We start from the raw sequence: 50559 nt of genomic DNA, 5'->3' as shown, positions 1-50559 counted from the left end.
TTGAATGGGTTCATGTGCAGCTCCATCAGCAAAAGGGGATGATAAGTTTATCACCACCGACTATTTGCAACAGTGCCCATCGGCGTAGTAGTGGATGTGGTCGATGACAAAGCCGGTGCGGGTCAGCGTGCGCCGGAGGATCGGCAGAAAATCGACCAGGAACGAAGTAGCGCGTGTGACGACGGCCGGTACGCCGACACGCGCCACGGCCTCGGCCCAGCGCGCGGCCGGCGGTTGGAGCAGGCCGTTGTGCACCGAACCGTGGTAGGTGCCGACCGCCAATGTGAGCCAGCGCTCTAGCTCGCGCAGCGTCAGGGCGGCCTTGTTTTCGGAATCGTAGTCGCCGCGCTGGTCAGGGTTGGAGAAGGTCGTTCCCGGCAGTTCGTCGTGAATCATCTGCATCGCCGTGCCGATGATCCGTTCCACGATGCCGCCATAGTGCGGCTGTCCCAGCGGGCGATAGTCCAGCCGGATGCCATGCTGCTCGCAACCCCGGCGCAGGGCCTCGCTCTTGAACTCGGCCGCGTTGTCTAGGTAGAGCAGCAAGGGCTTGCCGCTCATCTGCCAATCCATTTCCACGTTCAGTCCTTCCAGCCAAGGGCGCTTGTCGCAGGCGACATGCACGAGGCACAGGCCAACCGAAACGGCAGACGGCGCTTCCAGCGTGACGACCATGCCGAGCACGCAGCGGGTGAACACGTCGATGGCGAGGGTCAGGTACGGGCGGCCAATAGGTTGCCGGTCGCGGTCATCGACCACGATCAGGTCGATGACCGTATGGTCTATCTGCACCTGCTCCAGCGGCGCGGTCACGGCAGGAGGCTCGCCGCCCACACCTTGTAGGTCACGAGCGGCATCCTGGCCTTCCCGCCGGCGGATGACCTTGCGCGGGTCAAGGCTAGCGATCCGTAAGGCCACGGTATTGCGCGCCGGCACTCGCAGTTTTTGAGCCTTGCACACCTGAGTGACTTCGCGGTGAAAGGCCGCTAGGCTGCGCTTCTGCTTGGTCAGGAACCGCTTTTGCAGTAGCTCGTGGATGACGCGCTCGACCGGTTCCGGCAAGCGCCCCTTACCTTTACCTCCACCGGACTGGCCGGGCACCAGATCCGTCACGAGGCCGCTGCCTTGCCGGGCACGCCGGATCAGAACGTATACCTGGCGCCGAGACAAGCCCAGCGCCTGAGCCGCCATATCGGCCGCTTCGTGCCCGACCGTCTCCGACTGCGCCAACGGACTGATGATCTCCGCACGACGGCGCGCACGCTCCCAAGCCTCATCAGGCAGAGTGGCCACGCCTTGTTCTGGAATCCGTGGGGTGTCCGTCGCCATGCTCACCTCGCTTTGGTGCACACGAGTATTGAGCATAGTCGAGATTGGTGCAGATCACTTCTGATATTGAACTGTCAGGAGCTGGCTGCACAACAGCCATTACGCCCAATCAACTGGTGCAGTCGTCTTCTGAAAATGACATATTGAACCAATAATTAGGAACCACTTTAAACAGACCGATGGGGGTTTCAATGTTCATACGGGCGTATTTACGTGCATCGACAGTGGAACAGGATGCTGAGCGGGCACGAGAGCTTCTGATAGGTTTTGCTGCTGAGCATGGCCATCAGATTGCCAGTTTCTATGTGGAGAATGAGTCGGGAGCGACGCTGGACAGGCCTGAGCTTATGAGGCTGATCCGCGACGCTGCAGATCGTGACATTGTGCTGGTAGAGCAGATTGATCGTCTGGCCCGTCTCAATCAGACGGATTGGCAAACACTGAAGCAGCTTTTGGCACAGAAACAGCTCTCCATCGTTTCTCCTGAGCTTCCGACTTCCTGGGTGGCATTACAGGGGGACAGCCGCTCCGAGTTCACCAGCGCCATTTTGCAGGCTGTAAATGGCATGCTGTTGGATATGCTCGCAGCCGTCGCTCGTAAAGACTATGAAGATCGCCGTCGCAGGCAGCAGCAGGGTATTGCCAAGGCCAGGGATGAAGGGAAATACCGTGGTAGGCAGAAGGATGAGAAGAAGCGTCAGCACATCGCCAGGCTGTTGGTGACAGGCCACAGTTATTCCGCGATTCAGGAGATGCTTGGTTGCTCAAGGTACCTTATCGCCAGTGTGGCCAAGGAGGCGCGCAGTTAGCTCCAGAAGTAGTAATTTTTGATGACCGGCCCACCCTTGCGTTTTGGGCGTGGGGTTGTCTTGAGGGTTTTCGCTGTCCAGATAAGAGCGATGCTCAGCGCAGTGAACAGCCCGGCGGGCCAGTGCCAGCAGGCGAGTGCGGCAAGAGCCATTAACTGCAACCTGGCCGTGATGGGGCGCCTGGTAGCCCAGGCCAGTATTGGCCAGCACCAGTAAACCGGTGGCAGGCAGATCAGTAGCCATGCAAACAGCGTGTCGCCAAGTGCCATCAAGCCCAGCGCAACCAACGCCATGAGGGCGATATCAGCGATCGGTTTCATGGTGTCTCTCTTTTGCATGCGCCTTGTAGCTATACAGACTCCACACGAAGACAAGCGTGAAGAAGGCCAGCAAGCCTACCATTCCCCAACTGAACGCATCCATCGTGTTACTCCACCAATGAACATGATTTCAGCATGGCACTGAAGGTCTTGGTATTCAATCAACTTATTGAAAATGTTGACTTTGTTCGTTCGTGACAAAGTTGGAGTACTGGAATCCAGTGGCTTATTGACCAGTGGAATCAGCGCCCTTATCCCCGGCCAATCCCTGTCCAATTCCTTTCCACATAACTATCTATCTGGAATCTTGGTGCGGATATTCCAGATAGTGGAATGTCGCTTCAGAACGAGCACCTGGAATATTGATAGGGGCCTTCCCATCTATCTGGAATGTTCGTGCTGTTTTTCGCTCTGGAATGTTGGCCACTCTGTCTGAGGTGAGTGGGAAAACCCGGTGTGCTGGAATTGATGGGGGCAGATTCCTATCTATCTGGAATCTTGGCCTCTGCATTCAGCGAGAGCCAAACCGGCTGACTTGCTATGGGACTAACTCAAGCGATGCCCTTCAACAATCATTCACTACGACCTAGTTACGCCATTACCAGACGTTTCCTTGACCCGAAGGCATGCCATCAAGAGCTGCACCCATGTTGCTTTATGAGTCTGAAATCAATAAAACCCGGCTGAATTTATGAGAGAATCTTGAGCAATATTGTCCCCCGACCGGAAGAGTGCTCATGGCCGAGATCAACAAAGCAACCCTCACCGAAGCCGACATCATCTCGAAATACCTGCTGCCTGCTATCAAGGCTGCGGGGTGGGATGACCTGACTCAGGTTCGCCAAGAGGTGAAGCTGCGGGATGGCAAGGTGGTGGTGCGCGGCCAGATGGCGGCACGCAAGAAGGTCAAATCGGCCGATATCGTGCTCTATCACAAGATGGGCTTGCCACTGGCGGTGATCGAGGCCAAAGCCAACAAGCATGAGATTGGCAAGGGGATGCAGCAGGGGCTCGATTATGCCCGTCTGCTGGATGTGCCGTTCGTATTTGCCAGCAACGGCGATGGTTTTGTATTTCATGACAAGACCAATCCGGCCAAGCTGGAATCCGAGATCGCGCTGGAGGACTTCCCCAGCCCCGGCCAGCTTTGGGACAAACTCTGCACCTGGAAGGGTTACACCCAGGCACAGTTGCCTGTCATCAGTCAGGACTACTACTCGGATGGCAGCGGCAAATCTCCCCGCTATTACCAGCTGCAGGCCATCAACAAGACCGTAGAAGCCATCTCGAAAGGTGAGGATCGGGTATTGCTGGTGATGGCCACCGGCACCGGCAAGACCTACACCGCATTCCAGATCATTTGGCGTTTGTGGAAGGCGGGCGCCAAGAAGCGCATCCTGTTTTTGGCCGATCGGAATGCGCTGGTGGAACAAACCAAGCGTAATGATTTTCAGCCTTTTGGCTCGGCCATGGCCAAGGTCACTGGGCGTACTGTCGATCCTGCCTATGAGATCCACCTTGCCCTCTATCAGGCGCTCACCGGACCAGAAGAGTCACAGAAAGCCTTCAAGCAGGTCTCACCCGGTTTCTTCGACCTGATCGTGGTGGATGAGTGCCATCGGGGCAGCGCCGCCGAAGACAGCGCCTGGCGCGAGATCCTCGAATACTTCTCATCGGCCACCCAGATTGGTCTCACTGCCACGCCCAAAGAGACCGCAACCGTCTCCAGCACCGATTATTTCGGTGACCCTGTTTATACCTACTCCCTCAAAGAGGGAATCGAAGATGGTTTTCTTGCCCCCTACAAGGTGGTGCGGGTCGATATCGATGTCGATCTGCAGGGGTGGCGTCCCACCAAAGGGCAGATGGACAAACAGGGCAACCTGATTGAAGACCGTATCTATAACCAGAAGGATTTTGACCGCACTCTGGTGATCGACGAGCGTACCCAGCTGGTGGCCGAAACCATCACCAACTACCTCAAGAAAACCGACCCGATGGCCAAGACCATCGTGTTCTGCAACGACATCGATCATGCCGACCGGATGCGACGGGCGTTGGTCAACCTCAACCCGGAACAGATGGCCAAGGATGAGCGCTATGTGATGAAAATCACCGGCGATGATGAGTTGGGTAAGGGGCAGCTTGAGAACTTCATTGAGCCGAAAAAGCCCTATCCGGTCATCGCCACTACTTCCGAGCTGATGACCACTGGCGTCGATGCCAAAACCTGCAAGCTGGTTGTGCTGGACCAAAATATCCAGTCCATGACCAAGTTCAAGCAGATCATCGGCCGTGGTACCCGCATCGATGACAAGTACGGCAAGCTCTGGTTCACCATTCTCGACTTCAAGAAGGCCACCGAGCTGTTTGCCGATCCCCGTTTCGACGGCGAGCCGGAGCGCGTCATGGTGATCAAACCGGCAGACATCAACAATCCGGATGAAGGCTTGGGCGATATCATCGGCGATGTCGATCTGCTGCCAACCGATGAACCCGGCGACAATGACGATCCGTTTGCTCCCGGAGTCGATGAACAACCCGGCAGCTACACAACCGGTAGTGATGGTGGCCAGAGTAGCGCTGGGGGCCAGGGCGCAGGCCCGCTGGGTGGCCCCGAGCCCGGGGTCAGCAAGTATTATGTCAACGGCGTGGCGGTCAGCGTCATCGCCGAGCGGGTGCAGTATTACGATGCCGATGGCAAGTTGGTGACCGAATCCTTCAAGGACTACACCAAAAAGACCCTGCTCAAAGAGTTTGCCACCCTCGATGCGTTCACCAAACGCTGGCAAGCCGCCGAACGCAAGCAAGCCATTATGGATGAATTGGCTCAGGCGGGCGTGCTGTGGGAGGTGTTGGAGCAGGAAGTGGGCAAGGAGCTCGACCCGTTCGACCTTATCTGCCATGTGGTATACGATCAGCCGCCACTGACCCGCCGCGAGCGGGCCAACAACGTCAAAAAGCGCAACTACTTCACCAAGTACAACGACACCGCCCAGCAGGTTCTTACCAGACTGCTCGACAAGTATGCCGATCAGGGGGTGACCGAGATTGAGACCAAGGATGCGCTAAAAGTCGCCCCCTTTACCGAGTTGGGGCGCCCGCTGGAGTTGGCCAAGAAGGGTTTTGGTGGCCCCAAACAGTTCGAGCAGGCCATCACCGAACTGGAGCAAGAAATTTACCGTGAGCAGCAGAGCGCCTGACGACCTGACTGCTTCTGAACTACCATGCGGCCATTCCAATGATGGCCGCTTGTTTTATCGATACTCCTGACGCATTCGCCCCTGTATTCGTCATCATTTTTGTAAAAAGCAGAGAATTCCATGTCATCCATCAGCTCAGTCATCAAATCCATTCAGGACATCATGCGCAAGGACGCCGGTATCGACGGCGATGCCCAGCGCCTCGGCCAGCTCTCCTGGCTGCTGTTTTTGAAAGTGTTCGACGCCCAGGAAGAGGAGTTGGAGTTTGAGCAGGATAACTACCGCTGCCCCATCCCCGAGCGCTTCCTGTGGCGCAACTGGGCGGCCGATAGTGAAGGGCTGACAGGCGATGCCCTGCTCGATTTCGTCAACAACGACCTGTTCGACAGCCTGAAAAACCAGCCTGCCAATATCGATCTCAACCCCCGTGGCTATGTGGTGAAAGAGGCGTTCAGCGATGCCTTCAACTACATGAAGAACGGCACCCTGCTCAAGCAGGTGATTAACAAGCTAAACGAGATCGACTTCACCGACAGCAGTGAGCGCCACCTGTTTGGTGATATCTACGAGCAGATCCTGCGCGACCTGCAAAGCGCCGGTAACGCGGGCGAGTTCTACACCCCCCGCGCCGTCACCCGCTTTATGGTCAACCGCATCGACCCCAAACTCGGCGAGCGGATCATGGACCCGGCCTGCGGTACCGGCGGCTTTCTCGCCTGCGCCTTCGATCATGTCAAAGAGCACTATGTCGAGACCTCAGCCGACCACCAGACTCTGCAGCAGCAGATCTTGGGGGTCGAGAAGAAGCAGCTGCCGCACCTCCTTTGCACTACCAATATGCTGCTGCACGGCATCGAGGTGCCGGTGCAAATTCGCCATGGCAACACCCTCGACAAACCGCTGTCGAGCTGGGATAGCGATATCGATGTGATCCTCACCAACCCGCCCTTTGGTGGTACCGAAGAGGATGGCATCGAGCAGAACTTCCCGGCCGATCTGCGCACGCGCGAAACTGCCGACCTGTTCCTGCAGCTGATTATCGAGATCCTGAAAAAGGGCGGTCGCGCCGCCGTGGTGCTGCCTGATGGCACCCTGTTTGGCGAAGGGGTCAAAACCAAGATCAAGCAACTGCTCACCAGCGAGTGCAACCTGCACACCATAGTGCGGCTGCCCAACGGCGTGTTTGCCCCCTATACCGGCATTAAGACCAATATCCTCTTCTTCACCAAGGGTCAGCCCACCAAGGATGTCTGGTTCTATGAGCACCCCTATCCGGCTGGGGTGAAAAACTACAGCAAGACCAAACCGATGAAGTTCGAGGAGTTTGAAGCCGAGATCGCCTGGTGGGGCGATGAGGCGGACGGCTTTGCCGCCCGGGTAGAGACCGAGCAAGCCTGGAAGGTCAGCATCGACACCATTATCGAGCGCAACTTTAACCTCGATATCAAAAACCCCCATGTTGGTGAGCAGATAAGCCACGACCCTGAGGAGCTGCTGGCGCGCTATGCCAAAGAACAGGCTGAAATTCAGACCCTGCGTAACCAGCTAAAAGCCATTCTGGGCGACGCCTTGGGCAAAGGTGCGGCCAAGCAAGGGGGGCAGGCATAATGGCGATCGAGAATCTGATTACCGACCACCTGGATCTATGGACCGCGGCGGTTCGCCCCAAAAGCAGTGCCGGGCGCGGTAGCAACAGCAAGCTGGAACTCACCGGCATCAAAAAGCTGCGAGAGCTGATCCTAGAGCTGGCCGTGCGCGGTAAATTGGTGCCGCAAGACCCCAGCGATGAACCGGCCTCCGTGCTGTTGGAACGGATCGCCGCCGAAAAGACGCGGCTGGTGAAAGAGGGCAAGATTAAAAAGCCCAAAGCCTTGCCAGAAATTGGTGAGGAAGAGAAGCCGTTTGAATTACCGGATGGGTGGGTGTGGTCAATGCTTGCAGAGATCGCAGAGATCAATCCACGTAATGAAAGCGATGATACTGTTGACGCATCATTTGTACCCATGTCTTTAATCAGCACCGCATATAACGGGCAGCATGAATTTGAAGCAAGGAAGTGGGGCGAGATAAAGAAAGGTTTTACCCATTTTTCTAATGGGGATATTGGCATAGCAAAAATAACACCATGCTTTGAGAATAGTAAGGCTGCAGTTTTTCGTGGTTTAACTAATGGAATAGGTGCAGGAACGACAGAGCTTCATATAGCTAGACCATATACAGATTATGTTTCAGCATTCTTTATATTATTAAATATAAAATCGCCTATATATCTCAAAAAAGGTGAGGCAGGAATGACCGGAACCGCAGGTCAAAAGCGACTTGCCAAGGACTTTTTCTCATTCTATCCATTGCCAATTCCGCCATTTGCAGAACAGCACCGCATCGTTGCCAAAGTGGATGAGCTTATGGCCCTCTGCGACCAGTTGGAGCAGTGCAGCGAATCGCAGTTGGCGGCCCATCAGACGCTGGTGGAGACCCTGCTCGCCACACTGACAGACTCCTGCGATGCCGACGAGTTGGCGCAAAACTGGGCGCGGCTAAGCACTCATTTCGATACCCTCTTTACCACTGAGGCCAGCATCGACGCCTTGAAACAGACCATCCTGCAACTGGCAGTAATGGGTAAGCTGGTACCGCAAGACCCAAGCGATGAACCCGCCTCCGCCCTGCTGGAACGCATCGCTGCCGAAAAGGCGCTGCTGGTCAAAGAGAAGAAAATCAAAAAAGAGAAACCGCTGCCGATGATTCGGGCGGAGGAACAGCTATTTGAGCTACCAATAGGTTGGGAATGGGTTAGATTTAGCCAAGTTGCACACTCTCGCCTTGGAAAAATGCTCGATAATGCAAAAAATATTGGCAATGAATTGCCATATTTAAGAAATACAAATGTGCAGTGGGATCTGATTGAGCTTGATGATATAAAACAAATGAAAATCGATGATAATGAAAAAGATGAGCTAGCTCTTAGGTATGGTGATTTATTGATATGTGAAGGTGGTGAACCTGGAAGATGTGCTATTTGGAAGCATCATAATAAGGAAATGTATTTTCAAAAAGCACTGCACCGAGCAAGGCCTTATCAAGGGGTAATGGCAGAGTATTTACAAATTTGTTTAACTAATGATGCTGCTACGGGAACCTTAGAACAGTATTTTACAGGAGCAACAATTAAGCATTTTGTTGGTGCAAAACTGAATGAATATTCAATTCCTCTACCTCCTACTGCGGTACAAAAATTGATAGTAGCTAAAGTCGATGAACTGACGACACTCTGCGATCAACTTAAATCCCGCCTGCAAACCAGCCAGCAGACCCAACTTGCCTTGGCCGAGTCGCTGGTGGAAGGAGCCCTTGCCTGATGAGCCGCATATTTAATGTCTATTGTGATGAGTCCTGCCATCTGGAGAACGATGGTCAATCGGCCATGGTGCTTGGGGCTGTATGGTGTCCGCTGGATAAGCGCCACGAGATCGTGCGTCGCTTGCGGGAGATCAAGCAAAAGCATGGGTTGGCGCCGGATTTCGAGGTGAAGTGGACCAAGGTTAGTCAGTCGAAACTCGCCTTCTATCGTGACCTGCTGGATTACTTTTTCGATGATGATGACCTTCACTTTCGTGGTCTGGTTATCCCGGATAAATCACAGCTAAATCATGAAGCGTTTGGGCAGAGTCATGACGACTGGTACTACAAAATGTATTTCGTCATGTTGAAGACGATCTTTGAGCCGCAGAATGGCTATCGAGTCTATATCGATATCAAGGATACCTTGGGGCATGAGAAGATCAGCAAGTTGCATGATGTTTTGTGCAATAACACGTATGACTACTCGAAGAAAATCATTCATCGGGTGCAGCGGATCCACTCTCATGAAGCCGAGTTGCTGCAAGTTGCGGATCTTTTGATCGGAGCCCTGAGCTATCTGCATCGAGGGTTGACCAGCAGCCAAGCCAAGCTGGCGTTGATTGAAAGAATACGGCAACGAAGTGGTTACAAGCTGACACACAATACCCTTCTACGAGAGAGCAAGTTCAATCTGATGGTCTGGTGCAGCAGGGGTGGATGGTGATGCAACCTATATGGCTACCTGACCTCATTCTGATGACCGCCTCTGGCGGTGATTGGGGGCGTTTTTTCTCTGCTGTTTATGCGGCCTTCGAACAAGACTTTGTACTCAACAAACCCGAGTTCAGAGGCAAGCGTCTTGGTCTGAAACGTCATCCTGAATATGCCGGGAAATCAGCGACCTTCTGGCACATGATTTCAACTGGAGAAGTTGAAGCAGAGCGAGAACCCGATTTACGTCGATGCGAACGCATCCGCTGGCCCAAACCCATCATCGAGAATGATAGCGATCCTGAGCTGAAGGTGTGGGCTGAGCCTCGTGGCAAGCAACAACGCATCCATATCTGGTTTGAAGCGGAAGGCTACCTAGTCGTGCTGGATGATCGAGGAGAATACATCCTGCCGTGGACGGCATTTTTCATCGAACATGAGCACGAACGGCGCAAGTACAACAAGCGCTGGGAACGGTATGGGAGTTATTGACTGCTAGGGGAGGGAATTAAGCTGGCCGCGCCCTCCGGAGAGGACGGGGCCGTAACTCCTTCTACGCTGACGCCAAAGGCTGGTAGATGAGATGCGCAAAGTGTAACGGTTACCCCGATGATTAGCAACCGACTGGCTGTATGGCGAAGTAATAAGGCGTGTATGCCGACACAAAGACAGATTCAAAAAAACAACCCCGGCGTAAGTTGCAAAGCAACCAAGAGGCCGGGGTCATGTTGCGGGAAACCTTAAAGAGACGCCCTCTTTCAGTCAAACATTTTTACCCCATTTTGTGATGGATAGAGTGGTAGTCGAGTGGATATCAAAGCAGGATCTCGAAGGCTCTTCAGCTAAGTGAGAGCCTGCTTGAAATATCAATATTACAAGGAGTTGCGATGCTACATGCAATCCTGCATGGCAAGGCTGGGCGTATCGAGCGGGAAGGGGAATCCCTGCGCTGGCGCGACCTGTTTAAAGGCAGCGAAGATCTGCTAACTGCCACTTTCTTTGGCCGTCTGCCCCACCTCTCGGACGGTACTCTGGGGGCCGTGCTGCACTTTCTACTCGGTGACAATCCGCTAGACCCGGCCAGCTTTCAACGGCTGGAGCTGTGGCCAAAACTGGTATCGCTGCAGGATCGCCGTTATGTCGAGCCCGATGTGCTGCTCCACTTTGACGACACGCTGGTGGTTATCGAGGTGAAGCCCCCGTTCGGTGGCGACCAGTATCGGGAGCAGTGGCTGGCGCAGGTCAATGCTGTGGTCAGTGAAGCCGAGTTTGATGACTATGAAGACCGGCTCTATTACGTGGCACTTGGCAATATCCCTGTCGCTCCGCTGTCTCCCCCCGATCTGCCGAAGCGCTTTGTCCAGATGACCTTGCGTGAATGGGAGCCACTGCGCCGCTATCTGCAAACTGCCTCCGAGTTTGAATCCTGCCGTCAGGATCGCGCCATCCGCGATGAGTGGCTGCAGGCGTTTGAGCTGTTTGGCATGGCCCCGGTGGTACCTGAATGGGCGCCGTTGTTTGCCTACGCAGGGCGGCTGGATCTGGATTGCGGGGTGATGTCAGAGCGGCAAATTACCCCACCCGCTGAGCCTACTGGTTGGGCTGCTCTGCTCGATTATGCCGGGACATTCCACCTATCTCGCCCCGATTTCTCTTTTTTGAATCACTGACTCTGGCTAAGGATGCCGTCATGCCACACGATCTTGAACAGACCACCCAGCTGGTGACCCAACTGCAACAAGCTCACCGACTCGCAGCCGGTTTCTACCAGCGTATCCTCCCGCTATTCGATCAGATCGCCAGTCAGGCGCTGGACGCCGAGTTCTGGTATTGGGAGCCCAGCGAAAATAGCCGCCCCTGCCGCTCAGGAACCCGCCCTTCCAGCAGCTGGGCATGGGACTATCTGCCACTGTTTGCATCGAATCACGCTTACCGGGACAGGAATGGCGATAAGGCTCTGCAAGGTGATAAGACGCTGATTTTTCGCCTCTATATCGATGATGATTTCCGTCAAAACTCAGCCTTGCGTGCACATACGAAGGGTCAGCCTGATCCTTTGCAACTGTCTGGCAACGCCGTGGTTGAAGTAAATCTGTACCGTTGCCTGCAGGATAGTGATAACCACCTCTGGGATCTGCTCAAGCAGGTTAGCTGGCCTGCTCATCAACCTGACTGGCAGCAAAGTGACAAATGTCATCAGCTTGAGATCTGCTCCAATCATCTGCCGCTCGCCCAGCTGCTTGCCGACCCTGATAGCGTGGCCGATTGGATCAAAGAAATGAACCATCGCTGAGCCTGTGGTTGGCTTGGGATAGCCAACCTAGTGGAGCCTAATGACTTTACTGGCGGTCTCTCGCCCAAATGTCATTTGGCTCTACCAACCCCCCTTCCTGTTCCCATCTTAAATTTCACATCCGAAAATTTTCCAGAAAACGCTGTAAGTGCCCAAAACGGGCACTTACAGCGGTCTGGATTTCGTTAGGTCCCCGGTACGCTCTTGCATGCTGATGTTTGTAACTAGGAGACAATCTGCATGCGCGAACAAAATTCGTCAGTTTTCAGTGATCCGAATGGGGCAATCCTGAAAGAGCTTTATGAGCTTAAGCAGTTGGTAATCCAGCAAGGACAGGCGCAAAAAGAGGTGCTTTCTGCCGAGGAGTGCGCTGAGTTGCTGGGGGTTTCTGTCTGCTATGTGTACCGGCTGACCAGTGAAAAGCGTCTGCCGCATTACAAGCCACAAGGCAAAAAGATCTACTTCAAGCGCGTTGAGCTGCTGGACTGGCTGCTCTCCCACCGCATTTCACCAGACGCCGAACTCACTGAGCATGTAACCAAGCGTGTGCGGCAAGCTAGCCATGGGCGGTTGTGAGGTGGGTATGACACAGGATCTGATTACATCTCTCTGCCCCCGGGATCTCCGGTCGGCTTTTATTGAACCTCCGAAACCCCTCGATTTTGTCCTACCGGGGCTGCCTGTTGGCTGCGTTGGTGCGTTGGTGTCACCGGGAGGGGTGGGCAAATCGATGTTGGCATTGCAACTGGCAATGCAGATCGCCGGTGGGCCGGATTGGATTGGACTTGGCAAGCTGGGCAGGGGAACCGTGCTCTACCTGCCTGCTGAGGACCCTTGGCCTGTACTGCACCAGCGCTTGTTTGCCTTGGGCGGAGGTCTTGATGCTGAACTTCGTGCCAACGTCGAACGAAACCTTCGTCTTATACCGCTGCAGGGCTCCAGTCCGAATGTGCTGGATAGCCATTGGTGGGAAGCGATTGCTATATGGGCTGAAGGGGTGAGGTTGATTGTCATCGATACTTTGAGGCGCTTCCACGATGCCGACGAGAACGCGGCCTGTGCCATGACGCAGGTACTGGGTCAGTTGGAGCGGCTGGCCATGAGGCTGGGATGCGCTGTGTTGTTTGTACACCACACCAGCAAATCCGCAGTATTCCAAGAAGTTGGCGATCTGCAGCAGGCAAGCCGTGGTTCGTCGGTGCTGGTAGACAATGTGCGCTGGCAGGGCTACCTCGCCACTATGACCAAGAAAGAGGCGCAGCAGCTGGGAGTATCGGCAGAGAAGAGCAAGCTTCACGTGCGGTTTGGGGTAAGCAAAAGTAATTATGGGCCGCCACTACCGGAGCGCTGGTTGGTGCGGGGGGAAGGTGGCGTGCTGTATCCCGCTCCCGCTAGGTTGGGCGTAACACGCCGAGCGGGAGGCAAACGTGTCTTGCTTTGAATTGACTCATGCTAGGCATGACCATATGCACTGTCTTGCACCCGGGTTGTTTAGGGCGATCTCGCATGGCCAACGCCGCCGTGACAAGCTGGAGGTGATTTACCGTTTCGGTGGTGGCAATCAGATCGAGTTCTCCGGGCCTGAGCCGCTGGGTGCAGATGACCTCCGTGTGCTTCAGGGGTTGGTTGCCCTGGCTGGACTTGAGTCACAAAGTAACGAGATTGAGCCAGTTGCGGTGAGCGAAACTGGGGCGATATTGCGAGATCTTCTGGATCTTCGTTGGGCTGCCAACCAGCAAAGGGTATTGGTGGTCAGAAGCAGCCTGCGCAAACTGGCCAAGGAGGTTGGATACGCCAATCCTCGGGATACCAATACTGTACGTTGCTGTATCGAGCGATTGTGGAAGGTGTCGGTGATCGCAAAGGTGGCTGGCCAGCGTAGCGGCTTTCGCTTATTGGCGAACTATGTCAGTGACACTCAGACTGATGGACTTTTTTTGGCGCTTAATCCCTTGCTGACCTACGCCATTATGGGTAATGGTCGCCATGTTCGTATCGACATGACAGAAGTTCGGCACTTGAATGGCAGCATCGCTCGGTTGTTGCATCAGCGGCTATGTGCCTGGGTGGATTGTGGTCAGAAAAGGGCAGTGCAGTTAGACACCTTGGTCGCTTATGCCTTTCCCGATGAGGTCAGCACGGCCACCCATCGCAAGCGGCAATCAAGAGTTCGTAAGGCATTGGATGAGCTGACTGCTTTGGGCTGGTCTATCTGCGAACATGCCAAGGGGCGGTTTACCATCGGCCGGCCTGCACTATCACGATAACGGTCACAAACTATCACGAAAGTGGTCACAAAGTTCACGATAACGGTCACAAGCCAATTCAGTGAAACCCAGTTACCGCTTGGGCTGCAGGGCGATCCTGAAATCCGATCTATATTATCTAAGATAATCTAGGCCAGCGCATGGTCGCGCTGGCCTATTTGTTGGCTCTTCCTGGCCATGATCTCGTCGAGGGTGCTTCTATCACTCCAATACGTTGGGAAAATCGAGCATGGCATCTCTACGCCGTGATTCAAGGATGTCTGCATAGATCTCTGTGGTTCTCAGCTCACTGTGTCCCAGCAAGCGGGAGAGGGCATAGATATCGACGCCGCGGTTAAGCTGGATGACGGCGAAGGTATGACGCGCGCTGTGGAAGGTTACCTTCTTGGTTATACCCGCCTGCAACGCCCACCGGGTGAGCTCCATGTTGTGCCAAGCCGAGTACTTGAGGCCCTTGAAGATCCGCTCTGTTGCCTTGCCTGAGCGCCCCATCAGCTGCATCGCCATGTCATTCAAATCCAGGTATTGCAGGCCGCTGGTCTTTTTCTGGGTGAAGACGATACGGTAATGGCCATAGAAAGGCTCCAGCTCGGCCCAGGTCAGCTTGTGAATGTCGGACCAGCGCAAGCCAGTGCAACAAGAGAACAGAAAGGCGCGCTTAAGAACGTCATAGCGGCACTCAGCCTGGGCCATGGCCCGAACCTCATCTTCGGTCAGATAAACCCGCTTGTTCTTCTCCCCCTGGATGACTTTGACGCGTCGTACCGGATTATCCATCAGCAGCCGCTCCTGCTCTGCTTGGTTCAGGGCTGCCCTCAACTTGTTGAAGTAGGCACTTTGGGTGTTGCGGCTCAGTGGCGTGCCGCTTTTGGTGCGGGCCTTGTGCATCAGGTAGTGCCGAAAACCCTCCAGGAACAGCTGATCGACCTCCTCGAAAGTCAAATCAGGCAGTTTATGGTACTGGCGCAAATGCTTGAGGGTAGACACCCAGATGGAATAGTTGCTCTTGCTGCCTGCCGCCTTTTGGTCGGTCACTTCCTGGAAGTACTCAAAGAAGCTGGCCTTGTGGGCGCTCGATAAATCCAGATGGTGTTTGCCGGTCTCGTATTCGAAGAGCCGCTTGGCGCGAATGGCTTCGGCTGCCCGCTGGGTTTCTTTGTTGTGAAGCCGCTGTGCCGGGGTACGCGGCTTGTCGTACAGGAAGAGATCCAGGGGCTCTCTGCTGCGCTTGTGCTTGCGGATGCCTGTGGCGGGATCAAGGTAGGAGCCGGCGTAGTAGGTTAAGCGCGCAGTGCGCTTGCCTTCGGCGTCCGGTTCGCGGAATTCGATGCTGATCTTCATGAGTGTCCCCCAAAAGTACCCCAAGAGGTTACTTCGGGGTACTCTCGGGGTAAATTCTCACGAAACAAGATCAGGTAAGAACAGCCAGTAAAAACAAAGTCCAATATTTACAATGTCTTATGTTCTTTATGGCTGCTTTTTATTGCTGATTTTTCACCACATTACTTGCCGATGCAGAAGCTGGAGAAGATGCGACCAAGCAGATCGTCGGAGCTGAACTCACCGGTGATCTCGGAGAGGGACTCCTGCGCCAGGCGCAGCTCTTCGGCCACCAGCTCACCGGCCACGAACACCTCCAGCTGCTCCTTGGCCACCAGCAGCCGCTCGGCGGCACGCTCCAGCGCATCCAGGTGGCGGCGGCGGGCCATGAAGCCCCCCTCGGTGTTGCCCTGGAAGCCCATGCAGGCCTTCAGGTGCTCGCGCAGGGCGGGCAGCCCCAGCTCGGTCTTGGCGGAGATGCGATAGACGGCGTGACCCAGCTCATGACTCGGCGCCAGATCTTCACCGGTCAGGTCGGCCTTGTTGCGCACCACGGTGAGGCCGATCTTTTTTGGCAACCGATCAACAAATTCCGGCCAGATCTCCCGCGGGTCGACCGCAGCCGTGGTGGTGCCATCCACCATGAACAGCACCCGATCGGCCTGCTCAATCTCGGCCCAGGCACGTTCGATGCCGATCTGCTCCACCTTGTCCTGGGTATCGCGCAGGCCGGCGGTGTCGATGATGTGCAGCGGCATGCCATCCAGATGGATGTGCTCGCGCAGTACGTCGCGGGTGGTGCCGGCGATCTCGGTGACGATGGCCGACTCGCGGCCGGCCAGGGCGTTGAGCAGGCTCGATTTGCCGGCGTTGGGGCGACCGGCGATCACCACCTTCATCCCTTCCCGCAGCAGGGCACCCTGCTTGGCCTCGCCGCGTACGTCATCGAGCTCCGCCATGATGGCGTAGAGATCGCCCGCCACCTTGCCGTCGGAGAGAAAATCGATCTCCTCGTCCGGAAAGTCGATGGCGGCCTCCACATAGATACGCAACCGGGTGAGACTCTCCACCAGCTGCTGGATCTTGCCGGAGAACTGCCCCTGCAGGGAGTGCATGGCACTGCGGGCCGCTTGCTCGCTGGACGCCTCGATAAGGTCGGCGATGGCCTCGGCCTGGGCCAGATCCAGCTTGTCGTTCATGAAGGCGCGTTCGCTGAACTCGCCGGGACGAGCAGGGCGCAGCCCTTTTATCTGCAGGATGCGGCGTACCAGCATGTCCATGATCACCGGGCCGCCATGGCCCTGCAGTTCCAGCACATCTTCGCCGGTGAAGCTGTTGGGAGCCTTGAACAGCAGGGCGATGCCCTGATCCAGCGGCTGGCCTTGCTCATCCCTGAACGGCAGATATTCGGCATAACGCACCCGGGGGAGCTTGCCGAGCACTATCTCGGCGACCTGTTCGGCGGCGGGACCGGAGACGCGGACTATGCCGACGCCACCCCGGCCGGGGGCGGTGGCCTGGGCCACGATGGTATCTGTAGTCATCTTGCTTGGCTCATTTGTTCGCTGATGGTTCACAGCAGTGGGGTCATTGTAATAAAAAAGGCGGCCCGAAGGCCGCCTCTTTTGTCATCCATCTTGCCATCGGGAGCGATTAGCTGCGGGTATGCAGGCCTTTCTTCTCCAGCTGACGGTAGATGATGGTCTGCTGGGTAATGGAGATGACGTTGCTCACCAGCCAGTACAGGGTCAGACCTGCCGGGAACCAGAGGAACATGAAAGTGAAGATGATCGGCATGAACTGCATCACTTTCTGCTGCATCGGGTCGGTAATGGTGGTAGGGCTCATCTTCTGCAGGTACCACATGGACGCACCCATGAGGATCGGCAGCACGAAGAAGGGGTCCTTCACCGACAGGTCGGTGATCCACAGGGCGAACGGTGCGTGGCGCAGCTCTACGGATTCCATCAGTGCCCAGTAGAGGGCGATGAAGATCGGCATCTGCACCAGGATCGGCAGACAGCCACCCAGCGGGTTGACCTTCTCCTTCTTGTACAGCTCCATCATGCCCTGAGACATCTTCTGGCGATCGTCGCCGAAGCGCTCACGCAGTGCGGCCAGCTTGGGCTGCAGCATGCGCATCTTGGCCATGGAGGTGTACTGGGCCTTGGTCAGCGGGAACATGATGCCGCGTACCAGCAGGGTCAGCATGATGATGGCCACCCCCCAGTTCTGGACGAAACCGTGGAACACGGTCAGCAGCCAGTGCAGCGGTTGGGCGATGAACCAGAGCCAGCCGTAGTCGACGGTCAGGTCGAGGTGGTTTGCCACCTTGGCCATCTGGTCTTGCAGCTTGGGACCTACCCACAGCTTGCTGGTCACTTCGGCTTGCTGGCCGGCAGCCACGTCAACCAGAGGCGCCTTGTAGCCGATGATGGCCTGGTCTTTGCCAGGGATCACGCGGCTGTAGAAGCTGTTGGTATCGTCGGCATTCGGTGCCCAGGCAGAGACGAAGTAGTGTTGCAGCATGGCGACCCAACCACCCTTGGTGGTCTTGTTCAGGTCGGCATCCTTCATCTCGTCGAAGGTGTACTTCTTGTAGCGGGTATCTTCGCTGGAGAAGGCACCACCACGGTAGGCACTGGCCACCATGGCATGACCCTGCTGGTCTTTCGGGGTAGTCACGGTCTGCTTCAGCTGACCGTAGAACTGCACCTGGACCGGCTCGGCGGACTTGTTGTCGATCTTGTAATCGACGCCAACGGCGTAGTCACCACGCTTGAGGACGAACTCCTTGGTGAAGACCACGCCCTTGCTGTCGGTCCAGGTCATCGGTACGACGACTTGATCCTGACCATCGGCCAGCTGGTAGCTGGTCTGGGCGGCTTCGTAGGTGGGACGACCCTGGGCCTGGCTGTCAGGACCATTGCGACCAACCAGACCGCTCTGGGCAACATAGAGGTGCTCAGGTTGGCTGGTCAGCAGTACGAACGGTTGATCCTTGCCTTCTTCCAGCTTGTGGGCCAGCAGATCGGCAGAGACGATGTCGCCACCCTGGGTATCCAGGGTCAGCTTGAGCACGTCGGAGGAGACGGTGATCAGCTTGCGTGCGGTGTTCGCATTGGCTTGCTCGGAAACCTGAGGAATATCACCGGTCTGACCGGCTTCAGGTACGAAATGTTCGGTTTGGGCCACGGTAGTCGGGGCCGGCTTCGGAGCCTTGTCGGACTCCCACTGTTGCCAGAGCAAAAAGCTCACGAACAGCAAACCGATCAGGATGAGATTGCGTTGTGATTCCATAGTCTTCAGTTTCTTCGCTTTGGTTGCGGAACCGGGTCATAACCACCCTCGGATAAGGGATGGCATTTTAATAGACGTTTGCTGGCTAACCAAACGCCTTTTATGAAACCGTGAAGTCGGATTGCTTCTATCGCAAATTGGGAACAAGTCGGAGTGAAACGGCAGCGCGGCCCGAGCAGCGGGCTAATGATTAGCTGATACAGGCGTATCAGTTTGACAGCTACCCATTGCAACGGCGTGACAGAGTGCGCCATAGCTTTTCCAGTAACTTGAACAGTTCCTCGTTATCCATCTCTTTCACACCGGCCTTGGCGATCACGACGATGTCGATAGCGGGCAGATTGGCCTGATTGAGGCGGAAACTTTCCCGAACCACCCGTTTTACACGGTTGCGCCAGACGGCACGCTTGAGTGCTTTTTTGGGCACAGCGAGACCAAGGCGAGGATGTTCGAGGGTATTGGGACAGGCGAGAAGCGTAATTTGCGGAGAAGCGGCCCGGACAGGCTCGGCGAAAACGCGTTTGAAGTGTTCGGGAGTTAACAGACGTAACTCCCGAGAAAAGGTGTGCTGGGTAGGCATTAGACTACCAGGCGGGCACGACCCTTGGCACGACGAGCGGCCAGAACTTTACGACCGTTGGCAGTTGCCATGCGGGCGCGGAAACCGTGAGAGCGCTTGCGCTTCAGGTTGGACGGTTGAAAAGTACGTTTCATGATTCGATTCCGTATTTCTGTACAGTTTTGATTGTCACACTTAGCCGACGCGCCAGCTATAGCGTGTGACGACTAGCAAAAGAGGCCGAATTCTAAACAGAGTTCGGCTTTTAGTCAATCCGCCGTTCCCTCTCTTCCTGCCCTGACCTTGCAAAGGCCCGAACCGGCAGTGAGGATCCAGAGGATCGAGGGCTCCGGATTATACTGGCAACCCGGTGTTTAACAAGGATCCTCCAATAAAAAAGGCGGCAATGCCGCCAAAGAGAGAGCTATTTAAGCACTTTGCGCAGGAACTCCCGGGTGCGGGGATCCTGCGGATCGACCAATATCTGATCCGGCGGGCCCTGTTCCACGATCCGGCCCCCCTCCATGAAGATCACCCGATCGGCAACATCTCGAGCAAATTCAATCTCATGGGTTACCACCACCATGGTCTGGTGCTGGCGGGCCAGCTCCTTCATCAGGCCCAGTACCTCGTCGACCCACTCGGGGTCGAGGGCCGACGTGGGCTCGTCAAACAGGATCACCTTGGAGTGTGCGGCCATGGCCCGGCCGATGCCGACCCGTTGTTGCTGACCGCCCGACAGGGAAGCCGGATAGGCGTCCTGCTTGTCGGCTAGGCCGATGTCCTTGAGGATGCCGAGGGCGGTGGCACGGGCCTCTGCCTTCGGCTGTTTCCAGACGGTGATCAGCCCTTCGGCGATGTTGTCCAGCGCCGTCTTGTTGGCGAACAGGGCGTAGTTCTGGAACACGAAGGAGGCCCGCTTGCGCAGCTCTATCGCCTGCTGCTCGCTGGCTTTGGCCAGGTTGAGCTGCAGATCGTCGATGGCGAGGTTGCCGGCATCCGGGGTCTCCAGCAGGTTGAGGCAGCGCAGCAGGGTCGACTTGCCGGTGCCGGAGGGGCCTATGATGACCACTATCTCCCCCTTTTTCACCTCCAGATCGATGCTGTTCAGCACCAGATTGCCGTCATATGCCTTGGACAGGCCGGTTAACTTGATCATGATGGCCCTCCTTTAAACAGGCGCAGTGTTAAAGCGTACTGCCTGCGTGCATGGCAGGCGGGTCGGTTGCGTTGTCATGGCAACCCCCTAATAAGCGCGGTTGAGCCGCACTTCCAGCAGGTGCTGCAAGCGGGTAAAGAAGATCACCACCACCCAGTAGACCAGCGCCACCGCCATGAAGCTCTCGAAGAACTTGAAGGAGGAGGAGGCTTCCATCTGTGCCTTACCCATGATCTCGGCCACCCCCAGAGTAAAGGCCAGTGAGGTGCTCTTGATCATGTCGATGAAGTAGTTCATCAGCGATGGCGTCGCGATGCGGGCCGCCTGCGGCAATATGATGCGCTGCATCGCCTGGTAGCGGCTCATGCCGATACTGAGGGCGGCTTCCATCTGGCTCTTGTGGATGCCAATGATGGAGGCGCGGATCGATTCGGCCATGTAGGCGGCGAAGTGCAGGGTCAGGCCGACGATGGCGGCGGTAAAGGCATCCATCCCCACGAAGATGGGGAACAGCTGCGGCAGCCCGTAATAGAGCAGGAACAGCTGGACGAGTAGCGGTGTACCCCGGAAAAACGAGATATAGAGCATCGCCAGCCAGTGGATCACGGGAACGCGAAACACCCGTACTATCGCCAGGGCCAGCGACAGTACGAGTGCCAGGACGAATCCCCACAGGGCCATCTCCATCGTGGTGCCCAGATATTTGAGCAGGATGGGAAACAGCCCCAGCGTGTATTCGAGGTCAAATTCCATCATTTATTTGTCGGTGATGTCGGAAGCGAACCATTTTTCAGAGATCTGACGCAGGGAACCGTCCTTGCGCATGGCGGTGAGGGCATCGTCGACCTTCTTCAGCAGCGCCTGCTTTTCAGGAGTCTTCAGGAAGGGCAGGGCGTTCTCGATGGTTTCGAACGGTGCGCCGGCCTGCTGCAGCGGCAGCTTGGACTCTTTGATGAGCTGGGCGGTGGAGACGCGGTCCATCACGAAGGCATCGATCCGGCCCAGGGCGACATCCTGCTCGAAGGCGGAGTCATAGGTACGGATGTCGATCTTCTTGTTCGGGTCATTCTTGCGCAGCAGCTCTTCGAAGTTGGAGCCCAGGTTCACAGCCACCTTCTTGCCTTCCAGATCCTTGATGCCGTGAATGGTGCTGTTGCCCTTGCGGACCACGATCTGGGCGCCGTCATAGACATAGGGCTGGGAGAAGGCGTACTTGGCCTTGCGCTCGTCAGTGATGGTGATCTGGTTGGAGATGGTATCGACACGGCCGGTTTCCAGCATGCCGAACAGGCCGGAGAAGCTGGCGGTCACGAACTCGACCTTGTAGCCGGTGCGCTCACCGATCTGGTTCCACATATCCACCTCGAAGCCCTGCAGCTTGTCCTGCTTGACGAAGGTGAACGGGAAGTACTTGCCGGACATGCCGACCTTGATGGTTTCCTGGGCGATGGCTTGACCGGACAGGGCGGCCAGCAGAATGGCGGCGCCGGAGACCAGCTTGATGGATGACGTCATGGGGATTCCTCTCTCTCTGTTGTTCTGTATTTTTAGTTGTAAACACTGGATTTGCGCTGATGTTATTGGAATAAAAGCTAAAGAATAAATGATATTTGGTTATATAAAATAACCGCTTCAGGTCTGGATCTTTGGTGCCCCTGTCGATGGATCTGGCTGTGGGTAACTTTGGGGATGAAATCGGATTCGGCGCTGCTGGATCCTTGAAAGTCAAGGATCTTATTTGCTGGATCCGCGAGGTCGCGGCTAGAGATCCAGCCGCTAAAAACGTAGAATAGCCGGTCTTTAGTTAATCAATCGACGGGAGTTTAGAGTGACTGCTTCGCTATGGCAGCAGTGCCTTAACCGGCTGCAAGATGAGTTGCCCTCGGCAGAATTCAGCATGTGGATCCGGCCGCTTCAAGCGGAGTTGAGTGACAATACTCTGACCCTGTATGCACCGAATCGCTTTGTTCTGGACTGGGTTCGAGACAAGTATCTCATCCGGGTGAACGGCATCATCAATGAACTCTGCGGGGTCGACGGCCCCACTCTGCGTTTTGACATCGGTAATCGTCCCCATCCCGTCGCGGTCGCCAGAGCGCCAGCGCGGGGTGCGGATCCTGTGAATAACTCGCAGAAGAGCTGGGAAAGCAAGGCCGAGGCCAAACCCGAGCCGAACCACAAGAGCAACACCAACGTGAACTATACCTTCGAGAATTTCGTCGAGGGTAAGTCCAACCAGTTGGCCCGTGCGGCTGCCCGTCAGGTTGCCGACAATCCGGGCGGGGCCTACAACCCGCTGTTCCTCTATGGCGGCACCGGTCTGGGCAAGACCCACCTGCTGCATGCCGTTGGCAATGCCATCAAGGAGCGCAAGCAGGACGCCAAGGTCATCTACATGCACTCCGAACGGTTTGTGCAGGACATGGTGAAGGCGCTGCAGAATAACGCCATTGAAGAGTTCAAGCGTTATTACCGTAGCGTCGATGCCCTGCTCATCGATGACATCCAGTTCTTTGCCAACAAGGAGCGCTCCCAGGAGGAGTTCTTCCACACCTTCAACGCCCTGCTCGAAGGCAACCAGCAGATCATCCTGACCTCGGATCGTTATCCGAAGGAGATCAACGGGGTGGAAGATCGTCTCAAGTCCCGCTTCGGCTGGGGCCTGACGGTGGCGATCGAACCGCCGGAGCTGGAAACCCGGGTGGCGATCCTGATGCGCAAGGCGGACGAGAACCAGATCCACCTGCCGGACGAAGTGGCCTTCTTCATCGCCAAACGGCTGCGCTCCAACGTGCGCGAGCTGGAAGGTGCCCTCAACCGGGTGATTGCCAACGCAAACTTCACCGGTCGAGCGATCAATATCGACTTCGTGCGCGAAGCGCTGCGCGACCTGCTGGCGCTGCAGGAGAAGCTGGTCACCATCGACAACATCCAGAAGACGGTGGCGGAGTACTACAAGATCAAGCTGGCGGATCTGCTCTCCAAGCGGCGTTCCCGCTCCGTTGCCCGTCCACGCCAGCTGGCGATGGCGCTGGCCAAGGAGCTGACCAACCATAGCTTGCCGGAGATAGGTGATGCCTTTGGTGGTCGTGACCACACTACCGTGCTTCATGCCTGCCGCAAGATCGAGCAGCTGAAGGAAGAGAGTCACGACATCAAGGAAGACTATTCCAACCTGATCCGTACCCTTTCGTCCTGATCACGGAATGGAGAGCACAGATGCAGCCAGGATATTCCAACCTGATCCGCTCCTTTTCCTCCTAATAGCGGAACGGAGTGGACAGATGCAGTTCGAATATTCCAACCTGATCCGAACCTTTTCCTCCTAATAACAACGGAGAGCACAGATGCAGCTCGAAATTAGCCGTGAGGCCCTGTTACGTCCTCTGCAACTGGTGTCCGGTGCCCTCGGTGGCCGGCCGACCCTGCCAATTCTCGGCAACGTGCTGCTGGATGTCAGCAACGGTCTGCTGTCACTGACCGGGACCGACCTCGAAGTGGAGATGATCGGTCAGGTCTATCTCAACAGCGACAGTCAGGATGGCCGCACCACAGTGCCGGCGCGCAAGCTGCTGGACATCTGCCGCGGTCTGCCGGAGGGGGCGGACATTCGCCTCAATACCGAAGGTGAGCGCCTGATCATCCGTTCCGGCCGCTCCCGCTTCAACCTGTCGACCCTGCCGGCCACCGAATACCCGAACATCGAGGATTGGGAATCCGTGCTCGAGTTCGACATCGGCCAGCTGGAGCTGAAAAAGCTCATCGATGCCACCCAGTTCTCCATGGCCAGCCAGGACGTGCGTTACTACCTGAACGGCATGCTGTTTGAGAGCGAGGGCCACGGCCTGCGTACCGTGGCGACCGACGGTCACCGGCTGGCGACCTGCCGCCGCGAGGTGGTAACGGAATCGCTGCCCGATCATCAGGTCATCCTGCCGCGCAAGGGCGTGCTGGAACTGGTGCGCCTGCTGGAAGCGGAAGACAAGCCGGTACGGCTGCAGATCGGCCGCAGCAACCTGCGTGCCGCGCTGGATGGCTTCATCTTTACCTCCAAGCTGGTGGACGGTCGCTTCCCGGACTGGCGCCGCGTCATTCCGCGCAACAGCGACAAGGCCCTGATCGCCGGTCGTGAGGATCTGCGCCAGGCCTTTGCCCGTGCCGCCATCCTCTCCAACGAGAAATTCCGTGGGGTGCGTCTCAATCTGCAGGAAAACCTGCTGCGCATCACCGCCAACAACCCGGAACAGGAAGAAGCCGAAGAGCTGCTTGACGTACAATACGAAGCCGGCGAGATGGAGATTGGTTTCAACGTCTCTTATGTGCTGGACGTGCTGAATACGTTAAAATGTGACCAAATCCGGATCAGCCTGAGCGATTCCATCAGCAGCGCCATTATTGAGGATTTTGACAGTCAGGATGCTCAGTACGTGGTAATGCCGATGCGGATCTAGTCGTGTCCCTGGTCAAACTCCAGCTCAGCGACTTTCGCAATATCCAGCAGGCCAGTCTCGCGCTGTCGCCCGGCCTCAATATCCTGGTCGGGTGCAACGGCAGCGGCAAGACCAGCGTGCTGGAAGCCATTCACTACCTCGGTCTCGGTCGCTCCTTTCGTACTCACCTGACCGGGCGGGTCATCCGCCAGGGGGAGAGGGCGTTTACCCTGTTCGCCCAGTGCGAACTGGAAGGGCGCCAGGTGCCCATCGGCCTCGCCAAGGACAAGAGTGGCGAGACCCAGCTCAAGATCGCCGGTGCCCAGGCCCAGCGTCTGGCCGAGCTGGCCGAATTGCTGCCGGTGCAATTGATCCATCCGGATGGCTTCAATCTGCTGACCGGCGGGCCTCAGGCTCGTCGGGCCTGGCTCGACTGGGGTGTTTTTCATCAGGAGCCGACCTTCTTCTCCCTGTGGGGGCGAGTGCGGCGGCTGCTGAAACAGCGCAATGCGCTGCTGCGTCAGAGCAGCCAGTATCGCCAGCTGGCGTACTGGGATCAGGAATTGGTACGGCTGGGCGGTGAATTGGCCGAGTTTCGCGCCAGTTATTGTCAGGCCATTACGCCCCTGATCAAGGAGATGACGGCGGATTTTTTGCCGGAATTCGATATCAGCCTTGGATTCTATCGAGGCTGGGAAAAAGATACCCCGCTCAATGCATTGCTGGAGGCGGGGTTTGAGCGGGATCGGGCGCTGGGTTACACAGGAGTAGGCCCACAGAAGGCCGATGTGCGACTCAAGGCGAACGGCGTCCCCGCTCAGGATATTTTGTCCAGGGGTCAGTTGAAGTTGCTGGTCTGTGCCATGCGACTGGCCCAAGGGCTCTATTTGAATCAACATAGCAGCCGTGGCTGTATTTTTTTAATTGATGATTTTGCCTCTGAACTGGATGTCGACAAGCGCCGGTTGCTGGCCGCAAGGCTGAAGCAGTGTGCGTCCCAGGTATTCATTACCGCCATCGACACCGGTCAGCTCGCAGACATGATGGATGCGAATGACTGCAAGTTGTTCCACGTGGAACAAGGCAAGATCTCCGAAACGTTAGAGAAGGCAGAGAGTAAGCTATGAGTGAAAATACTTACGACTCCTCGAATATCAAGGTACTGAAGGGCCTGGATGCGGTCCGCAAGCGCCCGGGGATGTATATCGGCGATACGGATGATGGCTCGGGTCTGCACCACATGGTGTTCGAGGTCGTCGACAACTCCATTGACGAGGCTCTGGCCGGCTACTGCTCCGATATTCAGGTCAAGATCCATTCCGACGGTTCCGTCTCCGTCCGTGACAACGGTCGTGGTATTCCTGTCGACATCCACCCGGAAGAGGGTCGCTCCGCTGCCGAAGTCATCATGACCGTGCTGCACGCGGGCGGCAAGTTCGACGACAACTCCTACAAGGTCTCCGGCGGCCTGCACGGTGTCGGCGTCTCCGTGGTAAACGCCCTCTCTGACAAGCTGCTGCTGACCATCCGTCGCAACGGCCATGTCTACGAGCAGACCTATCACCTGGGTGAGCCGCAGGCACCGCTCAAGCAGATTGGCGACAGCACCGGCACCGGGACCGAAGTCCGCTTCTGGCCGAGCCCGACCATCTTCAGCGATACCCTGTTCCACTACGAGATCCTGGCCAAGCGTCTGCGCGAGCTCTCCTTCCTCAACTCCGGCGTCTCCATCCGCCTGCTGGATGAGCGTGACGGCCGCGAGGCGCACTTCTGCTACGAAGGCGGCATCAAGGCGTTCGTCGAATACCTGAACCAGAACAAGACCCCGATCCACCCGAAGGTGTTCCACTTCACCACCGAGCAGGATGGCATCGGTGTGGAAGTAGCGATGCAGTGGAACGACGCCTATCAGGAAGGGGTCTACTGCTTCACCAACAACATTCCGCAGCGCGATGGTGGTACCCACCTGGTGGGCTTCCGTACCGCGCTGACCCGTACTCTGAACTCCTACATGGACAAAGAGGACTACAGCAAGAAGGCCAAGTCTGCCGCCAGTGGCGACGACGTGCGTGAAGGTCTGATTGCCGTTATCTCCGTCAAGGTACCGGATCCCAAGTTCTCCTCCCAGACCAAGGACAAGCTGGTCTCTTCCGAAGTGAAGACCGCCGTCGAACAGGCGATGGGTGAGAAGCTGGCCGACTTCCTGCTGGAAAACCCGGGCGACGCCAAGATCGTGGTCAACAAGATCATCGATGCGGCCCGTGCCCGCGAAGCGGCCCGCAAGGCCCGCGAACTGACCCGCCGCAAAGGCGCGCTGGATATCGCCGGTCTGCCCGGCAAGCTGGCCGACTGTCAGGAAAAAGACCCGGCGCTCTCCGAACTCTACATAGTGGAAGGGGACTCTGCTGGCGGTTCCGCCAAGCAGGGTCGCAACCGGAAGAACCAGGCCATCCTGCCGCTCAAGGGCAAGATCCTGAACGTGGAGAAGGCCCGTTTCGACAAGATGATCTCTTCCCAGGAGGTGGGCACCCTGATCACCGCACTGGGCTGCGGCATCGGTCGTGACGAGTACAACCCGGACAAGCTGCGTTATCACAACATCATCATCATGACCGATGCGGACGTCGATGGTGCGCACATTCGTACCCTGCTGCTGACCTTCTTCTATCGTCAGATGCCGGAAATCATCGAACGTGGCTACGTCTACATCGCCCAGCCGCCGCTCTACAAGGTGAAGAAGGGCAAGCAGGAGCAGTATCTGAAAGACGAAGATGCGCTGCTGCAGTACCAGACCGCCATGGCGCTGGACGGTGCGACCCTGCACGTCAACGAGTCTGCCCCGGCCATCGGTGGCGAGGCGCTGGAGCGTCTGGTCAACCAGCATCGCTCGGTGTCTCACCTGATCACCCGCATGTCTCGCCGCGCGCCAGAAGCCGTGCTGACCCAGCTGATCTATCAGCCGGAGCTGAACGAAGCGCTGCTGAGCAGCGAGAGCGATCTGCTGGCCTGGTGCCAGAGCATGGAAGCCGTGCTCAACGAGAGCAACCATGGCATCCAGTACCAGATGCAGGTTCGCCACGACGAAGAGCGCCGTCTGTTCGTGCCGCACGCCGTGGTACGCCAGCACGGGGTCGACCGCGAATACCCGCTCAGCTACGACTTCCTGCAATCCTCCGAGTACCGTCAACTGGTCTCGCTGGGCAAGGAGATCGCCAACCTGATCGAGGAAGGTGGTTACATCAAGCGTGGCGAGAAGGTGAAGCCGGTCGCCAGCTTCGTCGAAGCGGTCGAGTGGCTGATGGGCGAAGGCAAGCGCGGCATCTACATCCAGCGCTATAAAGGGCTGGGCGAGATGAACCCGGACCAGCTGTGGGAAACCACCATGGATCCTGAAGCCCGTCGCATGCTGCGCGTCACCATCGACGATGCCGTCGGTGCCGACCAGCTCTTCTCCACCCTGATGGGTGATGCCGTTGAGCCACGCCGTGACTTCATCGAGACCAACGCCCTGCGCGTTGCCAACCTCGACGTCTAATTCGACGCTGTCAGCTCGATATAAAAAAGCCGCTCCCTGTGAGCGGCTTTTTTTTTCTGGCGAAGGAGGTGGCACGTTCCACGTGAAACATGGCTCCGTCTTGATAGTGCCGGCTCAGCCCAGTTCGGGGGCCGGGCAGTAGAGGCGCAGACGATGGCCATCCGGATCGAGCGCCATGCAGGTGTAGCCAAACTCCATCCGGGTCGGCGCCTGGATCAGGGTGAGCCCGCGTGCCTGCCACTCGGCAGACTGTCTATCGACCGCGGTATCATTGGGGAGGGCGAAGGCCAGCTCCATGGCCCCGGCCGTTTGGGTCACGGCAGGCTCGACCGTGGCGCTGGACCAAAGTGCCAGTCTGGCGCCCGATTCGAACACGAACATGGCAAAGGTGGGGGACTCCTCCACCGGTGGGCGTCCGAAAAGCTCGCGATAGAAGAGCGTGCTGCGAGCCGGGTTGGCAACATAGAGGATGGTGAACTGGGGGACTAACATGGTGATGCTCCTTGCTGATGAGATGGCGCATCGGCGCCGACCCCGTCAGCATGGCGCTGCCTGCTGTCAGTTTCTGTCAGCAATGAATCTGGGCTGCGGGATCTGCTGGCTGGCGCGCCACTCCTTGAGCAGCCGCCCCCGGTTGCCCGGATAAGGTTCCGCCTCCAGCCGCATTGCGCTGATCCTGTCCACCCTAAAGTGGCGAAAGCCCTGGCGCAGCTCGCACCAGGCCACCAGTACCCGCACCTGGTCGAAGTAGCCGAGGGCACAGGGCCAGACAGTGCGCTCCGAACTCTCCTCCTTGAGATCCCGATAGTTCAGGGTCACCTTGCGCTGCTGGCGGATGGCGCTGCGCAGCGGAGCCTCATCGACGGGGCTGTCACCGCGAGAGGTGCCGATCAGCAGGGCATTGGCATGCAGCTGTTGGCGATAGTCGGCGGGTAGCACGGCCTCTATCTTGGCCAGCGCGCTGCTGGCGGCGGTACTGAGGGCATGGTCGGCATGGGCCGCCACCCAGCGTGAGCCCAGCACCAGCGCATCCAGCTCCTCTTCGCTGAACATCAGCGGCGGCAGCATGAAGCCGGGGCGCAGCACATAGCCGATGCCCGCTTCCCCCTCGATGTGGGCGCCCTGTGCCTGCAGGGTAGCGATATCCCGATAGAGGGTGCGCAGACTGATGCCAAGCTGGCTGGCCAGCTCGCTGCCGGTGATGGCGTAGCGGTGGCCGCGCAGCAGCTGGAGCAGGGCCAGCAGGCGTTCGGAACGGGACATGATGTGGCTCCTCAAGATCTCCGCTCAGGGTGCCATGTTGTGACTGGGGGAGAAAGTTGAATGTGGAAAAAGCCTGCAACGGGCGGCGAGAAGATTTTTCGATCAGGACCCTTGAAAGCCGAAAGCGGGCCCCTATATAGATAACAAGGCCGGAACGCTCGACAGAGGTTTCGACCAGGCGCCCGTCCATCAGGAGGGCAAACAATCAGTTATCGCTCAAAAGAGGATAATACTATGCGTTCTATCGACTTTTCTCCGCTCTATCGTTCTGCCATCGGTTTCGATCGTCTGGCCAATCTCATCGAATCTGCGGCCAGCAATGGCAATGCCGGTTATCCCCCCTACAACATCGAGCAGCTGGGTGACAGCGACTACCGCATCAGCATGGCGGTGGCGGGCTTTACCCAGGAAGAGCTGGAGCTGAGCTTCCAGGAAAATCTGCTGACGGTGAAGGGCAACAAGCAGGCCGATACCGAGCGCAACTACCTCTACCAAGGCATAGCCGAACGCGGTTTCGAACGTCGCTTCCAGCTGGCCGACTATGTGCGGGTGAAGGGAGCCGACCTGAAAAACGGTCTGCTGCACATCGACCTGGTGCGCGAAGTGCCCGAGGCGATGAAGCCCCGCAAGATCGAGATCAACGGCTGATAGCCTGACCTCATTGAATTGTTGACGTTTCCCGGGTGCCGATGACGGGCCCGTGGAGAAGTGAAACCTGTTGCTTATAGAAGGATAGGATTATGCGTAACCTCGATTTTTCTCATCTCTATTCCAACGCCGTCGGCTTCGAGCGGATGGCCCGTGAGCTGGAAGGTCTGTTCGAGCAGAAGACCGCCGCTTACCCCCCGTACAACATCGAAAAGCGCGATCAGGACGGCTATCGTATCACGGTTGCTGTGGCCGGCTTCGAGCGCGAAGAGCTGGAGCTGGAAACCGAAAACGGCACCCTCAAGGTGAAGGGGCGCAAGGCCGCCGCCGATGAGCGCCAGTTCCTCCATCAGGGGATCGCCGAGCGCGACTTCGAGCTCGCCTTCAAGCTGAGCCAGCATGTGGAAGTGCAGGGCGCCAAGCTGGAGCATGGCCTGCTGACCATCGATCTGGCGCGTGAGCTGCCAGAGGCGCTCAAGCCCCGTGCCATCCCGATCGGCAAGCCCGATCAGCTGGCACTGCCCGGTTAAGCCAACCGGATCGCGATAAACAAGAGAGGCCTGCATGTGCAGGCCTCTCTGTTTTTGTATCGCCGAACTGGCTTAGCCGGCGTAGAGGGCGTTGATCTCGTCGGCCAGGATGGCGATGCCGCGCCGTACCAGCTCCTCGCTCTGGGAGTAGTTGAGGCGGATGCACTCCTGGCTGTGACGCCACTCCGGGTCGTCGATGCCGGGGAAGAAGTAGTGCCCCGGCACTATCAGCAGGTTCTTCGCCTTCAATCGCTCGTACAGCTCCTGACAGTGGATCGGCAGGCCCTCGAACCAGAGCCAGAGAAAGAGGGCGCCTTCCGGCTTGTGGATGTGGAAGCGCGGATCGGGGATCGCTTCGCGCAGCAGCTGTACCGCCAGCTCGGCCTTCTGCTGATAGAAGGGTTTCACCACCTGTTCGCTGAGGGCGATGATCTCGCCGCTCTCGATCATCGGAATGGTGATGGCGGGGCCCAGACTGCCCGGCGCCAGATTGATGATGCCGCTCAGGTTGGTGATGGCCTGGATGATCTGCTCGTCGGCGATGACGATGCCGCAGCGAGTGCCCGGCAGGCCGAGCTTGGAGAGGCTCATGCAGAGGATGGTATTGGCGTTCCAGAACGGCTTGGCCTCGCTGAAGATGATGCCCGGGAAAGGGACGCCGTAGGCGTTGTCGATCAGCAGCGGAATGCCCTTGTCGCGGGCAATCTGGTCGAGGTGTTCGATCTCTTCGTCGGTCAACACGTTGCCGGTGGGGTTGGTGGGGCGGGAGACGCAGATCACCCCGATGTCGTCGCCCACCTGCAGGCTCTCGAAGTCCACGTGGTACTTGAACTGGCCGTCGGCCAGCTTCTCAATGGTGGGCTTGTAGGCCACGAAGTAGTCGTCTGCCAATGCCGAGTCGGCATAGCCGATGTACTCGGGGGCGAGCGGGAACAGCACCTTTTTCTTGCGGCCATCGGCAAATTCGCCCGCCAGCAGGTTGAACAGATAGAAGAAGGCGTTCTGGCTGCCGTTGGTCAGGGCGATGTTGCGGGCGGAGATGTCCCAGCCCAGCTCCTTGCTGAGCAGGGCCGCCAGCGCCTTGGTGAACCTGTCCTTGCCCTGGGGGCCATCGTAGTTGGCCATCGCCTTCACCAGCTCGCCGTTGTCGAGCAGGCTCTTGGCCTCGGCCTGAAAGCGTTCCAGCATGGTGGGGATGGGGGCCGGGTTGCCGCCACCCAGCATGATGGCGTCCGGATTGGTCAGCCCCTGATTTAGGTCATCCATGAGTTGGGTAATACCGGCATGGCGAGTGAACTTCTCGCCGAACAAGGAAAATTCCATTCGGTGACAGATCCAGAGTCAGTTACGGGGGAGCTAGCACCATAGCTCAGTTTAAAAGCGGGTGTCGATCAAAAAAATGGGACGTTCCACGTGGAACAGCAGACAAAAATTAAGCGTGGTGAAAATGACCACTTGTTGGTTCAATCCTGACTACAGGATGTTTTCCAACTGGTGCCAATTTCCATCTAAAAATTATTAATTTAAACAAAATCATGTCGTTATAGATGTGGCACAACAATTGGAATAGCTATCTGGTCATCTCAACCACACCGGAGCACACCAGATGAAAATCCTGATCGCAACCTTGATTGCCAGCAGCCTGAGCCTGAACGTCATGGCCGACGAGTACCCCAGACCCGAACTGGACAGCGCCAAGCTGGCGCAGGAGATAGCGGCCCAGCAGCAGCAGGCCTCCCATGCGGTGGTGGATGAGGCGATCCACAACCTCAAGCCGCTGGCGCTGGAGACCCTGGTGGTGGAGGCGAACTCGGCCGATGCGACTCACCCCGAGAGTTGAGATAGCGCAGCGGGGTCTGCCCCGTGTGCTGTCTGAAGAAGCTGATGAAGGCGCTGTCACTGGCGAATTCCAGCGTTGCCGCCACCCGGCTGATGGGTTCGGCCTCGGCCAGCAGTTCCAGTGCCCGCAGCAGTCGCCACTGCTGGCGCCAGGCCTGGTAGCTCATGCCGGTCTCCCGCATGAAGATACGACCTATGGTCTTGTCACTGGCACCCACCCGTTCGGCCAGCCGGTTGAGCCGATCGGGCAGGGTGTCGCCCCGCTTCACTTCCTGCAGCCAGCCGGCCAGACGTGGGTTTGACGGCAGCGGCAACTGCCAGGATTCCCGTGGCGCTTGCGCCAGCTCCTCCTGCAACAGCGCCAGCGTGCAATGCTGCTCCGCTGCCGGCTTGTCCCACGGCCAGATCGCCATCCGCTCGATGATCTCCCGCAGCAGCGGGTTGACCGCCAGCACCGCCATCTCGGTCGGCAAGCCGGGCTCCGGCTGGAAGTAGAGGGAGCGATACGCCACCACTCCGCGCATCATCACCCGATGGGGCAGGCCTGCCGGCAACCAGGCCGCCCGCGTCGGCGGCAGCAGGCAGACCTGATCGTCCAGCTCTATGGTCATGCAGCCGGCCTGGGCGAACAGTAGCTGATGGCGTTTGTGCTGATGACGGCCGGAGTCATGCCAGCCGAGGGCGGAGGCAATCCCTATGGCGCTGCCATCGTGCTGATCCGGGTCAAAAGGGTGATCGGGAAGAATAAAAGCCATGTGTCCGATTATTGATGTTTATAGTCCTGCTTATTGTAATCGGACAATCGGCATCACTCTAGAATGACGGCCTCTTGTGAAGGAGGTTTGTCATGAACAACAAGTTGCCACCGCTCTGGCTGGTGGTCGGATTGATGATGTTTCCGCAGATAGTGGAGACCATCTACAGCCCGGTGCTGACCCATATCGCCAGCCAGTTTCGGGTGAGCGAGGGGCAGGCATCCCAGACCCTGTCGGTCTATTTTCTGGCGTTTGCGGCGGGCGTGGTCTGCTGGGGCCGACTGTGCGATCTGGTCGGGCGGCGTCCCGCCATGCTGGCGGGGCTGATGACCTATGGCGCCGGCACTCTGCTGGCTTTGCTGGCCACTCAATTTGAAACCCTGCTGCTAGCCAGGGTCATCGCGGCCTTCGGCGCCGCCGTGGGTTCCGTGGTGACCCAGACCATGCTGCGCGACAGTTATCAGGGCAGCGATCTGGCGCGGGTCTTTTCGGTGATGGGCATCGCGCTCTCCCTCAGCCCGGTGCTGGGGCTGGTGAGCGGCGGCCAGCTGGCGAGCGGGTTCGGCTATCTCGGGGTATTCAGCGCACTGATGGTATTGGCAGTTGGATTACTGCTGGTCACTTGCTGGCAACTGCCGGAAACCCGGCCGGCCATCACCCAGCGGGTGGCGCTCTGGCCGCTGGCACAACGAATGGTGCGTGATACCGGCTTGTGGCGCAGCGCGGCTCTGGTGGCGCTGTTCAACACCATGCTGTTCGGCTACTACAGCCTGGCTCCCTTTCTGTTTGCCGGGCTGGGGTTGAGTGCGGGCGAGTTTGGTTACTCCGGCATCTTGCTGGCGCTGGCGACCCTGGGGGGCAGCCTGCTCAACAAGCGCCTGCTGGGGCGTGGCTGGTCGCCAGCCTCGCTAATACAGCTCGCCGCCGCGTTGGCGCTGGGGTCCGGCTGGCTGGTGTGGGCCAGTCAGACTTCGCTCTGGTTCCTGCTGCCCATGATGGGGGTGGTGGTGGCGTTCGGGCTGGCGATCCCCAATGTGCTGAGCCAGGCGCTGCTGGCCTATCGGGAGGTGGCAGGCAGTGCTGGTGCCCTGTTCGGGCTCGGTTACTACCTGTTGCTCAGCCTGGGGTTGGCGGTTGCCGCCAGCTTGCAGGATCTCGGTCTGCTGCTCGGTGGTTGCGGTCTGCTGGCACTCTGCTGCTGTTGGCGTCGTTCCACGTGAAACATCAGCTGCCAATAAAACGGTAGCCGATGCCGGACTCAGTTTCGATCAGCGTAGATTGCTGGGAATGTTGCCACCCAGCTTCTTGCTGCAACATCAGCTGCCGATAAAGCGGTAGCCGATGCCGGATTCGGTCTCGATCAGCGTGGGTTGCTGGGGGTTATCTCCCAGCTTCTTGCGCAGGCTGGCGATGACGATGCGCAGGTAGTGGGTGTCTTCCTTGTGGCTCGGTCCCCAGATGTCGTTGAGCAGTTGGGTCTGCAGTACCAGCTTGCCGGGGTGGCACACCAGGGCCTGCAGCAGGGCGAACTCCTTGCGGGAGAGGGGCACCTCTTCCTCTCCCAGGGTGACCCTGTGGCTGCTGCTGTCCAGAGTCAGCCCGCACTGGGGGAAGTGGCGCTGCTCGCCGCTGCTGACCCCGGCCCGCTGGCGCAGCAGCACCCGGATGCGGGCCATCATCTCGCCGATGCCGAACGGCTTGCTCATGTAGTCGTTGGCCCCGGCATCCAGCAAGCGTACCTTCTCCTGTTCAGAGTCCCGCGCCGACAGCACCAGTACCGGGTGCTGATGGTGCTCGCGAATGGCCTGCAACACCTGAATGCCGTCTCCGTCCGGCAGGCCGAGGTCCAGGATCACCAGATCGGGATTGAGGTGGCGATACTGCACCAGCCCCTCGTTGACGCCGACCGCCTCGCTCACCTGATGCCCCTCGGCGATCAGGCTGATCCGCAAAAAACGGCGGATGGCCGCCTCATCATCGATGACCAGTATGTGAGCCATTCAGCCTCCAGCTGGATAGAGTAAAAAGGTTCAGGCCGCGGCTGCATTGAGCGCCAGCGGCAGGGAGATGCGCATGCAGGTGCCGTTGCCGTTGGGGCCGGAAAATGCCCAGATGCGGCCGCCGTGGGCCTCTATCATAGCGCGGGAAATGGCGAGGCCAAGCCCGGTGCCGCGGCTGCCGCAGTCGCCAACTGGCTGGGTGTAGAACAGATTGAAGATCTTGTCCCGGTCCGACTCGGCGATGCCGACCCCGATGTCGATGATGTCGAGGATGAGATCGGGGTCCGCCAGCATCACCTTGAACTCGATGGGGGTGCCGGCCGGCGAGTAGCGGGAGGCGTTGTCGAGGATGTTGACCAGCACCTGCTCGATCAGGGCGCCATGCACATAGAGGCGGGGGATCTGTTGATCGAAGTGCACCAGCAGCTTGTGCTGGCGCCAGGAGGAGTCGAGCCGGCGGCGGGCGTTCTCCACCAGATCCGCCAGGTCGACCCAGTCCCGTTTGAGCTGGAAATCCGGCGAGCCGATGCGGGTCATGTCCAGCAGGTTCTGCACATAGCTGTGCAGGCGGCGCGCCTCGTCCTGCACCGAGTGCAGCAGCTCGCTGCGATCTTCGCTGCTGATCCGGTCACCATATTCCAGCAGGGTGCTGCCGGCCCCCATGATGGTGGCCAGCGGCGTCTTCAGATCGTGGGAGACAGAGGAGAGCAGGGCGGCACGCATCCGGTCGGTCTCCGCCTGCAGCTGGCTGTCGGCCAGCCGTTCGTTGAGATCGATCCGGGCCAGCGCGGCGCGGATATCGGTGAGCAGGGCCTGCAGCTGATGCTCGGCCGAGGAGGCGAGCGGATTGGCCAGCACTATCCCCAGCACCAGTTCATCGCTGAGGTGATGGTACTGGGCCTCGGCCGCGTTGAGGGTGGCGGTGTGGGCGCCGGCGCTCTGCTTCTGGGCCAGACACCAGTCGATGGCCGCCTTGTCGGTCTGCCCCGGCTTGTGCTGGGTCGAACCGGCCCTGTGCTGGTAGTGCTGATCGAGGGCGAACACCGGCTGGCCCAGCGCCAGTGAGATGGCCTGGGAGCCCTGTCTGAGCACCTCTTCCGGGCTGCTGGCGGTGGCCAGCCCCTGGCTCAGCGACAGCAGTGCATTGCCCAGCTGCTGGGTCTCGCGCAGGCCGATCAGCTGTTGGCGCTGACGGGAGGCGAGCCGCCCGGCCGTGATGCCGACGATCAGCAGCACGAACAGGGTGAGCAGATCGCTGTGGCTGGCGACGCTCAAAGAGAAGTAGGGGGCGGTGAACAGCAGATTGTGGCCGACGAAGCCCAGCACGGCGGCCAGGATGGCGGGCATCAGGCTGGTGGTGAGCGCGGTGGCCAGCACCCCCAGCACGAACAGCATGGGCAGGGAGGCGGGCGGCAGCCAGTGGGAGAGGCCCCAGACGGCGGCCGAGGTGGTCCCCATGATGGCTACCGCCAGCAGGCTCTGGCGAATGTCCTTGGGGTGGAGCGGCTGCAAGCCCAGACTGGGCTTGCGCTTCTCGGTATCCACCAGCGTGATCTCGAGTCCTTGCGCCTGCTTGAGCAGATGTTGCACCAGCGAGCGACGCCAGGGCGCCTTGTGGGGTTTGCCCAGCAGCAGTTGCGACACCTGCTGCTGCTCGGCGGTCTCCAGCAGGGTGTCGGCCACCGCCGGACTGGAGAGGGTCAGCACCTTGGCCCCCAGCTGGGAAGCGAGCGCCAGCGCCTGCTCCAGCTCGACCGAGCGCTGCCCCTTGCTGTCGATGTGCACCACCAGCCAGGGCAGCTGGCGGCGCTGGGCGAAGCGGTGACCGTAGCGCACCAGGGCGGCGCCGTGCTGATCGCCGAGGCAGACCATCAGCTTGCCCCGCAGCGGCAGTGTGGTCTTGCCGGCCGCCTGCCACTGCAGTTGCAGATCCCCCTCCACGTGGCTGGCGGCGGTCTGCATCGCCAGCTCGCGCAGGGCGGTCAGGTTGTTCAGAGAGAAGAAGGACTGCAGGGCTGCTTTTGCCTGATGGGGCACATAGACCTTGCCCTCCTTGAGGCGGCCGAGCAGCTCCTTGGGGGGGAGGTCGATCAGCACCAGGCTGTCGGCCTCCAGCAGCACCTGATCCGGCAGGGTCTCCTTGACCCTGACCCCGGTCAGCTGCCACACCAGATCGTTGAGGCTCTCCAGATGCTGCACGTTGAGGGTGGTGTAGACGTCGATGCCGGCACCGAGCAGCTCCTCCACATCCTGCCAGCGCTTCTCGTGGCGGCTGCCGGGGGCGTTGCTGTGGGCCAGCTCGTCCACCACGGCGATGGCGGGCTTGCGGGCCAGCAGGCCGTCCAGATCCATCTCCTCCAGCCGCTGCTGGCGGTGCAGGTGCAGCTTGCGCGGCTGGATGGCGAGCTTGTCGAGCAGGGCCAAGGTCTCCTGGCGGCCGTGGGTCTCCACCACCCCGATCAGGATGTCGACCCCCTCCTTGGCCTGCTCCCGCACCGCCTGCAGCATGGCGTAGGTCTTGCCGACGCCGGGGGCGGCACCGAGAAACACCTTCAGCTTGCCCCTGTGCTCCTGTTCCAGGCTCGCCAGCAGGGCGTCCGCCCTCACCTCATCACGCATCCCCGTGCTCCCGTTGCATCGGCCGAACCGCGGCCGTGACCTCATTGCTCATGCTTGTCCCCGTTGTCGAAAGGGAGCCTGTCCCGAACGGCAAGGAGCGCCCTCAGGCGCCCTTTTGATGATCGAGTTGCAGGTTCAACTGGAGAATGTTGACCACCTGCGGGCCAAGGATACCAGCTTGTGCCGCCGACTTGACCTGCTCCGTCAATTGAACGGGATCCAGCCCCCGTTGCCCGGCGACCCGCTCTACCTGAGCCAGCGCTGCAGCGAGCGGCAGATGGGGATCGAGGCCGGAGGCGGAGCGGGTCAGCAGGGCGGGGACCCTGGCTTCCGGCTGCGCCCTGACCGCGGCGGCGGCAAACTCGGCCCGCAGCGGCGAGCTCATCCCCAGGTTGCTGGCGCCTCCGCCTATGGTGGCGAAGTCGCTGGCGGAGGGGCGGGAGTGGAAGTAGTCGGCCCGCTCGAACTTCTGTGCCAGCAGGGCGCTGCCGACCACCTGCTGCTTGGCGTTGGTGAGCAGGCTGCCGTTGGCCTGCCAGGGGAAGACAAGCTGGGCCAGCCCGGTGACGGCCAGCGGATACGCCACCCCCAGCAGCAGGGTCAGGGTCAGCAGGGTTCTGATTGCTATCATGATTTTCTTGCTCCAAATACGTTGGTTGGATGCGGGTCTGCCCCGCATCCGGTAATGCCGTTACACCAGCCCCAGGCCGGTGATGACCAGGTCGATCAGCTTGATACCGATGAAAGGCACTATCAGGCCGCCGACGCCGTAGATCAGCAGGTTGCGGCGCAGCAGGCTAGCGGCCGAGCCCTGCAGGCTGACCCCGCGCAGGGCCAGCGGCACCAGCGCGACGATGATCAGGGCGTTGAAGATGATGGCCGACAGGATGGCGCTTTCCGGGCTGCCCAGCTGCATCAGGTTCAGCACCCCCAGCTGCGGATAGGCGGCGATGAACAGGGCCGGCAGGATGGCGAAGTATTTGGCCACGTCGTTGGCGATGGAGAAGGTGGTCAGGGCGCCACGGGTCACCAGCAGCTGCTTGCCCACCAGCACCACGTCCAGCAGCTTGGTGGGGTTGGAGTCGAGATCCACCAGGTTGCCCGCCTCCTTGGCGGCCTGGGTCCCCTCGTTCATGGCCAGGCCCACGTCGGCCTGGGCCAGCGCTGGTGCGTCGTTGGCGCCGTCCCCGCACATGGCGACCAGCCGGCCGTCGGCCTGCTCCTGACGGATGTAGGCCAGCTTCTTCTCCGGTGTCGCCTCGGCGATGAAGTCGTCTACCCCGGCCTCGGCAGCGATGGCGGCGGCGGTCAACGGGTTGTCACCGGTGATCATCACGGTGCGGATCCCCATGTGGCGCAGGATCTGGAAGCGGGCCTTGATGCCCGGTTTGATGATGTCCTTGAGGAACACCACCCCCAGCAGCTTCTCGTGGGTACAGACCAGCAACGGGGTACCGCCCTGGCGGGCGATGTTGTCCACCGATTTGAGGATGAGCTCGGGCACCGCCTTGCGATCGAGCGAGAGGTAGCGGAGCACAGCGTCTACCGCCCCCTTGCGATAGTGATGGCCGTTGCGATCCAGCCCGCTCAGCCGGGTCTCGGCGCTGAAGGGGATGAGGATGTCGCTCTCCAGCTGGCTCGGTCTGGTGTGGTTCTTGCCCGCCAGGGTCAGGATGGATTTGCCCTCCGGCGTATTGTCACCGAGCGAGGCCAGCATGGCGGCCTGGGCCAGCAGGGAGGGGTCCACGCCGGGGGCCGGGATCAGCTCGTCCGCCATCCGGTTGCCGAAGGTGATGGTGCCGGTCTTGTCCAGCAGCAGGGTGCGCACATCACCGGCTGCTTCGACGGCACGGCCCGACTTGGCGATCACGTTGAGCTTCACCAGCCTGTCCATGCCGGCGATGCCAATGGCGGAGAGCAGGCCGCCGATGGTGGTCGGGATCAGGGTGATGAACAGCGCCAGCAGATAGAGCCGGGGCACCTGGGTGCCGTTGTAGTCGAGGAACCAGGGCAGGGTGGCCACCACCAGCAGGAAGATCAGGGTCAGCCCCACCAGCAGGGCATCCAGCGCCATCTCGTTGGGGGTCTTCTGCCGCTTGGCTCCTTCCACCAGGGCAATCATCCGATCCAGCGTGCTTTCGCCCGGGTTGTTGCTGATGTGCACCCAGATCTGGTCGGAGACGACGGTGGTATTGCCGGTCACGCCGCTGCGGTCGGTGCCCGACTCGCGGATGACGGGGGCGGATTCGCCGGTGATGGCCGCCTCGTTGACCGAGGCGATGCCGGCGACCACTTCGCCGTCGGCCGGGATCATCTCGCCGCTGCGCACCAGCACCAGATCGCCCTTGAGCAGGCTGGTGGCCGGTACCCACTCGCCTTTGTCATCCTGCGGGCTGGTGACTCGACGTGCCTTGAGCTGGCTCATGCCGGCCTTCAGGCTGTCGGCCCGCGCCTTGCCGCGCCCCTCGGCCAGGGTCTCGGCGAAGTTGGCAAACCAGAGGGTGAGCCAGAGCCAGGCGGTCAGCTGCCAGGCCAGCGAAGGAGCGACGCCGGAGAGCGGCTGCCCCAGCAGCGACTCCAGGGTCGCCATCACGGCCGCCAGCCAGAGGGTGAACAGGATGGGGCTGCCGAACAGCGCCCTGGGGTTGAAGCGATAGAGGGCTTCCACCATGGCCTGCAGGATCTGTGATTTCTGTTTCTTGCCCTTCACCTGAATGGTGTCGGTGCTCATTGAAGCGGACTTGCTCATTGGAAAGCTCCCTGCATCGAATAGTTGGTCACGCAGATCAGTCGGGTGTGCAGCATCAGAAGGCTCCTCCCAGCAGGCTCAGGTGTTCCGCCACCGGGCCCAGCGCCAGCACCGGCAGGAAGGAGAGACCTCCCATCAGCAGCACGGTGACGATCAGCAGAGTGATGAAAAGCGGGCCGCTTACGGGGAAGTCCCCCTCGCTTCGCTCCTGGCGCGGGGCGCGGGCCAGCTGGCCGGCGATGGCCAGCACCGGAATGATGTAGCCGAAGCGACCGAGCAGCATGGCCAGCCCGATGGCGATGCACTGCCAGCTGTCGGCGGCGGCAAAGCCGGCGAAGGCGGAGCCGTTGTTGCCGGCGGCCGAGGCGTAGGCATAGATCAGCCGTGACAGGCCGTGGGGGCCGTCGTGACCGATGACGATGGCGGAGTTTGGCATCAGCAGGGTAATGCCGCCGATCACCAATACCCCGACCGGCATCACCAGCATGCTGGCGACCACCCATTTCATCTCGGTGATGCCGAGCCGCTTGCCCAGATAGGTCGGAGTGCGCCCCACCATCAGGCCGCACAGGAACACGGTCAGCAGCACGAACAGCATCATGCCGTAGATGCCGGCCCCGACGCCGCCGAACACTACTTCACCCAGCAGCATGTTGATCATGGCGACCATGCCGGCGAGCGGGGCGAAGCTGTCGTGCATGGCGTTGACCGAGCCGTTGGAGGCGGCGGTGGTGGCCACTTCCCAGATGCTGGACAGCACGGGGCCGAAGCGGCTCTCCTTGCCTTCCCAGTTGCCGGCTTCGCTGGTGAGGTGGGCGAGGGCCGGATCCGGTTTCAGCTCCTGGCTGATGGCGAGGCAGAGCCCCAGCACCAGCATGATAGTCATGGCGATGAGGATGGCGCGGCTGTGGGCCAGATCCTTCACGTAGCGCCCCAGGGTGCAGACCATGGCGGCGGCCAGGGTCAGCAGGGCGACCATCTCCAGCCAGTTGGAGAGTGCGGTCGGGTTTTCGAACGGATGGGCCGAGTTGATGCCGAAGAAGCCGCCGCCATTGGAGCCGAGCTGCTTGATGGCGATCTGGGAGGCGGCCGGGCCGAGCGGCAGCAGCTGCTCCTGGCCTTCCAGGGCGTGGAACGGCAGGTAGGCAGACAGGCTCTGGGGCACCCCCTGCCAGACCAGCAGCAGCGCCAGGATCAGCGCCATCGGCAGCAGCACGTAGAGACAGAAACGCACCAGATCCTGCCAGAAGTTGCCGAGGTGGGTGGTCTGCTGGCGGGCGATGCCGCGAAACAGGGCGATGGCGACCGCGGCGCCGGTGGCGGCGGAGACGAAGTTCTGGGTGGTGAGCCCCACCATCTGGCTGAAGTAGGAGAGGCTGGCTTCGCCGGAGTAGGCCTGCCAGTTGGTGTTGGTCATGAAGCTGACCGCGGTGTTGAAGGCGAGTTGCCAGTTCAGCCCGGGCAGCTGCTGCGGGTTGAGGGGCAGCAGCCCCTGTGCCAGCAGGATCAGGAACAGCAGGCCGAAGCCGGCGCCGTTGAAGGCCAGCAGGCTGAGGGCGTAGGACTTCCAGTCCTGCTCGCGCCCGTCCGTGCCGCAGCAGGCCAGGGTGGCGCGCTCAAGCGGGGCCAGCCAGCGACTCTTGCCTTCAAACACCCGATATAGGTAGTTGCCAAGCAGAGGCGCCGGCAGCAGCACCAGCAGCACGAACGCGACGGGATAGATGATCTCTTGCCACATATCCGGTTCCTCACTCATGGGTGCGCGCGAGGGCGCGCAGCAGATAACCCGCGAGGGCGAGGACCAGCAGCAGATATAGCCAATTCATAACGACTCCGTTGAGGTAATTAGCGTCAGGGATCGATGCATATCCGTGTCGATCCCATAGGTCTCATTGACGCTGAAAGGGTATGTAAAACGGGCGTAAAGGCGCCATAAAGCCCGATTTGGCTGGCGTAAAATCGGCGTAAAAAAGGAGGGGATTGGCAGAGTGGAGGGATGGGCTGCGATCAAAAAACCCGGCCTGGGCCGGGTTTGGTAGCAATTGACTGAGACTGGTCTGAGAGTGACAGGCCAGTTTCAAACATGCTTATCGCATGGTCACAAACTCTTCCGCACTGGTGGGATGAAGAGGGAGAACGCAGTTGTCGAGACCGTCCTCGAGTTTCTCCCCTCACACGGCCATCAGCGCATAGTCACAAACTCTTCCGCGCTGGTCGGGTGGATGGCGACACAGTTGTCGAAATCCGCCTTGGTGGCGCCCATCTTCATGGCAACGCCGAAGCCCTGCAGGATCTCGTCCATGGCGAAGCCGATGCCGTGCAGGCCGACCACCTTCTCTTCCGGCCCGACGCAGACCAGCTTCATCCGGGTGGGCTGGCGATGCTGGGTCAGCGCCGAGTACATGGCGGTGAACTGGCTGCGGTAGACCTTGACCTGATCTTCACCGTATTCGGCGATGGCTTCCGGCTCGGTCAGGCCGATGGTGCCGATGGGCGGGTGGCTGAACACCACGGTCGGCACCAGATCGTAGTTGAGGTGCTCGTTGGGTTTGTTGTTGAACAGCCGTTCGGAGAGGCGGCGGCCCGCCGCGACAGCCACCGGGGTGAGCTGGATGCGGCCGGTGTTGTCACCGACGGCATAGAGGTTGGCGACGGCGGTGTTCTGGAACTTGTCGGTCGGGATAAAGCCCTTCTCGTCCAACTCGATGCCGGCGGCGGCCAGATTGAGGTTGTCGGTGGCCGGGACGCGGCCGATGGCCCAGATCAGGCAGTCGACGGTGAGGTGGCGGCCATCTTCCAGCTGCAGGGTCAGGCTCTCATCGGCGTTCTTGACCACGGCTTTCGGAATGGCGTGGGTGTGCAGCTTGGGCCCTTCCTGCGCCATGATCTCCACCAGAGTCTCGTGGATCATGGGGTCGAAGTTGCGCAGTGGCGCATGTTTGCGCACTACCAGATGGGTCTCGGAGCCGAGTGCCTGCATCACGCCGGCGATCTCCACTGCGATATAGCCGGCACCAACCACGGCAACCCGCTTGGGCTGGCTCTGCAGCTCGAAGAAGCCGTCGGAGTCGATGCCCAGCTGGGCACCCGGGATGGCCGGCACTTCAGGGCGGCCGCCGGTGGCGATCAGGATGTGATCGGCGCTGTACTGCTCGCCATTCACTTCGATGGTGTTGCTGCTGACGAAGCGGGCGAAGCCTTTGATGACGGTGATCTGGTTCTTGCCCAGCACGTTCTGGTAGGACTGATGAATGCGGCCGATGTAGGCCTGGCGGGACTCGACCAGCTTGGCCCAGTTGAAGTGGTTGAGGGTGGTGTCGAAGCCGTAGTCGGCGCCATATTTCAGGGCATCGGCGATCTGGCCGGCATACCACATGGCCTTCTTCGGCACGCAGCCGACGTTGACGCAGGTTCCACCCAACTCTTTGGCTTCAATCAGGGCAACTTTCTTACCGTACATGGCAGCCCGGTTGGCCGAGGCGATGCCGCCGCTGCCGCCGCCGATGGCGATATAGTCAAAATGCTGTGCCATTGCGAGGTTCTCCGCTCATTAAGAATGCAATCACAGCATGATGGGGATAAAGCGGCTGGCTCACAAGAGCCAGCGCTCAGTTATGTTGGATCGGCAGGCGAATATGGAACTGGGCGCCGTTGTCCGGCTCGCTGACGCAGTTGATGCGACCGCGCAGCAGCTGCACCACCAGGTTGTAGATGATGTGGGTGCCGAGCCCGCTGCCGCCCTGGCCCCGCTTGGAGGTGACGAAGGGGTCGAAGATGCGCGGCAAGATCTCGGGCGGGATGCCGCGGCCGTTGTCGCTGTAGTCGATCAGCAGCTCTTCACCCTGCTGCTCCACCTTGATGGTGATCTTCTTGGGCTTGTCCCAGTTGTCGAAGCCGTGGTTGATGGAGTTGAGGATCAGGTTCGAATAGATCTGGGTGAAGCTGCCAGGGAAGGAGAAGATCGACAGTTTGGGATCGCACTGGATATCCACCTCGCACTGGGCCTTCTTCAGCTTGTGGCCGAGGGAGACCACCACCTGGTGCAGGTTGTCGGCGAGGCTGAAGTTGTAGCGGGCCTCGGACGACTGATCCACCGCCACCTGCTTGAAGCTGGCGATGAGCTCCGAGGCGCGGCGCAGGTTGCCCTGCAGCAGCTGCATGGACTCGTCTAGGTTGACGGTAAATTCGGTGAGATAGGAGCGCGAAAGCTGCTTGGAGTCGATGTGCTGCTTGAAGTCGGCCACCCGCTCCTGCAGGTAGGAAGAGGCAGTCACGCTGATGCCGATGGGGGTGTTGATCTCGTGGGCCACGCCGGCCACCAGCGAACCGAGGGAGGCCATCTTCTCCGACTCCACCAGGGTCTGCTGGGCCTGTTTCAGGTCGTCGTAGGCCTTGCCCAGTTGGTCGTTGGCATCGCTCAGGCTGCGGGTGCGCTCCACCACCTTGCCCTCCAGCTGTTCGTTGAGCTGGATGATCTCCCGCTCCACTTTCTTGAGGCGGGTGATGTCGTAGCCAAAGCCGATCAGATACTTGAGGTTGGGCCCCTCGTAGAAGGGGGCGAAGGTCCACTGCAGCACCAGCTCGTGGCCCTGCTGGTCATGCATGATGACCTCTTTGTCCTCGATGGAGCCGTGATCGGCCAGGGTGGCCGCCAGCTCGTCGCGCTGGGCTTTGCTGACGAACAGATCCAGCCAGTTGTGCTGCAGTATCTCCTGCTGGTGGTAGCCGGTCAGCAGAATGGCCGCCGGGTTGATGCTGGCGATGTTGAGGTCCGGCTCCATGCAGCAGATGACCATGTTGGCCGAGTTGATCAGGGTGGCGGAGAAGTCACGCTCCTGTTGCAGCTGCTCGGCGGCCTGATGGCGCGCCGCAAATTCGTCGTTGAGCCGGGTTCGCATCTGGTTGAGGGTGGCGACCAGGGTGTCGAGCTCGTCGGGTTTCTTGCGGGGCAGGGGGCGCCCCTCCAGGGTCAGCTCGATGGCCAGCCGATCCAGATTGAACTTCTGGGCATAGTTGGCGATGCGGTTGAGGTGCCGCACCACCAGGTAGTAGATGATGATCAGGATGCAGAACGAGACCACCAGGGTCTTGATGGTCTGGCTGACCATGATCAGCACCGATTTTTCAATGAGGCGCTGGTAGATCTGCTCGAGGGAGGCGGCGACGAACAGCTTGCCTACCACCTCGCCCTGATAGGTGAGGTTGAACTCGCGGGAGATGTCGTAGCTTTCCCGCTCCACCCCCTGGGTCAGCAGCGGCACTTCCGAGTTGCCGAGCATCTCCTTCACCATCACGAACTGCATGTTGGGCAGGTTCATGATGCCTTCGATCTGTACCTTGACCTGCTCTTCGTCCAGGTTCCACAGACTGGCGGCGATGGGCTGCAGGAAGGAAGCCTCGATCTGGCCGATGCTGTCCTCGATCACGGCCACGTCCTTGCGGTAATCCCAGGCAAGCTGCAACACCGTAATGATCATCGCCAATACGGTACTGCACACCAGAATGTAGGAGAGCAGGCGGTATGAGAGTCCGTTACGGCCGACGGCCCTAGCGGTCTTGGAGAAGAGTCCTGACATGGCGTCCTTGCGGTCTGGATATATTGCCATTTAGTTTAACTGCTTCATGCACTTATGTCGTGTTTCGTTAGCGTGATAAAAACAAGGCCCCGAAACGGGGCCTTGTTGATTAGGGGTGGTTCTTAATGACTCCCTTTCGCCTTGGGCGGAATGGATTCGTCAAACACCGGCAGCGGTTTGTGCTCGGAGGCCAGGTAGGTGTAGATCACCGGCAGCACGAACAGGGTGAACAGGGTGCCGATGGCCAGACCGGCCACGATCACGATGCCGATGCTGAAGCGCTGGGCAGCCCCGGCCCCCGTTGCATAGAGCAGCGGGATGAGACCGGCGATCATGGCGGCCGTGGTCATCAGGATGGGGCGCAGACGCACCTTGGCGGCGGCCATCACGGCCTCCATCCGGTTGCGACCGTGCAGCAGCTGCTCCTCCTTGGCCACCTCGCAGATCAGGATACCGTGCTTGGTAATCAGGCCGACCAGGGTGATCAGACCCACCTGAGAGTAGATGTTCATGGTGGCGGCACCCCAGGCCAGCGCGATCAGTGCGCCACTGATGGCCAGTGGGACGGAGACCATGATCACCAGCGGGTCGCGGGCCGACTCGAACTGGATCGCCAGCACCAGGAAGATGATGGCCAGCGCCAGGGCGAAGGTGGCGTACAGGGCGCTGCCTTCGGTCACGAACTGGCGGGCTTCGCCCATGTAGTCGTAACGGTAACCCTGCGGCAGCTTCTCGCTGGCGGTGGCATCCAGCCAGGCGATGGCGTTGCCCATGGTGGTGCCCGGCATCAGCACGGCACCTATGGTGGCCGAGTTGAGCTGGTTGAAGTGGGGCAGGGCGCGCGGCTCGCCGACCACCTCGATGCTGATCAGGCTGCCGAGCGGGATGGACTGGCCGTCGGCCGCCCGCACGTAGTAGCCCTTGATCGACTCGGGGTTGAGGCGGTATTTGCGCTCGACCTGCGGGATCACCTCGTAGGAGCGGCCATCCAGGTCGATCCGGTTGACGTAACCGTCCGACATCATGGTACCCAGGGTGATGCCGATGTCCTGCATGGTAATGCCGTAGGCACCCGCCTTGTCCTTGTCGATCTTGATCTTCATGGTGGCGGAGTCGTACTGCAGGTCCAGCTCGGAGTAGACGAAGCGTCCGCTCCCCTGGGCTGCGGTCAGGATCTCGCTCGCCACCTGATAGAGGCTCTCGAAGTTGTTCGGCGTGGTGATGACGAACTGGATCGGCAGGCCACTCGAGGCACCCGGCAATTCCGGGAACTGGAAGGTGGTGATGGACATGCCGGGCACGTTCTCGACCAGCTTGCCAACCCGCTCCAGCACCTCTTTCTGGCTCGCTTCACGCTGGCTCCACGGCACCATGGAGGCGATACCGAACGCCTGGTTGGCGTTGAACACCCCGGAGAAGACCTGGGAGAAGGCCACTTCCGGCTGTTCGTCCAGCACCTTGTTCACCTGCTCCATGGTGCCCTGGATGTAGTCCAGGTTGACGTTGGAGGGGGCGGTGCCCAGCACGGCCATGACGCCCTTGTCTTCGTTCGGTGCCAGTTCGCTCGGAATGAACTTGAACAGCATCGGCAGGCTGGCGAAGACGATGACGGCGAACAGCACCACCACGATGCGCTTCTGCATCACGGCGTGCAGCATGGCATCGTAGCGGACCGTCATGCGGTCGAGCAGGTGATGCACCTTGCTCTCGAACTTGCCCGGTTCCTCGTTGGCCTTGAGCATCTTGGCGCACATCATGGGCGACAGTGTCAGCGCTATGATGCCCGACACGAACACGGCGCCAGCCAGGGTGAGGGCAAACTCCTTGAACAGGGAGCCGGTGATGCCCCCCATCAGGGCGATCGGCGCATACACGGCGGCCAGGGTGACCGTCATGGCGATAACCGGCACGGCGATTTCACGGGTACCTATGATGGCGGCCCGGAACGGTTCTTCCCCCTCCTTGACGTGGCGATCCACGTTCTCCAGCACCACGATGGCGTCATCCACCACCAGACCGATGGCCAGCACCATGGCCAGCAGGGTCATCAGGTTGATGGAGAAGCCGAACATCTGCATCACCATCACCACCCCGATCAGGCTGAGGGGAATGGTGATAATCGGGATGATGACTGCCCGGAACGAACCAAGGAACAGGGTGATCACCACCAGCACGATGGCGGCTGCCTCGGCGATGGTCTTGATAACCTCGCTGATCGACTCGTTGATGGCTACGGTCGAGTCATAGAGGACGTTGGCCTCCATGGTGCTCGGCATGTTGCTCTTCAGACTCGGCAGCATCTCCAGCACGTCGTGGGCGATGTTGATCGGGTTGGCGGTCGGCGCCGCGTTGATGGCCAGTACCACGGCTTCGCGGCCGTTGGCGGTGGCGCGATAGGTATCGTGGCTCTTCTCCAGGCTGACCTTGGCGATGTCTGCCAGACGGATCACCTTGCCGTCACGGGTGGCCACCACCAGGCGCTCGAGCTCCTCGGTGGTATTGACCTGGGTCTCGGCATTGCCGTTGTAGAGGGTGAAGTAGCCGGTGGCCTGACCAGTGGCGGACTGATAGTTGTTGCTGTTGAGCACGCTCATCACGTCCGCGGCGGTCAGGTTGAACGCCGCCATCTTGGCCGGATCCAGCCACACCCGCAGGGCGTACTTGGTACCACCGTACATGTCGACCTTGGAGACGCCGCCGACGGTGAAGAGCTGGGGCTTGATGACCCGCTCCAGGTAGTCGGTGATCTGGCTGGCGTTGAGCTCGGGGCTGGTAAAGCCGATGTAGAGCACCGCCGTGGTCGAGCCGGTCGACATGGTTACCGAGGGATCTTCCGACTCCTTCGGCAACTGGGAACGTACCGAGTTGACCTTGGCCAGAATGTCGGACAGGGCCGCATTCGGGTTGGTGTTGAGCTTCATGTAGGCAGTGATGGTCGAGCTGCCGAGCTGGGTGGACGACGTCATGAAGTCGATGTTGTCCGCCTGGGCGATGGCCTGTTCCAGTGGCTGGGTGATGAAGCCCTGGATCAGGTCGGCACTCGCGCCATAGTAGCTGGTGCTGACCGTGACGACCGTGTTGGTCATCTCGGGGTATTCCCGCACCTGCATCTTGAACACGGCCTGGACACCCAGCAACGCGATCAGAAAGCTGATCGAGATGGCCAGGATGGGCCGCTTGATGAATATATCGGTAAAGCGCATCTGTCTCTCCGCGTTTTACAGCATGGGAACCTGGTCCGGAACCTTCAGGCCCTGGTCCTGCACGATTTTCACTTTGGCGCCGTTGCTCAGGCGTACCTGGCCGGACATGACCACTTCGTCACCCGCCTTGATGCCGGAGACCACGTGCGCATCGTTGCCCTTGCGCTCGCTGACCTTGACCACCACCTGCTCGACGCGCTTCACGCCATCCTTCTCCTTGACCAGGTAGACGTTCTCGCCATACAGGGTAAAGGTGATGGCGGTCTGCGGCAGCACGATCTGGTCCTTCTGGGCCGGCAGCAGAATGCTGGCGCGGGCAAACATGCCGGAGCGCAGCTGGCCGTCGTTGTTGGGGATGTCCGCCTGCACCTGGATCAGGCCGCTCTGGTAGTTGACGGCCGGCTCGATGGCGCTGATGTGGCCCTTGAACTGGCGATGCGGGTAGGAATCCACGTTGATCAGGATGTCCTGATTCAGGCGAATGCGGGAGATATCGGTCTGCGGCACGGTGAAGCGCAGGCGCATCACGCTGGTGTCTTCCAGCCGGACGATGTCGGTACCCGGTTGCAGGTACTGGCCGAGGAAGACGTTGCGCAGGCCGACTACGCCGGCAAACGGTGCGCGCACTTCGCGGCGGGCGATGGTCGATTTCAGACTCTCGATATCGGCCTCGAGGGAGCGGTAGGTCGCCTCGGTGTCGTCCAGCTGGTCGCGGGAGATGGATCCCTTGGTGAACAGGTTCTGATAGCGATCGAACTTGGCCTTGGCCGCCGGCAGCTTGGCCATGGAGGCGCGCAGGT

The 50559-nt window shown here is 59.5% G+C and carries 43 protein-coding genes (1 of these 43 cut by a window edge); 19 read left to right on the top strand and 24 right to left on the bottom strand.

The genetic code is table 11. The features are described 5' to 3' along the window. Nucleotides 1–60: 60 nt before the first annotated feature. Entirely contained in the window at nucleotides 61–1329 is a 1269-nt protein-coding gene (locus OKC44_RS20190) for a DNA-binding domain-containing protein (protein WP_000179845.1), read from the bottom strand. Nucleotides 1330–1520: 191 nt separating this feature from the next. Between OKC44_RS20190 and OKC44_RS20180 the strand changes: the two genes are divergently transcribed. After that, nucleotides 1521–2138: a recombinase family protein gene (locus OKC44_RS20180; RefSeq protein WP_047439809.1), complete on the top strand. Its 618-nt coding sequence runs from the start codon at nucleotides 1521–1523 to the stop codon at nucleotides 2136–2138. Here OKC44_RS20180 and OKC44_RS20175 read toward each other — a convergent pair. Beyond that, nucleotides 2135–2458 (bottom strand): hypothetical protein, encoded by a 324-nt coding sequence (locus OKC44_RS20175; protein ID WP_047439811.1) that lies wholly within the window; start codon nucleotides 2456–2458, stop codon nucleotides 2135–2137. The genes OKC44_RS20180 and OKC44_RS20175 overlap by 4 nt on opposite strands. Nucleotides 2459–3195: 737 nt before the next feature. Between OKC44_RS20175 and hsdR the strand changes: the two genes are divergently transcribed. The 10 genes from hsdR (at nucleotide 3196) to repC (ending at nucleotide 14274) form a co-directional block, all read left to right on the top strand. Then, nucleotides 3196–5661: an EcoAI/FtnUII family type I restriction enzme subunit R gene (gene hsdR / locus OKC44_RS20170; protein ID WP_167826274.1), complete on the top strand. Its 2466-nt coding sequence runs from the start codon at nucleotides 3196–3198 to the stop codon at nucleotides 5659–5661. Between the two features lie 120 nt (nucleotides 5662–5781). Further along, nucleotides 5782–7269 (top strand): N-6 DNA methylase, encoded by a 1488-nt coding sequence (locus OKC44_RS20165; protein ID WP_103261035.1) that lies wholly within the window; start codon nucleotides 5782–5784, stop codon nucleotides 7267–7269. Continuing rightward, entirely contained in the window at nucleotides 7269–9020 is a 1752-nt protein-coding gene (locus OKC44_RS20160; protein WP_103261036.1) for a restriction endonuclease subunit S, read from the top strand. The genes OKC44_RS20165 and OKC44_RS20160 overlap by 1 nt, the downstream gene beginning before the upstream one ends. Further along, a complete protein-coding gene (locus OKC44_RS20155) occupies nucleotides 9020–9727 on the top strand; it encodes a DUF3800 domain-containing protein (RefSeq protein ID WP_081990753.1) in 708 nt (235 codons plus the stop codon). The genes OKC44_RS20160 and OKC44_RS20155 overlap by 1 nt, the downstream gene beginning before the upstream one ends. After that, nucleotides 9721–10206: a hypothetical protein gene (locus tag OKC44_RS20150; protein ID WP_197058106.1), complete on the top strand. Its 486-nt coding sequence runs from the start codon at nucleotides 9721–9723 to the stop codon at nucleotides 10204–10206. The genes OKC44_RS20155 and OKC44_RS20150 overlap by 7 nt, the downstream gene beginning before the upstream one ends. A 395-nt stretch (nucleotides 10207–10601) precedes the next feature. Next, nucleotides 10602–11384 (top strand): hypothetical protein, encoded by a 783-nt coding sequence (locus OKC44_RS20145; protein WP_047439892.1) that lies wholly within the window; start codon nucleotides 10602–10604, stop codon nucleotides 11382–11384. 20 nt (nucleotides 11385–11404) lie between these two features. Further along, on the top strand, nucleotides 11405–12007 hold the full coding sequence (locus tag OKC44_RS20140) for a hypothetical protein (RefSeq protein WP_047439890.1): 603 nt from the start codon (nucleotides 11405–11407) through the stop codon (nucleotides 12005–12007). 240 nt (nucleotides 12008–12247) lie between these two features. Further along, entirely contained in the window at nucleotides 12248–12583 is a 336-nt protein-coding gene (locus OKC44_RS20135; protein ID WP_015848536.1) for a helix-turn-helix domain-containing protein, read from the top strand. Then, nucleotides 12570–13448 carry a helicase RepA family protein gene (locus tag OKC44_RS20130; protein WP_323136994.1) on the top strand — a complete coding sequence of 293 codons (879 nt, stop codon included), beginning with the start codon at nucleotides 12570–12572 and terminating at the stop codon, nucleotides 13446–13448. Before OKC44_RS20135 ends, OKC44_RS20130 begins: the two co-directional genes overlap by 14 nt. Before the next feature lie 25 nt (nucleotides 13449–13473). Beyond that, a complete protein-coding gene (gene repC / locus OKC44_RS20125; protein WP_052200084.1) occupies nucleotides 13474–14274 on the top strand; it encodes a replication protein C, IncQ-type in 801 nt (266 codons plus the stop codon). 201 nt (nucleotides 14275–14475) lie between these two features. On the opposite strand, the gene OKC44_RS20120 is transcribed toward repC, so the two are convergent. From OKC44_RS20120 to OKC44_RS20080, 9 genes are all read right to left on the bottom strand, one after another. Then, nucleotides 14476–15615, bottom strand: coding sequence for a site-specific integrase (locus tag OKC44_RS20120; protein WP_047439882.1), 1140 nt, complete (start codon nucleotides 15613–15615; stop codon nucleotides 14476–14478). Nucleotides 15616–15776: 161 nt separating this feature from the next. After that, nucleotides 15777–17138, bottom strand: coding sequence for a tRNA uridine-5-carboxymethylaminomethyl(34) synthesis GTPase MnmE (gene mnmE / locus OKC44_RS20115; RefSeq protein WP_270814773.1), 1362 nt, complete (start codon nucleotides 17136–17138; stop codon nucleotides 15777–15779). A gap of 109 nt (nucleotides 17139–17247) precedes the next feature. Further along, nucleotides 17248–18894, bottom strand: a complete 1647-nt coding sequence (yidC, locus tag OKC44_RS20110; protein WP_011707925.1) for a membrane protein insertase YidC — start codon at nucleotides 18892–18894, stop codon at nucleotides 17248–17250. 5 nt (nucleotides 18895–18899) lie between these two features. Then, nucleotides 18900–19148 (bottom strand): membrane protein insertion efficiency factor YidD, encoded by a 249-nt coding sequence (yidD, locus tag OKC44_RS20105; protein WP_010635605.1) that lies wholly within the window; start codon nucleotides 19146–19148, stop codon nucleotides 18900–18902. Then, nucleotides 19115–19474, bottom strand: a complete 360-nt coding sequence (gene rnpA, locus OKC44_RS20100; RefSeq protein ID WP_011707927.1) for a ribonuclease P protein component — start codon at nucleotides 19472–19474, stop codon at nucleotides 19115–19117. Before rnpA ends, yidD begins: the two co-directional genes overlap by 34 nt. Continuing rightward, nucleotides 19474–19608 (bottom strand): 50S ribosomal protein L34, encoded by a 135-nt coding sequence (gene rpmH / locus OKC44_RS20095; RefSeq protein WP_005307156.1) that lies wholly within the window; start codon nucleotides 19606–19608, stop codon nucleotides 19474–19476. Before rpmH ends, rnpA begins: the two co-directional genes overlap by 1 nt. A 269-nt stretch (nucleotides 19609–19877) precedes the next feature. Then, entirely contained in the window at nucleotides 19878–20612 is a 735-nt protein-coding gene (locus OKC44_RS20090) for an amino acid ABC transporter ATP-binding protein (RefSeq protein ID WP_270814771.1), read from the bottom strand. Between the two features lie 87 nt (nucleotides 20613–20699). Then, nucleotides 20700–21368 (bottom strand): amino acid ABC transporter permease, encoded by a 669-nt coding sequence (locus OKC44_RS20085; protein ID WP_011707929.1) that lies wholly within the window; start codon nucleotides 21366–21368, stop codon nucleotides 20700–20702. After that, entirely contained in the window at nucleotides 21369–22127 is a 759-nt protein-coding gene (locus tag OKC44_RS20080; protein ID WP_005307144.1) for an amino acid ABC transporter substrate-binding protein, read from the bottom strand. Between the two features lie 313 nt (nucleotides 22128–22440). Here OKC44_RS20080 and dnaA point away from each other — a divergent pair, with 313 nt between their 5' ends. From dnaA to gyrB, 4 genes are all read left to right on the top strand, one after another. Beyond that, the gene (dnaA, locus tag OKC44_RS20075; RefSeq protein ID WP_005307141.1) at nucleotides 22441–23811 is read left to right on the top strand and encodes a chromosomal replication initiator protein DnaA; all 1371 of its coding nucleotides are present in this window, start codon (nucleotides 22441–22443) and stop codon (nucleotides 23809–23811) included. A gap of 148 nt (nucleotides 23812–23959) precedes the next feature. After that, nucleotides 23960–25063 carry a DNA polymerase III subunit beta gene (dnaN, locus tag OKC44_RS20070; protein WP_011704048.1) on the top strand — a complete coding sequence of 368 codons (1104 nt, stop codon included), beginning with the start codon at nucleotides 23960–23962 and terminating at the stop codon, nucleotides 25061–25063. Nucleotides 25064–25065: 2 nt separating this feature from the next. Beyond that, nucleotides 25066–26169 carry a DNA replication/repair protein RecF gene (gene recF / locus OKC44_RS20065; RefSeq protein ID WP_011704049.1) on the top strand — a complete coding sequence of 368 codons (1104 nt, stop codon included), beginning with the start codon at nucleotides 25066–25068 and terminating at the stop codon, nucleotides 26167–26169. Next, nucleotides 26166–28577: a DNA topoisomerase (ATP-hydrolyzing) subunit B gene (gene gyrB, locus OKC44_RS20060; RefSeq protein ID WP_011704050.1), complete on the top strand. Its 2412-nt coding sequence runs from the start codon at nucleotides 26166–26168 to the stop codon at nucleotides 28575–28577. The genes recF and gyrB overlap by 4 nt, the downstream gene beginning before the upstream one ends. A 114-nt stretch (nucleotides 28578–28691) precedes the next feature. On the opposite strand, the gene OKC44_RS20055 is transcribed toward gyrB, so the two are convergent. Beyond that, nucleotides 28692–29069: a VOC family protein gene (locus OKC44_RS20055; protein WP_011704051.1), complete on the bottom strand. Its 378-nt coding sequence runs from the start codon at nucleotides 29067–29069 to the stop codon at nucleotides 28692–28694. Nucleotides 29070–29135: 66 nt separating this feature from the next. After that, nucleotides 29136–29840, bottom strand: coding sequence for a helix-turn-helix transcriptional regulator (locus tag OKC44_RS20050; protein WP_270814767.1), 705 nt, complete (start codon nucleotides 29838–29840; stop codon nucleotides 29136–29138). Nucleotides 29841–30074: 234 nt separating this feature from the next. On the opposite strand from OKC44_RS20050, the gene OKC44_RS20045 reads away from it, so the two are divergent. Continuing rightward, nucleotides 30075–30488 carry an Hsp20 family protein gene (locus OKC44_RS20045; protein WP_010635612.1) on the top strand — a complete coding sequence of 138 codons (414 nt, stop codon included), beginning with the start codon at nucleotides 30075–30077 and terminating at the stop codon, nucleotides 30486–30488. Nucleotides 30489–30580: 92 nt separating this feature from the next. Then, nucleotides 30581–31018, top strand: coding sequence for an Hsp20 family protein (locus OKC44_RS20040; RefSeq protein ID WP_043126193.1), 438 nt, complete (start codon nucleotides 30581–30583; stop codon nucleotides 31016–31018). Nucleotides 31019–31090: 72 nt separating this feature from the next. On the opposite strand, the gene OKC44_RS20035 is transcribed toward OKC44_RS20040, so the two are convergent. Continuing rightward, nucleotides 31091–32341: a valine--pyruvate transaminase gene (locus tag OKC44_RS20035; RefSeq protein ID WP_270814764.1), complete on the bottom strand. Its 1251-nt coding sequence runs from the start codon at nucleotides 32339–32341 to the stop codon at nucleotides 31091–31093. 283 nt (nucleotides 32342–32624) lie between these two features. Between OKC44_RS20035 and OKC44_RS20030 the strand changes: the two genes are divergently transcribed. Further along, nucleotides 32625–32858: a hypothetical protein gene (locus OKC44_RS20030; protein ID WP_043126187.1), complete on the top strand. Its 234-nt coding sequence runs from the start codon at nucleotides 32625–32627 to the stop codon at nucleotides 32856–32858. Here OKC44_RS20030 and OKC44_RS20025 read toward each other — a convergent pair. Then, nucleotides 32788–33612 (bottom strand): AraC family transcriptional regulator, encoded by an 825-nt coding sequence (locus OKC44_RS20025; RefSeq protein ID WP_270814761.1) that lies wholly within the window; start codon nucleotides 33610–33612, stop codon nucleotides 32788–32790. The genes OKC44_RS20030 and OKC44_RS20025 overlap by 71 nt on opposite strands. 92 nt (nucleotides 33613–33704) lie before the next feature. On the opposite strand from OKC44_RS20025, the gene OKC44_RS20020 reads away from it, so the two are divergent. Beyond that, nucleotides 33705–34832, top strand: coding sequence for a multidrug effflux MFS transporter (locus tag OKC44_RS20020; RefSeq protein ID WP_043126181.1), 1128 nt, complete (start codon nucleotides 33705–33707; stop codon nucleotides 34830–34832). A 96-nt stretch (nucleotides 34833–34928) separates the two neighbouring features. On the opposite strand, the gene OKC44_RS20015 is transcribed toward OKC44_RS20020, so the two are convergent. The 9 genes from OKC44_RS20015 to OKC44_RS19975 form a co-directional block, all read right to left on the bottom strand. Then, nucleotides 34929–35612 (bottom strand): response regulator, encoded by a 684-nt coding sequence (locus OKC44_RS20015; RefSeq protein WP_270814758.1) that lies wholly within the window; start codon nucleotides 35610–35612, stop codon nucleotides 34929–34931. A gap of 30 nt (nucleotides 35613–35642) precedes the next feature. After that, on the bottom strand, nucleotides 35643–38231 hold the full coding sequence (locus OKC44_RS20010) for a sensor histidine kinase (protein WP_017410498.1): 2589 nt from the start codon (nucleotides 38229–38231) through the stop codon (nucleotides 35643–35645). 103 nt (nucleotides 38232–38334) lie between these two features. Next, nucleotides 38335–38862 (bottom strand): potassium-transporting ATPase subunit C, encoded by a 528-nt coding sequence (locus tag OKC44_RS20005; RefSeq protein ID WP_024946251.1) that lies wholly within the window; start codon nucleotides 38860–38862, stop codon nucleotides 38335–38337. A 60-nt stretch (nucleotides 38863–38922) separates the two neighbouring features. Next, the gene (gene kdpB / locus OKC44_RS20000) at nucleotides 38923–40980 is read right to left on the bottom strand and encodes a potassium-transporting ATPase subunit KdpB (RefSeq protein WP_270814755.1); all 2058 of its coding nucleotides are present in this window, start codon (nucleotides 40978–40980) and stop codon (nucleotides 38923–38925) included. 55 nt (nucleotides 40981–41035) lie between these two features. Next, nucleotides 41036–42718, bottom strand: a complete 1683-nt coding sequence (gene kdpA / locus OKC44_RS19995) for a potassium-transporting ATPase subunit KdpA (RefSeq protein WP_270814753.1) — start codon at nucleotides 42716–42718, stop codon at nucleotides 41036–41038. 444 nt (nucleotides 42719–43162) lie between these two features. Further along, a complete protein-coding gene (gene gorA / locus OKC44_RS19990; RefSeq protein ID WP_270814751.1) occupies nucleotides 43163–44512 on the bottom strand; it encodes a glutathione-disulfide reductase in 1350 nt (449 codons plus the stop codon). A 76-nt stretch (nucleotides 44513–44588) separates the two neighbouring features. Then, the gene (locus OKC44_RS19985) at nucleotides 44589–46556 is read right to left on the bottom strand and encodes an ATP-binding protein (RefSeq protein ID WP_187364695.1); all 1968 of its coding nucleotides are present in this window, start codon (nucleotides 46554–46556) and stop codon (nucleotides 44589–44591) included. 122 nt (nucleotides 46557–46678) lie between these two features. Next, a complete protein-coding gene (locus OKC44_RS19980) occupies nucleotides 46679–49759 on the bottom strand; it encodes a multidrug efflux RND transporter permease subunit (protein WP_011704065.1) in 3081 nt (1026 codons plus the stop codon). Between the two features lie 15 nt (nucleotides 49760–49774). Further along, on the bottom strand, nucleotides 49775–50559 hold the 3' portion of the coding sequence (locus OKC44_RS19975; RefSeq protein WP_011704066.1) for an efflux RND transporter periplasmic adaptor subunit. Its footprint extends 322 nt past the window's final position; 785 of the gene's 1107 nt are visible here — the last part of the coding sequence; its start codon lies beyond the right edge, outside the window — the gene reads right to left on this strand; its stop codon occupies nucleotides 49775–49777.

Source organism: Aeromonas sp. S41-2 (assembly GCF_027705845.1).
GTDB lineage: Bacteria > Pseudomonadota > Gammaproteobacteria > Enterobacterales > Aeromonadaceae > Aeromonas > Aeromonas hydrophila.
This window is presented reverse-complemented; position numbering and strand designations above follow the sequence as displayed.

What these genes read in the sequence shown, in the direction of transcription:
- OKC44_RS20190 (WP_000179845.1), bottom strand. Translation starts at nt 1,329, where the DNA reads ATGGCGACGGACACCCCACGGATTCCAGAACAAGGCGTGGCCACTCTG.
- OKC44_RS20180 (WP_047439809.1), top strand. Translation starts at nt 1,521, where the DNA reads ATGTTCATACGGGCGTATTTACGTGCATCGACAGTGGAACAGGATGCT.
- OKC44_RS20175 (WP_047439811.1), bottom strand. Translation starts at nt 2,458, where the DNA reads ATGAAACCGATCGCTGATATCGCCCTCATGGCGTTGGTTGCGCTGGGC.
- hsdR (WP_167826274.1), top strand. Translation starts at nt 3,196, where the DNA reads ATGGCCGAGATCAACAAAGCAACCCTCACCGAAGCCGACATCATCTCG.
- OKC44_RS20165 (WP_103261035.1), top strand. Translation starts at nt 5,782, where the DNA reads ATGTCATCCATCAGCTCAGTCATCAAATCCATTCAGGACATCATGCGC.
- OKC44_RS20160 (WP_103261036.1), top strand. Translation starts at nt 7,269, where the DNA reads ATGGCGATCGAGAATCTGATTACCGACCACCTGGATCTATGGACCGCG.
- OKC44_RS20155 (WP_081990753.1), top strand. Translation starts at nt 9,020, where the DNA reads ATGAGCCGCATATTTAATGTCTATTGTGATGAGTCCTGCCATCTGGAG.
- OKC44_RS20150 (WP_197058106.1), top strand. Translation starts at nt 9,721, where the DNA reads ATGGTGATGCAACCTATATGGCTACCTGACCTCATTCTGATGACCGCC.
- OKC44_RS20145 (WP_047439892.1), top strand. Translation starts at nt 10,602, where the DNA reads ATGCTACATGCAATCCTGCATGGCAAGGCTGGGCGTATCGAGCGGGAA.
- OKC44_RS20140 (WP_047439890.1), top strand. Translation starts at nt 11,405, where the DNA reads ATGCCACACGATCTTGAACAGACCACCCAGCTGGTGACCCAACTGCAA.
- OKC44_RS20135 (WP_015848536.1), top strand. Translation starts at nt 12,248, where the DNA reads ATGCGCGAACAAAATTCGTCAGTTTTCAGTGATCCGAATGGGGCAATC.
- OKC44_RS20130 (WP_323136994.1), top strand. Translation starts at nt 12,570, where the DNA reads ATGGGCGGTTGTGAGGTGGGTATGACACAGGATCTGATTACATCTCTC.
- repC (WP_052200084.1), top strand. Translation starts at nt 13,474, where the DNA reads ATGCACTGTCTTGCACCCGGGTTGTTTAGGGCGATCTCGCATGGCCAA.
- OKC44_RS20120 (WP_047439882.1), bottom strand. Translation starts at nt 15,615, where the DNA reads ATGAAGATCAGCATCGAATTCCGCGAACCGGACGCCGAAGGCAAGCGC.
- mnmE (WP_270814773.1), bottom strand. Translation starts at nt 17,138, where the DNA reads ATGACTACAGATACCATCGTGGCCCAGGCCACCGCCCCCGGCCGGGGT.
- yidC (WP_011707925.1), bottom strand. Translation starts at nt 18,894, where the DNA reads ATGGAATCACAACGCAATCTCATCCTGATCGGTTTGCTGTTCGTGAGC.
- yidD (WP_010635605.1), bottom strand. Translation starts at nt 19,148, where the DNA reads ATGGCGCACTCTGTCACGCCGTTGCAATGGGTAGCTGTCAAACTGATA.
- rnpA (WP_011707927.1), bottom strand. Translation starts at nt 19,474, where the DNA reads ATGCCTACCCAGCACACCTTTTCTCGGGAGTTACGTCTGTTAACTCCC.
- rpmH (WP_005307156.1), bottom strand. Translation starts at nt 19,608, where the DNA reads ATGAAACGTACTTTTCAACCGTCCAACCTGAAGCGCAAGCGCTCTCAC.
- OKC44_RS20090 (WP_270814771.1), bottom strand. Translation starts at nt 20,612, where the DNA reads ATGATCAAGTTAACCGGCCTGTCCAAGGCATATGACGGCAATCTGGTG.
- OKC44_RS20085 (WP_011707929.1), bottom strand. Translation starts at nt 21,368, where the DNA reads ATGATGGAATTTGACCTCGAATACACGCTGGGGCTGTTTCCCATCCTG.
- OKC44_RS20080 (WP_005307144.1), bottom strand. Translation starts at nt 22,127, where the DNA reads ATGACGTCATCCATCAAGCTGGTCTCCGGCGCCGCCATTCTGCTGGCC.
- dnaN (WP_011704048.1), top strand. Translation starts at nt 23,960, where the DNA reads ATGCAGCTCGAAATTAGCCGTGAGGCCCTGTTACGTCCTCTGCAACTG.
- gyrB (WP_011704050.1), top strand. Translation starts at nt 26,166, where the DNA reads ATGAGTGAAAATACTTACGACTCCTCGAATATCAAGGTACTGAAGGGC.
- OKC44_RS20055 (WP_011704051.1), bottom strand. Translation starts at nt 29,069, where the DNA reads ATGTTAGTCCCCCAGTTCACCATCCTCTATGTTGCCAACCCGGCTCGC.
- OKC44_RS20050 (WP_270814767.1), bottom strand. Translation starts at nt 29,840, where the DNA reads ATGTCCCGTTCCGAACGCCTGCTGGCCCTGCTCCAGCTGCTGCGCGGC.
- OKC44_RS20045 (WP_010635612.1), top strand. Translation starts at nt 30,075, where the DNA reads ATGCGTTCTATCGACTTTTCTCCGCTCTATCGTTCTGCCATCGGTTTC.
- OKC44_RS20040 (WP_043126193.1), top strand. Translation starts at nt 30,581, where the DNA reads ATGCGTAACCTCGATTTTTCTCATCTCTATTCCAACGCCGTCGGCTTC.
- OKC44_RS20035 (WP_270814764.1), bottom strand. Translation starts at nt 32,341, where the DNA reads ATGGAATTTTCCTTGTTCGGCGAGAAGTTCACTCGCCATGCCGGTATT.
- OKC44_RS20030 (WP_043126187.1), top strand. Translation starts at nt 32,625, where the DNA reads ATGAAAATCCTGATCGCAACCTTGATTGCCAGCAGCCTGAGCCTGAAC.
- OKC44_RS20025 (WP_270814761.1), bottom strand. Translation starts at nt 33,612, where the DNA reads ATGGCTTTTATTCTTCCCGATCACCCTTTTGACCCGGATCAGCACGAT.
- OKC44_RS20020 (WP_043126181.1), top strand. Translation starts at nt 33,705, where the DNA reads ATGAACAACAAGTTGCCACCGCTCTGGCTGGTGGTCGGATTGATGATG.
- OKC44_RS20015 (WP_270814758.1), bottom strand. Translation starts at nt 35,612, where the DNA reads ATGGCTCACATACTGGTCATCGATGATGAGGCGGCCATCCGCCGTTTT.
- OKC44_RS20010 (WP_017410498.1), bottom strand. Translation starts at nt 38,231, where the DNA reads ATGCGTGATGAGGTGAGGGCGGACGCCCTGCTGGCGAGCCTGGAACAG.
- OKC44_RS20005 (WP_024946251.1), bottom strand. Translation starts at nt 38,862, where the DNA reads ATGATAGCAATCAGAACCCTGCTGACCCTGACCCTGCTGCTGGGGGTG.
- kdpB (WP_270814755.1), bottom strand. Translation starts at nt 40,980, where the DNA reads ATGAGCAAGTCCGCTTCAATGAGCACCGACACCATTCAGGTGAAGGGC.
- kdpA (WP_270814753.1), bottom strand. Translation starts at nt 42,718, where the DNA reads ATGTGGCAAGAGATCATCTATCCCGTCGCGTTCGTGCTGCTGGTGCTG.
- gorA (WP_270814751.1), bottom strand. Translation starts at nt 44,512, where the DNA reads ATGGCACAGCATTTTGACTATATCGCCATCGGCGGCGGCAGCGGCGGC.
- OKC44_RS19985 (WP_187364695.1), bottom strand. Translation starts at nt 46,556, where the DNA reads ATGTCAGGACTCTTCTCCAAGACCGCTAGGGCCGTCGGCCGTAACGGA.
- OKC44_RS19980 (WP_011704065.1), bottom strand. Translation starts at nt 49,759, where the DNA reads ATGCGCTTTACCGATATATTCATCAAGCGGCCCATCCTGGCCATCTCG.